The 57671-nt window shown below is 55.6% G+C and carries 51 protein-coding genes (2 of these 51 running past the window's edge); 25 read left to right on the top strand and 26 right to left on the bottom strand.

Features of this window, described 5'->3' with window-relative positions:
• Nucleotides 1–160 carry the 5' end (the start) of a DeoR family transcriptional regulator gene (locus OLTU_RS05025; protein ID WP_141731662.1) on the bottom strand. 1640 nt of this gene lie to the left of the window's left edge, so only the first 160 of its 1800 coding nucleotides appear in the window; its start codon is at nucleotides 158–160; its stop codon lies beyond the left edge, outside the window.
• A 141-nt stretch (nucleotides 161–301) separates the two neighbouring features.
• Nucleotides 302–2281 (bottom strand): PAS domain-containing hybrid sensor histidine kinase/response regulator, encoded by a 1980-nt coding sequence (locus tag OLTU_RS05020; protein WP_218109846.1) that lies wholly within the window; start codon nucleotides 2279–2281, stop codon nucleotides 302–304.
• 231 nt (nucleotides 2282–2512) lie between these two features.
• Between OLTU_RS05020 and OLTU_RS05015 the strand changes: the two genes are divergently transcribed.
• Entirely contained in the window at nucleotides 2513–3541 is a 1029-nt protein-coding gene (locus OLTU_RS05015) for a hypothetical protein (RefSeq protein WP_141731660.1), read from the top strand.
• A gap of 7 nt (nucleotides 3542–3548) precedes the next feature.
• Here the strand turns inward: OLTU_RS05015 and OLTU_RS05010 are convergent, their stop codons facing one another.
• The 3 genes from OLTU_RS05010 to OLTU_RS05000 form a co-directional block, all read right to left on the bottom strand.
• Complete coding sequence (locus tag OLTU_RS05010) at nucleotides 3549–5594, bottom strand: tetratricopeptide repeat protein (RefSeq protein WP_141731659.1); 2046 nt, start codon at nucleotides 5592–5594, stop codon at nucleotides 3549–3551.
• Nucleotides 5595–5603: 9 nt separating this feature from the next.
• Entirely contained in the window at nucleotides 5604–7649 is a 2046-nt protein-coding gene (locus OLTU_RS05005; protein ID WP_176736339.1) for an adenylate/guanylate cyclase domain-containing protein, read from the bottom strand.
• A gap of 69 nt (nucleotides 7650–7718) precedes the next feature.
• Nucleotides 7719–8348, bottom strand: a complete 630-nt coding sequence (locus OLTU_RS05000) for a hypothetical protein (RefSeq protein ID WP_141731657.1) — start codon at nucleotides 8346–8348, stop codon at nucleotides 7719–7721.
• A gap of 144 nt (nucleotides 8349–8492) precedes the next feature.
• Between OLTU_RS05000 and OLTU_RS04995 the strand changes: the two genes are divergently transcribed.
• Nucleotides 8493–9797, top strand: coding sequence for an MFS transporter (locus tag OLTU_RS04995; protein WP_141731656.1), 1305 nt, complete (start codon nucleotides 8493–8495; stop codon nucleotides 9795–9797).
• Here the strand turns inward: OLTU_RS04995 and OLTU_RS04990 are convergent.
• The 5 genes from OLTU_RS04990 to OLTU_RS04970 are packed head-to-tail and all read right to left on the bottom strand — an operon-like array spanning nucleotide 9794 to nucleotide 12817.
• The gene (locus tag OLTU_RS04990) at nucleotides 9794–10009 is read right to left on the bottom strand and encodes a hypothetical protein (RefSeq protein WP_141731655.1); all 216 of its coding nucleotides are present in this window, start codon (nucleotides 10007–10009) and stop codon (nucleotides 9794–9796) included. The two genes, OLTU_RS04995 and OLTU_RS04990, sit on opposite strands and share 4 nt — an antisense overlap.
• Before the next feature lie 40 nt (nucleotides 10010–10049).
• The gene (locus OLTU_RS04985) at nucleotides 10050–10373 is read right to left on the bottom strand and encodes a hypothetical protein (protein WP_141731654.1); all 324 of its coding nucleotides are present in this window, start codon (nucleotides 10371–10373) and stop codon (nucleotides 10050–10052) included.
• 17 nt (nucleotides 10374–10390) lie between these two features.
• Nucleotides 10391–11437, bottom strand: a complete 1047-nt coding sequence (locus tag OLTU_RS04980) for a glycosyltransferase family 9 protein (protein WP_141731653.1) — start codon at nucleotides 11435–11437, stop codon at nucleotides 10391–10393.
• Nucleotides 11438–11490: 53 nt separating this feature from the next.
• Nucleotides 11491–12345: a hypothetical protein gene (locus tag OLTU_RS04975; protein WP_141731652.1), complete on the bottom strand. Its 855-nt coding sequence runs from the start codon at nucleotides 12343–12345 to the stop codon at nucleotides 11491–11493.
• Nucleotides 12346–12364: 19 nt separating this feature from the next.
• Nucleotides 12365–12817 (bottom strand): hypothetical protein, encoded by a 453-nt coding sequence (locus OLTU_RS04970; RefSeq protein WP_141731651.1) that lies wholly within the window; start codon nucleotides 12815–12817, stop codon nucleotides 12365–12367.
• A 170-nt stretch (nucleotides 12818–12987) separates the two neighbouring features.
• Between OLTU_RS04970 and kdsB the strand changes: the two genes are divergently transcribed.
• The 4 genes from kdsB (at nucleotide 12988) to aroC (ending at nucleotide 18562) form a co-directional block, all read left to right on the top strand.
• Nucleotides 12988–13728, top strand: a complete 741-nt coding sequence (kdsB, locus tag OLTU_RS04965) for a 3-deoxy-manno-octulosonate cytidylyltransferase (protein ID WP_218109845.1) — start codon at nucleotides 12988–12990, stop codon at nucleotides 13726–13728.
• Nucleotides 13703–16750, top strand: coding sequence for a hypothetical protein (locus OLTU_RS04960; protein WP_141731649.1), 3048 nt, complete (start codon nucleotides 13703–13705; stop codon nucleotides 16748–16750). The genes kdsB and OLTU_RS04960 overlap by 26 nt, the downstream gene beginning before the upstream one ends.
• Before the next feature lie 103 nt (nucleotides 16751–16853).
• On the top strand, nucleotides 16854–17297 hold the full coding sequence (locus OLTU_RS04955; RefSeq protein ID WP_141731648.1) for a hypothetical protein: 444 nt from the start codon (nucleotides 16854–16856) through the stop codon (nucleotides 17295–17297).
• A 155-nt stretch (nucleotides 17298–17452) separates the two neighbouring features.
• Nucleotides 17453–18562, top strand: coding sequence for a chorismate synthase (gene aroC, locus OLTU_RS04950; RefSeq protein WP_141731647.1), 1110 nt, complete (start codon nucleotides 17453–17455; stop codon nucleotides 18560–18562).
• On the opposite strand, the gene ribD is transcribed toward aroC, so the two are convergent.
• Nucleotides 18559–19857: a bifunctional diaminohydroxyphosphoribosylaminopyrimidine deaminase/5-amino-6-(5-phosphoribosylamino)uracil reductase RibD gene (ribD, locus tag OLTU_RS04945; RefSeq protein WP_141731646.1), complete on the bottom strand. Its 1299-nt coding sequence runs from the start codon at nucleotides 19855–19857 to the stop codon at nucleotides 18559–18561. The two genes, aroC and ribD, sit on opposite strands and share 4 nt — an antisense overlap.
• 137 nt (nucleotides 19858–19994) lie before the next feature.
• Here ribD and OLTU_RS04940 point away from each other — a divergent pair, with 137 nt between their 5' ends.
• The 6 genes from OLTU_RS04940 (at nucleotide 19995) to OLTU_RS04915 (ending at nucleotide 27066) form a co-directional block, all read left to right on the top strand.
• The gene (locus OLTU_RS04940) at nucleotides 19995–21506 is read left to right on the top strand and encodes a Do family serine endopeptidase (protein WP_176736337.1); all 1512 of its coding nucleotides are present in this window, start codon (nucleotides 19995–19997) and stop codon (nucleotides 21504–21506) included.
• Between the two features lie 149 nt (nucleotides 21507–21655).
• Nucleotides 21656–23809 carry an autotransporter outer membrane beta-barrel domain-containing protein gene (locus OLTU_RS04935; protein ID WP_141731644.1) on the top strand — a complete coding sequence of 718 codons (2154 nt, stop codon included), beginning with the start codon at nucleotides 21656–21658 and terminating at the stop codon, nucleotides 23807–23809.
• A 165-nt stretch (nucleotides 23810–23974) separates the two neighbouring features.
• Nucleotides 23975–24160, top strand: a complete 186-nt coding sequence (locus OLTU_RS04930; RefSeq protein WP_218109844.1) for a hypothetical protein — start codon at nucleotides 23975–23977, stop codon at nucleotides 24158–24160.
• 145 nt (nucleotides 24161–24305) lie between these two features.
• A complete protein-coding gene (locus tag OLTU_RS04925) occupies nucleotides 24306–24752 on the top strand; it encodes a hypothetical protein (protein WP_141731642.1) in 447 nt (148 codons plus the stop codon).
• Nucleotides 24753–24862: 110 nt separating this feature from the next.
• Entirely contained in the window at nucleotides 24863–26686 is a 1824-nt protein-coding gene (locus OLTU_RS04920) for a Hint domain-containing protein (RefSeq protein WP_141731641.1), read from the top strand.
• 173 nt (nucleotides 26687–26859) lie between these two features.
• The gene (locus OLTU_RS04915; protein ID WP_141731640.1) at nucleotides 26860–27066 is read left to right on the top strand and encodes a hypothetical protein; all 207 of its coding nucleotides are present in this window, start codon (nucleotides 26860–26862) and stop codon (nucleotides 27064–27066) included.
• 11 nt (nucleotides 27067–27077) lie between these two features.
• On the opposite strand, the gene trpA is transcribed toward OLTU_RS04915, so the two are convergent.
• From trpA to OLTU_RS04880, 7 genes are read right to left on the bottom strand one after another with little or no spacing between them, the layout of a single operon-like run.
• Entirely contained in the window at nucleotides 27078–27890 is an 813-nt protein-coding gene (gene trpA, locus OLTU_RS04910) for a tryptophan synthase subunit alpha (RefSeq protein WP_141731639.1), read from the bottom strand.
• Nucleotides 27887–29062, bottom strand: coding sequence for a tryptophan synthase subunit beta (gene trpB / locus OLTU_RS04905; RefSeq protein ID WP_141731638.1), 1176 nt, complete (start codon nucleotides 29060–29062; stop codon nucleotides 27887–27889). The genes trpA and trpB overlap by 4 nt, the downstream gene beginning before the upstream one ends.
• The gene (locus tag OLTU_RS04900; RefSeq protein WP_176736336.1) at nucleotides 29046–29687 is read right to left on the bottom strand and encodes a phosphoribosylanthranilate isomerase; all 642 of its coding nucleotides are present in this window, start codon (nucleotides 29685–29687) and stop codon (nucleotides 29046–29048) included. The genes trpB and OLTU_RS04900 overlap by 17 nt, the downstream gene beginning before the upstream one ends.
• Nucleotides 29677–30489, bottom strand: a complete 813-nt coding sequence (trpC, locus tag OLTU_RS04895; protein WP_141731636.1) for an indole-3-glycerol phosphate synthase TrpC — start codon at nucleotides 30487–30489, stop codon at nucleotides 29677–29679. The genes OLTU_RS04900 and trpC overlap by 11 nt, the downstream gene beginning before the upstream one ends.
• Nucleotides 30486–31487 carry an anthranilate phosphoribosyltransferase gene (trpD, locus tag OLTU_RS04890; RefSeq protein ID WP_141731635.1) on the bottom strand — a complete coding sequence of 334 codons (1002 nt, stop codon included), beginning with the start codon at nucleotides 31485–31487 and terminating at the stop codon, nucleotides 30486–30488. The genes trpC and trpD overlap by 4 nt, the downstream gene beginning before the upstream one ends.
• Nucleotides 31484–32071, bottom strand: a complete 588-nt coding sequence (locus OLTU_RS04885) for an anthranilate synthase component II (protein WP_141731634.1) — start codon at nucleotides 32069–32071, stop codon at nucleotides 31484–31486. The genes trpD and OLTU_RS04885 overlap by 4 nt, the downstream gene beginning before the upstream one ends.
• Nucleotides 32068–33579 (bottom strand): anthranilate synthase component I family protein, encoded by a 1512-nt coding sequence (locus OLTU_RS04880; protein ID WP_218109843.1) that lies wholly within the window; start codon nucleotides 33577–33579, stop codon nucleotides 32068–32070. The genes OLTU_RS04885 and OLTU_RS04880 overlap by 4 nt, the downstream gene beginning before the upstream one ends.
• Nucleotides 33580–34100: 521 nt before the next feature.
• On the opposite strand from OLTU_RS04880, the gene OLTU_RS04875 reads away from it, so the two are divergent.
• From OLTU_RS04875 to OLTU_RS04850, 7 genes are all read left to right on the top strand, one after another.
• A complete protein-coding gene (locus OLTU_RS04875; RefSeq protein ID WP_141731633.1) occupies nucleotides 34101–35540 on the top strand; it encodes a sigma-54-dependent transcriptional regulator in 1440 nt (479 codons plus the stop codon).
• A gap of 12 nt (nucleotides 35541–35552) precedes the next feature.
• Nucleotides 35553–35720: a hypothetical protein gene (locus tag OLTU_RS31770; protein WP_176736335.1), complete on the top strand. Its 168-nt coding sequence runs from the start codon at nucleotides 35553–35555 to the stop codon at nucleotides 35718–35720.
• Nucleotides 35721–35732: 12 nt separating this feature from the next.
• A complete protein-coding gene (locus OLTU_RS04870) occupies nucleotides 35733–36578 on the top strand; it encodes a hypothetical protein (RefSeq protein ID WP_141731632.1) in 846 nt (281 codons plus the stop codon).
• Between the two features lie 68 nt (nucleotides 36579–36646).
• Complete coding sequence (locus OLTU_RS04865) at nucleotides 36647–37297, top strand: hypothetical protein (RefSeq protein WP_218109842.1); 651 nt, start codon at nucleotides 36647–36649, stop codon at nucleotides 37295–37297.
• Nucleotides 37281–38288: a hypothetical protein gene (locus OLTU_RS04860; protein ID WP_141731630.1), complete on the top strand. Its 1008-nt coding sequence runs from the start codon at nucleotides 37281–37283 to the stop codon at nucleotides 38286–38288. The genes OLTU_RS04865 and OLTU_RS04860 overlap by 17 nt, the downstream gene beginning before the upstream one ends.
• A complete protein-coding gene (locus tag OLTU_RS04855) occupies nucleotides 38201–39019 on the top strand; it encodes an alpha/beta fold hydrolase (protein WP_141731629.1) in 819 nt (272 codons plus the stop codon). The genes OLTU_RS04860 and OLTU_RS04855 overlap by 88 nt, the downstream gene beginning before the upstream one ends.
• Nucleotides 39020–39027: 8 nt before the next feature.
• On the top strand, nucleotides 39028–42057 hold the full coding sequence (locus OLTU_RS04850) for an ATP-binding response regulator (protein WP_141731628.1): 3030 nt from the start codon (nucleotides 39028–39030) through the stop codon (nucleotides 42055–42057).
• Here OLTU_RS04850 and OLTU_RS04845 read toward each other — a convergent pair.
• Nucleotides 42037–42987: an NAD-dependent epimerase/dehydratase family protein gene (locus tag OLTU_RS04845; protein WP_141731627.1), complete on the bottom strand. Its 951-nt coding sequence runs from the start codon at nucleotides 42985–42987 to the stop codon at nucleotides 42037–42039. The genes OLTU_RS04850 and OLTU_RS04845 overlap by 21 nt on opposite strands.
• A 214-nt stretch (nucleotides 42988–43201) precedes the next feature.
• Here OLTU_RS04845 and OLTU_RS04840 point away from each other — a divergent pair, with 214 nt between their 5' ends.
• From OLTU_RS04840 to OLTU_RS04820, 5 genes are all read left to right on the top strand, one after another.
• On the top strand, nucleotides 43202–44803 hold the full coding sequence (locus OLTU_RS04840) for a biosynthetic peptidoglycan transglycosylase (RefSeq protein WP_141731626.1): 1602 nt from the start codon (nucleotides 43202–43204) through the stop codon (nucleotides 44801–44803).
• 185 nt (nucleotides 44804–44988) lie between these two features.
• A complete protein-coding gene (locus tag OLTU_RS04835) occupies nucleotides 44989–45933 on the top strand; it encodes a fatty acid desaturase family protein (RefSeq protein WP_141731625.1) in 945 nt (314 codons plus the stop codon).
• A 5-nt stretch (nucleotides 45934–45938) separates the two neighbouring features.
• Nucleotides 45939–46856, top strand: coding sequence for an iron-containing redox enzyme family protein (locus tag OLTU_RS04830; RefSeq protein ID WP_141731624.1), 918 nt, complete (start codon nucleotides 45939–45941; stop codon nucleotides 46854–46856).
• A 16-nt stretch (nucleotides 46857–46872) separates the two neighbouring features.
• Nucleotides 46873–47577 (top strand): SDR family oxidoreductase, encoded by a 705-nt coding sequence (locus OLTU_RS04825; RefSeq protein WP_141731623.1) that lies wholly within the window; start codon nucleotides 46873–46875, stop codon nucleotides 47575–47577.
• Between the two features lie 24 nt (nucleotides 47578–47601).
• Entirely contained in the window at nucleotides 47602–48489 is an 888-nt protein-coding gene (locus OLTU_RS04820; RefSeq protein WP_141731622.1) for a DMT family transporter, read from the top strand.
• A gap of 59 nt (nucleotides 48490–48548) precedes the next feature.
• Here the strand turns inward: OLTU_RS04820 and OLTU_RS04815 are convergent, their stop codons facing one another.
• Genes OLTU_RS04815 through ubiE form a run of 7 tightly spaced genes read right to left on the bottom strand, consistent with a single transcriptional unit; the run spans nucleotide 48549 to nucleotide 56890 of the window.
• The gene (locus tag OLTU_RS04815; protein ID WP_176736334.1) at nucleotides 48549–49802 is read right to left on the bottom strand and encodes a BaiN/RdsA family NAD(P)/FAD-dependent oxidoreductase; all 1254 of its coding nucleotides are present in this window, start codon (nucleotides 49800–49802) and stop codon (nucleotides 48549–48551) included.
• On the bottom strand, nucleotides 49789–51162 hold the full coding sequence (locus OLTU_RS04810) for an AMP-binding protein (RefSeq protein WP_141731621.1): 1374 nt from the start codon (nucleotides 51160–51162) through the stop codon (nucleotides 49789–49791). The genes OLTU_RS04815 and OLTU_RS04810 overlap by 14 nt, the downstream gene beginning before the upstream one ends.
• Entirely contained in the window at nucleotides 51159–52169 is a 1011-nt protein-coding gene (locus OLTU_RS04805; protein WP_141731620.1) for an enolase-like domain-containing protein, read from the bottom strand. The genes OLTU_RS04810 and OLTU_RS04805 overlap by 4 nt, the downstream gene beginning before the upstream one ends.
• Nucleotides 52166–53101 carry a 1,4-dihydroxy-2-naphthoate octaprenyltransferase gene (menA, locus tag OLTU_RS04800; protein ID WP_141731619.1) on the bottom strand — a complete coding sequence of 312 codons (936 nt, stop codon included), beginning with the start codon at nucleotides 53099–53101 and terminating at the stop codon, nucleotides 52166–52168. Before menA ends, OLTU_RS04805 begins: the two co-directional genes overlap by 4 nt.
• A 3-nt stretch (nucleotides 53102–53104) precedes the next feature.
• A complete protein-coding gene (gene menD, locus OLTU_RS04795; protein ID WP_141731618.1) occupies nucleotides 53105–54850 on the bottom strand; it encodes a 2-succinyl-5-enolpyruvyl-6-hydroxy-3-cyclohexene-1-carboxylic-acid synthase in 1746 nt (581 codons plus the stop codon).
• Nucleotides 54851–54857: 7 nt separating this feature from the next.
• Entirely contained in the window at nucleotides 54858–56186 is a 1329-nt protein-coding gene (locus tag OLTU_RS04790; RefSeq protein WP_141731617.1) for an isochorismate synthase, read from the bottom strand.
• Entirely contained in the window at nucleotides 56183–56890 is a 708-nt protein-coding gene (gene ubiE, locus OLTU_RS04785) for a bifunctional demethylmenaquinone methyltransferase/2-methoxy-6-polyprenyl-1,4-benzoquinol methylase UbiE (RefSeq protein ID WP_141731616.1), read from the bottom strand. The genes OLTU_RS04790 and ubiE overlap by 4 nt, the downstream gene beginning before the upstream one ends.
• Nucleotides 56891–57113: 223 nt before the next feature.
• Between ubiE and OLTU_RS04780 the strand changes: the two genes are divergently transcribed.
• Nucleotides 57114–57671, top strand: partial view of a polyprenyl synthetase family protein gene (locus OLTU_RS04780; RefSeq protein ID WP_176736333.1) — the 5' portion only. It continues 408 nt past the right edge of the window; the window shows 558 of its 966 coding nt (coding positions 1–558); the start codon lies at nucleotides 57114–57116; its stop codon lies off the right edge, out of view.

The following is a 57671-nucleotide window of genomic DNA, read 5'->3' as shown; positions in this document are numbered from 1 at the left end:
GGGTCCGCGCCTCGGGCAGACGGCCGACAAAGCAGAGTGAGCCGATGAGATAGGGCTGGCCTTCGGCTGGACGGCGAAAGTCCGGTCGATCCACGGTTTCCTTGAGAATGATATGATGTTCGCCGCGTACAAAGAGTTCTTCCAGCTTCTGCAGATCCATGACATCCCGCTTCCTGTCTATTTGGACTTACCCACGCATGGAGTCTCTCATAAAGCTGGTACCGATTAAAGTCAACCAACCTTGACGGATCTGATGTGATTCGATGTGATTCTAAATTTCCAGCCAGCTCATGAGGCCACTCTAACAGGGATAGGATCCGCTCTTCCTGGCTCTTGGCATGCGCTCGAGGACATTCAACACCTCAGGCAATTGCACGGGTTTGGTCAAAAACTCATCGAATCCAGCCTTTAAGCAACGCTCCCGTTCCCCATTCAGGGCATGCGCGGTCACCGCCACGATGGATCCCTTAAAGCCCTGTGCCCGCATGGCGCTCATGGTCTGCATGCCATCCAGCACGGGCATCTGCAGGTCCATCAGCACCACATCAAAATCCTGCCGGGCAACCAGGGTCAAGGCCTCCTGACCCAGGCTCGCTGTTGCCACCAGCGCTCCATTTTGCACGAGCAGATAACGCAGAAGTTCCCGGATATCATCGGCATCCTCGACCAGCAGCAGGCGCCGTCCCTGCAGACGCCGCTGCGACTCCTCCATCGATAAAGTCGATCCGGATGGGGAACTTCCAGCGCTGCAGCTCATCCCGGCCGTAGAGCCGATGGGAAGAATCATCCGCATGTCCGTTCCCGCTCCGGGCGCGCTGCGATGGATCTCAACATCGCCCCCCAGCAGTTGCGCCAGACGTTTGGCCAGCACCAGCCCGAGGCCGGTGCCACCGAACTTTCGGGCGATGGAACCATCGGCCTGCACAAAGGGCTGAAAAAGTTTTCCCTGCTCCATTTCACTGAGCCCAATGCCGGTGTCACGCACCCAAACCTGCAGCTCCTGCGCTCCGGGGCCTCGTTCGACGAGCACGTCCACCGAACCACGTTCCGTAAATTTCAAGGCATTGCTCACAAGGTTATCGAGCACCTGGCGAAAGCGCAGAGCATCCATCATGATACATCGCGGCACATCCCCCTGCAGACGGACCCGAAAGTCGAGCTTTTTTTCCTGGGCCTTCAGGGCAAAACTGTTTTCCAGCTCATGCAGAAGCAGCGCAAGATCCACCGGTTTTTTTTCCAGTTCGATCATCCCCGCTTCGACCTTGGACAGGTCCAGGATGTCATTGATAATAAGTTCCAGCTGCTTGCTGGCCCGCACGACACTGTTGCTCCAATGCCGAATGGTATCGGGTTCCGCTCCACTTTTCTTTGCAATCAGATCCGCATAACCACGGATGACGGTCAGCGGAGTCCTGATCTCATGGCTCATGTGAGCCAGAAAATCAGATTTCACCTGATTGGCTTCCTCGGCCTTATGTATAGCCTCCAGAGCCTGCTGCTCAAAATATTTGCGCGCGGTAATATCGATGGAAATGGCGCAAACTTCCCCCACCTCGCCGTTGGATTGAATCAAAGGGTACTTATAGGTGAGATAAGTATGAAAGGTTCCATCAGCATGTTGGACGGTTTCCTCAGCCTCAACAGCGTGTCCGGCTTGAAATGCGGCCAGATCGTTTTCCCAGAGACGTGTGGCCACCTCATGCGGAAAGAGTTCAAACACGCTGCGATTGATATACGCTTCGGGCGAAGGCCCCTTGAGCACACCGAACATGCGATTGGTGAGGCGCACCACTCCGTAGCGGTCCTTGATTGATATCAGCACCGGCGCCAGATCCACGATGGCCCGCAGGCGGCGCAGTTCCTCGATCTGAGCATCGCTCAGGGCCGGAGCCGGCACCTCATGGATGATCTGCAGAATGCATTCGCTGCCAGATTCAGGCAAAAGATAAATATCAAAGGTCCGATGCCAGGGATCATCCCGCAGGCGACAACCTTGAACGATCTGAACTCCTTCCGTGCCGCAACGCTCCAGGGCGGGTCGGATCAGCTGTTCGCAACTGACGGCATCCCAGACATCCCCAAGACTGCTCTTCACATCATCCCGCAGAGTTGAATCGATCAGCTTGCGAAACGCGGGATTGATGGCCATGTAACGCTCGTCCCGATCGACCCGCGCTCCGGCTCGACCGGATTGAGCCAGCACCGGTGGAACTTCGCTCGCAGCAAATTCCACAAAGCCTGTGACACCGAATTCCTTGTGTCCTGGTTGGTATGAGTTCACAGGTCTGTTGTGCTCCGCGTCAGCATTTTTCATGACAATCAGTCCATCCCGCCCATGGCGCCCACATCTTAGCAATTCTTCTGCAAAGCTGGAATGATCCTGCACGGATTGCATATTTTTCCAGGCCGTCCTGTATGAAGCGGGAAAGCCTGAACACTTCGGCGGGCTTGGCTCGATCGGTTCAATTTTGTGCTGAACCCTGCCGATGCCTCCGCTGTGGAGGCTGGACATATGACAGGAGTTCGACTTTTCTTCATATTTGAAATCATGCTGCTCACCGCCTGCGGGGCTCCGGATTCCGAACCGGCCTCACCCGCGCCGGAGCGCATGGCGAAGACCGCCGATGCCAATGCGAATACGGAAATGTCAGCAGATCCTGATCCTGCGACAGAATCCGTCGACAATCCGTCGTCTCCGGAGCCCCTCGAACCTCTTGCAGAAACTCTGCCCCTTGCCCAATGGCGCAGCTGGGCTCCGCTCTGTGAGGGTCATCCTTCCAAGGGCGACTGCGATGATGGCGACGCTACACTTTTTTCTGGTCTTCTGTGTCTCTCAGGTGAAGAGGCCGGCTGTCAGGCCGTCCAGGCTGCTCAGGATTCCACGGGAAAATTCTGGCGTTCCCCACGGCGCGTAGGCGTGGAAGCGGCCAATTCCTTTTCCCGTGATATGGCTCTGGGTGTGCTCGCCTGGCTCATGGCATCCAAGGATAAAGCCGCAGCGCAGAGCTGGCTGCAATGGATCGATCAGAACTCGGTTTGTCAGATCAATGTCGGCGGCAACTGTCAGCTGCGCACCTACCGCTATTGTCGGGATGACAACGACGGACGCTGTTTTATCACGCCCGGCATGTGGACGATGATGCGTCGTGTCTGGGAATATCTCGAGCTGCCTCTGCATAAGGAAATGAAAACCATCGGCGAGAATACCCTCGTGGCCGAAGCCTCGCAGGCTCCCCTGGGCTATGCGCTGCATTTAAAGGCTGTGATGTTTTTCCTCTACCAGAAAATCGGCAGAAATTTTTCCTTCGAAGGGGATCTCATCAACATCATCATCGAGCGCCAGCCGGACAATCTTTTTTTCCAGTATCTTCAGGAAGGATCGAGAGTGCGTCTCCGGGAGGATCTGGAGAACCTTTGTCCGCGTGAGGAGCCGGAGGAAACCAAACAATGGACCTGGGAACGCGATACCGCCGAGAACGCTCAGCAGCATTCCATGGGCTGGGATTGCATCTTCCTGGGTCGCCTGCTCACCGCTCCCTGAGCTTGCCTCAGGCACTGGCTCGCAAAAGAGTATAGATCTCACCATCCTGACCCGATCGCAGACGATTGCGGCTCTGCAGATTCCCGGCCTCCAGATGCGTGGCCAGGGCTGCGGAAACCAGGGTATCACCCGGTGCACCGCGACCGCAGATGTGTTGCGCAGTCTCCACGCCGGGACCGAGGGCGGTATATTCCTTGCGAGTTTGCGGGCCCAGGCAGCCGACCAGACTTTCACTCTGATGCATGCCGATGCGCATGGCAAAGACCCAGCCGTCGGTTCGCTGCCAGTTGCGATTCAGTTCCTGGAGTTTATCCTGCATAAGTCGGGCACAGCGAACGGCCGCCTGCGCCTGCTGCTCCACAGGCAGCGTGGAAGGAGCGCCAAAGACAGCCAGAAGCGAACCGTTAACAAAGCTATCGATCATCCCGCCTTCGCGGCCAATGATCTCCATCATCTCATTCAGATAAACATTCAGGATGCGCCCCATGCGCAAGGGTCCGAGCAATTCCGTGGCCCGGGTAAAATCACAGAGTTCACAGTGCAGGAAGCTGACGATCTTATGCACCGGCTCCTCATCGAGCCTTTGCTGTCCCGCCAGCACAGCCTCAACCGTTTGCGTCGGCAGATAACGCTGCAGAAGACTTTTGTGCACGCTATCCATAAGATCCTGAATTTTCCGGCGTCGCTTGCGGACCCGGAAAAAATCCACCGCGAAAATCATGGCAATGACCGACACCGAAATGAGGATCCAGCTCAGAACCTCACCCTGCTTGCGACGGTTTTCCAGGTGCATGACCTGCATGCGCCCCTTTTGTTCGAGGCGCCGGTTTTCCTGGGCTTTGTGTTCAAGGTTGAAGAGGGCCGTATAATAGCGCGCACTGTCAGCATTCTTCTGGGCATTCTTTTTCACTTCCAGCCGGTTCATTTGCTCGAAGGCCTCATAGGCCTCCTTCCAGCGTCCTTGCAAAGCCGCGAGACGCCCTTTGAGTCGCATATGCTCCACCCTTTGATCAAGCGGAAGCATTTTTTCCGGGGCGGATTGAACGATCTTCCAATATTCCGCGGCCGCCTGGGCCTGACCCAGTTCAAGGTAAGCGCTCATCAGTCTCTGCGCGCCGTTGATGATCATGGCCCGGTTTTTGGTTTTCAAAAAATACTGATGAGATTTTTTGAAATAAGGCAGGGCTTCGGCCCACTTTTTTTCGCGCAAAAGAACACCACCGATATAACCCTGGCAGTAGGCGAGACCGGTCCAATCCTCAATTTCATAAGCCAGTTGAATACCACGCTCAAAGCTTTTTCGTGCCTTGTCATGCAGGCCTTTCTCAGCATAGGCGGAGCCGAGGTTGCTGACAAAAATTTGCAGGTCCTGACGTCTGGGTTTCGGTGAGGCTTCCGCCTGCTGCACGAGTTCCTCCAGAAGCTGGATGCCCTCATCATAACGAACTGTCAGGCCATCCAAATAAAAGACGGCCAGCTGATTGGTCACCCGCGCATAGGCATCCGTCATGGGCCGGCTCTTGATCAGCTCATAGGCCTGCAGATACTGAATCAGCGCCCCCTGATAATTCAGTTCCATGCGATCGAGATTGCCCTGTTCCGACAGAATAATGGCCTGGGATTCCACATCACCCAGCTTCAGGCTAAGGTCATAGGCACGATCCAGCGCGGTGCCGATGCCATCGATCTTTTCCCCTTCGAAGGCATAGGCCGCCTGGGCGAGCAGCAGATCGATCTCCGCCTTGGGATCGTTTAATTGCGGCAGAAGACGGGCGCCTTCCTCGAGCAGCGCTTCGGTTTGCGTGAAGACTTTGACCCGGCTTTCATAGTCCATCAGCAGGTGAATCTTCTTGAAGAGCAGATCCGGATGATCCTTCAGGTCGGGCCAGGCGCCGATTTTATCGAGCAGGGTCCGGGCCTTCTCAGGAATGTCATGCAGAAGATCCTTGGCCTGGTCCAGCTCCTGGCTGATCTGCTCCCGGCTTTGACCGAAGGCCAGCGTCGCCAGGAAAAGACCCGCGAGTAAAGCTGCAATGTTTACGAACCGTAACATGCCATCTCCTTAAGAGGCATTCACCTTCACCGCAGAGTCAGTCTCCAAAGTCAGTTCGGCGATGCGGATCGGCCTGGAAAGTCCTTTCACCTGCTGCAGTCCGAGATCCCGACTGGCAAAACCCCGGCTATGAGGCAGAACTGTTTCCGAGATCAGACATTGTCCGCCATGAGCCCCGGCCTCGAGCGCATCGGCCACCTGCACGGGCAGACCGAGCGCGGTAAAGTCACTGCGTTTTTCACAGCCGAAGCTGCCCACGATCATGCGGCCTTGATGGACAGCTGATTTCAGAAAGAGTGGCCGGTGGAGACGGGACTGCCATTTTTCATTGAGAATCTGCAGACCGGCCTTCATTTCCTGAAGGCATCGCAAGGCCTGCTGCGCGGACGCTGCAGGATCGAGGGGAAGCGGCGCTCCAAACAGAGCCATGATCCGCCCCCCACTGCATTTGTCGACGGTTCCGCCATGCAGGTGAACCGCACCACTCATGATCGCCAGAATATCGTTGAGCAGCTCCACGTCCTGAGGCGTCGGAAGAGTCTTCGTCCCAGGTCGAAAGCCTTCCACCGAAGCGAAAAGTACGGTGGCTGTCACTTCGCGTGGCTTTTCATCAAATTCCGTCTGCCCCTCGGCCACCGCATGAGCCAGCGACGGCGGCAGAAAGCGGCTCAAAAATTGTTCCCGCAGACGGCGATGCATTTGGAAGAGTTCGCTGGTTTTGCGTTTGACCCGAATAAAGTCGAACAGCAGGGAACATGCAATCAGAATGATGGAAATCAGAATCCAAATCTTCAGTTGCTGCTGCTCTTTTTCCTGTTCAATCTTCAGGCGCTGCAGACTTTCCTTCTCCTGCAGCTCGAGCCGCGCCAACTCCTGACGGGACGCTGCAAACTCCATGAGCATACGCTGGGTGCTATCCGCATCAAGGCGTTTGCTCTCTTCGCGGTTTTTTTCCCAGATGCCAAAGGACAGTTGCGCGGCCTTTTCATACTGACCCCGACTGGCGAGGAGGCGGGCTTTGTATTTGTCGAGATTCCGGGCTTTGGGGCCGTCGATGAGTTTGATCAGTCGTTCGGCTTCCGCAGTTTCGGATCGATGCAAAAGGATATCAATGAGCACCTGCCTGGCACTTTCCACGCGCACCTGATTGCCGACGCGTTCAAATTCCATCAGCGCCTTGCGTGTATTTTTTTCAGCTTCCTCGTATTGTTCTGCCTGCGCCTGTATCATACCCATGCCAAGCCAACCATAAGCCATAACCGTGGGATTACCGAGGGCCTCACCATAACGGAGAGCTTCCTCCATCGTTTCCAGAGCCTTGGGAAGGTTTTCTGAACTCATGTAGGCGAAACCCAGGTTATACATGATCTCAGCCCCTAGAAAGCGGCGGAGCTCCGTTTTCAGAAAACCACGCACCTCTTCCGCCAGCGCGAGGATGGTGCCCAGGTCCGCTCCTTCATGAACGTTCTGATAGGTTACGACCAGATCGTTGAGTATGGAGTAATAGTATTCATCCTTGGGCAGGTTCGGCAGAAGGGCCAGCACCTTCTGCATCATGCCGGTGGCCAGAAGAGGACGACCGGATGCCGAGGCCGCCGCGGCATAACTCGTCAGAGCCCGCGCGAGGATGGAAGCATCCCCATCGCTTTCAATCGCATCGACGAGTTGATCAAAAGCAGGCGCAAGCTCTTCCCATTCCGAAAGCCCCAGGGAGGAACCGGCATCGATTTGCGTCAGCTGCAGAGCATATTTATTGAGTTTGTCATCGATCCAGGCCCCCTGCTTCAGAGCGCTGCTCGCCACAGTACGGGCTTCATCAATCTGTTCCAGTTTGGTCATGGCCAGGGCCTGCAGGGCCTTGATCTGCAGCCACACTGAACCGGCCTTGTCACCCCCGACAGCCTCTTCGAGTTTTGCCGCACGCTGGATCGCTCGCTCCGGTGAATCAAACACCAGAATCTTGAGTTCAGACAGGTCCTTCTGAACGTCAAGAGCCAGACTCACCGAAGATGAGCCCAGCATCCACATCCAAAGTATGGGAAGGATTCGAAACATGACACTCCCGTATTCTTCGGTCTGCATCGGAAGATCCTGATGAGACTGAAGGATACAGGAGTCAGGGACTTAACGACTGGGCTTGGGAAATTCGATAATTGTCGCGCCGCGACCTTCTGATTTCATAACTTGAGGACGTGGGGTGGTTTTACCGCGAGGATCCGCAGACGGGCTGCGGCTGACGATGGGCTCCTCACCCTGGCGGACCATGAGCGTGGCCAGGCCGCCTTCCTCAAGCAATTTGCTTGCCGCGAGACCAGCGCGTATGACATGCGCCGTCCGGATATCCAGGTCCGGATTGCTCGGCAGCCGATCAATCCCGAGATTCTGCTGAGCACGAATGACGACCTGAACCGCCTCCTCGACCTGACCGCTCAGGAGATACAGTCTCTGCATGTCACTGTATAGCAGGCAAAGAAGACGGCGTAACTTCAGCGGCAAAGCCTTGCCTGTCCTGAGTTTGTGTTCCAGATGCAAAACGACGGGACCCAATAATACCACCGATTGCTGGTAGTTACCCATGCGATAATCCAAACGCGCCCGCAGCAACGCTGCAAACAGACGCTGACGCATCAGATAGCCCGCATGATCTGCCAGCTGAAAGAGATGATCAAGACGCCGAAAAAAGCTCAGCGGAGCCGCCAGAACCAGACAGATTCCCAGTCCTAAGGATTCAAGAAATTCCAGCATGATCTTCATAACTCTACTCTTTATTCTCTACCAGCACGGTAAGTGGGGAATCGAGACTCATGATCTACCACGTTTTTCGTGCAGATTCCATTCCATCCGGCTACACTGGTGAAAACAACTAAAGTCTCCTCTCATTTTCGAAAGGTATGACCCATGGCGTTGAACCTTTGGTCCCGTTTACTCACTTCACTTGGTCTGAATCGACGGGAACTGCGATCATGGGCGTTATACGACGTAGCAAACTCAGCCTTCGCCACCACCGTCATGGTCGCGGTTCTCCCGCTCTACTTCCATGATTCATTAGCCAAGGATTTGCCAGAACATTTACGAACGGCCTATTGGGCTTATTTCAACTCCGCGACCATGATCGCTGTCGCCCTGGTTTCTCCCTCGCTAGGCTATGTTGCTGATGTTTTTAGTGCAAAAAAGAAATTCCTGGCTGTCTTCACCATCACAGGCGTGCTGGCCACCACCGCTTTGGCCTGGGTTCAGCCAGGACAATGGCTCCTGGCCGGGCTTCTTTTCGTTCTCGGCTGCTTTTCGTTTTACGTGGGCAACATCTTTTACGAAGCCCTCCTGCCGCACATTGCCAATGACAAGGAAATCCATCGCGTCAGTAACTCAGGCTACGCTGTCGGCTACATCGGCGGTGGTGTGATCCTGGCCCTCAACCTCATGTGGATCATGAGTCCCAACACATTCGGCTTACCTGACACAGCGGCAGGGATAAGGCTGAGTTTCATTTCGGTGGGTCTTTGCTGGCTCTTCTTTAGTCTGCCGCTCTTCCGTCATGTGCGCGAACCCGGTCTCGGCAACACCAGCGGACGCAACATGATGAAGACCTCATTCGAGGCCGTTTTCCAGCTTAAGAAAACCTTTACTCAGCTGAAGCACTATCCCGATGTGCTGATGTTTCTGCTGGCCTTCTGGGCTTACAGTGACGGGATCGGCACCATCATGAATATGGCCACCATCTATGGACGGGAAGTTGGCATCGGCACCAATGATCTGATTGCGGCCATCCTTGTCGTGCAGTTTCTGGGTGTGCCCTGCTCGTTTGCCTTTGGTCCCATCACCGATAAGATCGGGCCGAAAAAAGCCCTGATGCTGACCCTGATGGTCTACACCTTCATTTCCATTGTCGGTTTTTTCATGACCAAAACCTGGCATTTCTGGGTTCTGGCCGGGGGCGTGGCTTCCGTTCAGGGAGCCAGCCAGGCCATCAGCCGTTCGGTCTTTGCCCAGATGGTTCCCTTGAAGCATAGCGGAGAATTCTTTGGCCTCTTCAGCGTTTCGTCGAAGTTCGCAGGACTCTTTGGGCCTTTGGTTTTCGGGGTCCTGGCTGAGCAGACCGGGGGCAGTCGACTGAGCGTTCTCTTTATCGTGCTGCTCTTTGTTGTGGGAATGGTACTGCTCAGTCGGGTCGATATCGAACGCGGCAAGCGCCTCGTTCATTAAGTTTCGAAAGGTTCCACTTCTTCCAGAAAATCGACGAATTTGTAATTCACCAGTTCGGAAGCGGGGATGATGCGCATGTCACCATCAGTGGCATCATCATCCTCCTTGGTGGCCAGATAACTGCCTTCGTTCGTTCCCGGATGATAATTGATGACCTGCCACATCTGCTTTTTCTCTTTGTCAAACACGCGAAACGGTAACATAAGCGACACGACCTCTACCTTTGCTATGAATTAGGAATCCGTATGCGGATTAGAAACTTTCGCTGCCTTTTTTGGTCCGTTCCTTCAAGCGGCGGGGCCTTTCGTGAATGGTACGGGCCTTGACGTCCACGGTCTTCCGGCGAATCAGGGACGGCAAGGATATCTCATAGAGCTGCTCGGTGACAATCTTTTCCAGATTGGACCGCGTCGGACCGCGCTCGATCAGATTAGCTATTGTTTCAAGTAAGGGCGCATGACGCAACGAAAAGCGACGCCCGGCAAAATCTACGACAATCCCAAACCGTGGGAGCCAGGAAAATTTGCGCGAACGGCTCTTTTCGGTGGGGTCGACGCGGAAAAGATTGACGAACATGATGGACTCCATCGCTACTAAGAGAAAAGGAGGGGGGACCACCTCATCCTAACACCGTTTTGCTGCCTTGACTCGGCTGTTTTCCGGAGGAGGGGCTGCAACTTTTCCAAACTCTGCCAGACTTCCGCCTCGGTCACGGTCGCGATCGGTCCCCGGCCCGCCGGAGTTCCGGCGCCGGCCTGGACGGCCTGATGTTCGTCCGTCTGCGGACACCAGGTCGCGGCATAGGTCGGTCCATGGAGCTGCAGGCTGGGCGTATCCGCCGCCACAGCAACATGACTTGGCCCATTGGAATTTCCAATAAAAAGATCACAATTGGCGATCAGGGCCGCGAGTTCGCGGAAGCTGGTTTTGGGTGCGAGGCGCATGGGCTGCTCACAGAAGGACATCGCGTGACGCACAAAGTCCTCCTCACCCGGTCCCCAGAGCCACAGAACGGAAGCCCCCCATTCGAGATGCAGACGATCTGCGATCTTCGCATAGCGTTCCACCGGCCACTGCCGTTCCACGCGGCGATGGGTCGGGCTGATGGCGATGCGCCAGGGGGCCTGCGAAAAATCAGGAGCCTCCTGCAGAAGCTGCATGAGGGGACCCGTATGCTTTTCACTCCAAGGCAGATCGAGTCGCACGCTGACCGGTTGAATGCCGAGATGCTGGAGGTAGCGGAATTTTTCCTGCACGATGTATTCGATGCGACCGCCTTGCGGCACGATTTCCGTAAAAAGGAGGGCCCGACGCGAGGGAAACGCGAGGCGCCGCGGACAACCCGTGGCGCGGGCATAGAGGGCGCTCCGGGGATTATACATAAAGTCCAAAACGAGATCATATTGGGCCGCGCGCAGCTCACGGATCAGTTTCAGTTCCTGGCGCCACCCGCCCTTGGGGTCATAGGTCAGATGCTGGTGCAGATAGGGATTTTCATCCGCGATCAGGCGGCCCATCGGATGGGAAAGAAAGGTAATCCGGGCCTCAGGCCAGGCGCGTTTGATTTCACGAAAGCAGGGTGTGGTGAGCAAAATATCGCCAAGTTGACGAAGCTGGATGAGGAGGATATTCCGGGCCATGGTCGCACTGTGCTCCGCTTTTTGAAACTGAGGGTGCGACCATACCGCAGCGCTTAGAGACCGACAACTTTAAACGCCAGCTCGGCCAGTTCCTTGGCTCCGCGGTGTCCGACCATCATGCCGGTCACACCGGGGGCGGCCTGCCAGGCGATGATGTTCCACTTGTCGGAAGCATAAGTCTGATAGACAAGACCTTCGAAATTGCCGGGTTCCGATTTGGGCAGCTGCTCGAGCCTGCCGTTCCAAAGGAAGAGATACAATTTCTCACGATTGTTTTTGCCGGTGAATTGCACGGCTATGATCTTGGCCACTTCGTAGTCGATGACCGTGCCGCCGTTCAGCTCCCAATTGCTGCCTGGCTCGCGCATTTCCTTGGGTGCGAAGCCAAGTTCCGGATAGCGCTTGAAGTAGGTGTTGAGTTCCTCGAGTTTGTCGGTGGGGAAGTCCAGGCGCCCCTCGGCATCTTCAGCCATGACGATGGCTTCATAGATCAGGGAATCGAGAGCCTTGAAAGGCGCTTTCTGTTCCGGACCAAAAAACTTGTAGGCACCGAACACGAGCAGACCCAGGAAGCTGAGCAGGATGACCAGGCGGAAGGCATTGCCCATCAGTTCGGAGCGACCGACATCATCGATTTCATGGGCTTCGTGATTGGCCCGTGTGGCATCATCCTCGACCAGGTCGTGGATATCGTGCATGTGTTTTTCGTCGAGATAAAGCCTTTGGGCTTCGATCTGCAAACGTCCACGGCGGATCCCGTAGTCGGTGGAGAGGCTATCCAGCTTCATCCGCTGGACCAGCTCCTCGTAGCGTTTGCCTTGATCATTCGGCAGCGTCTCATCCAGATATTCGGAGAGATAGCCATAAATAAGCTCTTCATCGCTCAAAGCCGCGGTTTTCTGCGCCATGCCTTCGGTTCTCCCTCACTTATTCAAAACGAAAACTGAGCAGTCTTTTGCGACCGATAGCCAGGTAGCGACGAAGTTCGGTTTCGTCCATCTTGGTGATCTCGCGGGCCTCTTCGATGGATAGACCCACCACATCGATCAGAAAGAGACAACAGCGGGTTTCCAGATCCAGGGGTTTCAGCAGGGGAAAGAGCACGTTCTCGCTGCTGCTGCCTTCCTGATTCATCTCATGATGCAGTTCCCAGGCTCGTCTCAGGAGCTGCAGGCGGATCGCCGAGGCGTCCTTATTGAGCAGCTCCGGCAAGCTGGGAACGATGGATTCGTAGGTCTTGTAGACAAGGCGCCCGGCGATCTCTTCGCTGAGCGTCATGGCAAAACCAAAGCGAAGCAAGGTATCTGCGTCCTGGCAGAGCGTTTCGACGAAAAACGCAGCGGCCCCGGCATCGTACTTTCGCGCAGCATTTTGAGCCATGTTCCGGCACCCCAAATTTTATTTGAATGCAATATATAGGATACCCTCGAAATAGACTGAGTGGCAAGTATGACTGCCTCAAGGGTATTTTTCTGCAGTTTTTGCTGAGCCTCTGCGTATTCCCGCTTATAATGCCGAGGTTTGTATCCCCTCAGCAAAAAGGCTTTAATGTGATCTGGAATAATTGGCTTATCGTGATTCCCGCTCGACTCAGCTCAACCCGCCTCCCGCAGAAACCTCTGGCTGATCTTGCGGGCAAACCGCTTGTCATTCGCGTTTACGAAAGGCTGAAACCTTTGCTGGACAATGGGGCCGATCTGGTCGTCGCCACGGATAGCCAGCTGGTGATGGACGCCTGTCAGCAGCACCGTGTCCCCAGCGTGATGACCGATCCCGGACATCAAAGCGGAACGGATCGCTGTGCGGAGGTGGCCCGTCTCAGGCCACGCCCCTTTATCATGAACGTGCAGGGAGACGAACCCTTTGTCCACTGCGGGGACCTGGAAGCCCTGGCGCGCCTGATGACGGAACAGAAGGCCGGAATGGGAACCATGATGCACCGGAACAACCGGAAAGCGGATCATGAGAACCCGAACTGTGTCAAGGTTGTGGTTAATGATGCTCATCAGGCTCTTTATTTTTCGCGCTCGCCCCTGCCTTATTATCGGGCACCCCAGACATTTCAAGCGTTCTGGCAGCATCTCGGGGTCTATGCTTTCTCTCGGGACACACTCCAGAAGTTTTGCGCGCTTCCCCAGCATCCATTGGAGTTGGCAGAAAGTCTGGAGCAACTGCGCGCACTCGGGCACAATATTCCCATTGTCGTCAGCGTTGCCGACCACCCCGCGATCGGCATTGATACACCCGAAGATTTAGAGGCTGCCCGTGCTCGCTTTTCGACCTTTACGTAAGCAGGCTCTGCTTGCGCTTGTGCTCGCGTTTGCGCCGCTGATTCCCGAAGTATCCGAGGCCCTTCCCATCGGCTTCGGCCGCAATCAGGGGGACCTTCAATACAAGGAAATTCAAAGTCCGAACTTTTTCATCTATCATGATGCGCGCACACCGCACGAAGGTCAGCTGGTGCTGGAATCGCTGGAATCCGCACGACCGAAGCTGGAAGAGTGGCTGGACATCAAACGGACCGACCCTTTGAAAGTGATCCTGTCCTCCACAACGGCCAATCCCTCCTTTGCCAACTTCATCACCGATGCCGTGGAACTGCAAACACTCGGGCGCGGGGGCCGTGATCTCAGCTGGCATGAGTTCACGCACAGCAGCATGTATCGGCATCTGGATAATATTTTTGGACCGGCGGGCAGCATCATTCATTTGCCCTGGATGCCAGCCTGGTGGATCGAGGGTCTGGCGGAAGCCCTGAGTGTGTCCAATGGCTCGGATCTACAGTATGGCATTGAACGGTACTATGCCTTGACCGGACACTGGCCGAGTTACGACAAGCTGCATGCGCTCTATGATGGCAGCCGTTTCTCCACCATCGGCTATGCGATTTCGGGTTCCTTTGTTTCCTATATTCTGCGGACCTATGATGCGACGCGCCTGCCGCAGATGATGCGGGATTTTTACGACTACAGCATGCCTTGGTGGTGGCCCTGGACCTTTGTGCCCTTCAATGGTTTCATGCCGATGGATCAGGCTTTGGAAAACTACACAGGCAAAAGCGGTGAACAGCTTTATGAGGAATACAAGGCGGCCGCCACGAAATACTGGAAAAGTCAGAACGATCTGGCCTTTTACCGCTATACGAGCAAGGGCCTGGAGCTGAAGCCGCAGGAAACCCTGCCCACCACCACCCCGGGTCTCGGCCTGCCGGGAGAAGCGATCGCCTTTAACTCAACCTATTCCTTCCAAAGCCGTGGTGACAAGCTGATGTTTGTGCAGCGGGATGGAAGCGATCTTTTTGAAGCCGAGGTTCTTTGGAAGAATGATGTCGCTCAGGATTACAAGCGCGGGGTGACGCTGCCCGATGATGCTCTGACCGTGCGTCTGATCCGAAAGAATTACCTGCTCTTCACCACGGGTGAAGTGAACGACAACCTGGATCCGAAGCGCACGCTCTGGATCCAAAAGGGTCAGACCAAGGCCCCGATCATGACGCGGCCAGCCTATATTTCCCATCTGTTCATGAGCGATGACAAGCTGGTCTGGTTCGAGGAATTCCTGGAAAAGAATCAGATTTGCTGGGCTCCCCGGCAACTGGTTGAAAAGGGGCAGCGCCTGAAAAATACGGACATTCGCTGTCCTCTGGTGGCCACCTATCCTCAGAGTCTGCATGTCCTCGGTTATCGTTCCCTCGGCGCCCAGGATGATCTGGCTGAACTCTGGCTCAATCGGTCCGAGGAAACCCTCTACGGGGATCGGCATCAGGTCCTGCGCTGGTCACCCGAGGATGGACGTCTGCGCGAACTGCCCCATAGTTTGCATGGCAAACCGGTTTCGGTGGCTTTCAATGCGCGTGACACCTGGATGGCTCTCGCGGACCGCACGCATCATTTTTTAAGGCGCCTTGACAAGGATGGGCGCTGCATCGAGGAACGGGATCTGGCCAATATCGTCACAAGTCTTCACAACAGCACGAGCGATCTTCTGATGATGGCCCTCTGGCAGGAGAATGGTGCGCTGCTGGTCAAGACCAACCGGATCGATGCGCCCGTGAAACCCTGCCGTTTGCATGATGCTCCCAGTTCCCCGCTGATGCGCGCGATGCATGATACGCAGAAGTCGCTCAAGGAAGTCATGGCCCAGGATAATCCCTGGCTGAACCGCAGCGAGGCCGCGATCGGAGCCGATCAAAAGCGTATGGCGGCAGCACCGATTCTGGGACAAAGGCAGGGCGCTCCGGTCAAGGATGCGACGGATATTCAGTGGCGCGGTCGACCGGTCTTCGCGTTTCCCTGGATTGGCTATGATGCGATGGGGCTTTCCTATGGTATGCTGACTGTGCCTCTCATGGATCATCTGCAGAATGAACATGTGCAGGTCATGGCCCTCTATGGAGCCCAAAGCCGTTACCCCGATGTCCAGTTAAGTGCTTATACCACGCGATTTAAAACGACCTATACCCTGGATGTTTTCCGGCGGCAGACCTGGAACCGCAACTATGGTCCGGATGCCTATTACTTTGATGAGCGCGGGGCCGAGATTGGTGCGCTGCGCTATATCCAGTTCCTGGATCTGGGACTCCGGCTGTCGTATAAAAATTCCTGGATGCTGCCCTATCTCGGCGATCCCTTGCTCTGGGATATCCTGGCCCAGGGTTATTTGCGGGAATTCAATATCGGGCTTACCAAGTCCCATGGTTTCCATTGGGGTTATCTGAGTTATTACCTCAACAGTTCGATCGCCTCCAAACACTTCAATGACAACTATGACTATGAAAAAACCGGTGTCGGCATAAACCTGTCGCTGCCCATCAGGATCGGCAGCCAGCCCACGACGCAATCCTGGGGAGCCTCCTATAGCCGGGTCCGGGGCACGCGGCGCAAGTTCCTGCAGGAATTCTACAGTCCGCTCCGTACCTTTATTCCGGGCAGCGGCGGAGGATTGAATGAAATCAACTCGCAGCTTTATGGTGATCCCTACCTGACCAACCTTCAGTACGGTGACACCCAGGGCCGCCTGCAATTTGCCTGGACCACGCCGCTGGCGACGGATATTGCCAAACTTCTGCACATCGTTTATCTGCAGCGCCTCGATGCCACCGCGTTTTATAACTACGGTCGAGCCTGGGTGCAGCAGATCAAACCGCGCTTTGACAGCGGAACGGCCGCGCATGGATACAAGCTGGATCTGCAGGCCGATGTCAAAGGTGTGAAATTGAATATTGGTCTAGGCACCGGCCAGGTCGTGGGACAGGAATGGGAAGTTTTCAGTCTGATCGGCTTTGATGCCTTGATTGATCAGGATAAACGCTGATCGCTTCAAGCGAACTGGTTGTCTGTTAATATCAATTTTAACAAAGTTGTGTTTGGCCCCATACTCGCATGGTTGGAAACCTCGAAATGAGGAGGAGATGACCATGCGTTTCAAGAAACTGATTTTGATCTCTGTGCTTGGACTCCTGGGCCTGTTCGTTGTTACCGTGACAGGCATCGGTTATGCCGTTTATCAAACCGCGGGGTTTGCCAAAGAAACCCTTTCTACATGGGAAGTCCCGACCGATCTCGATGACAAGGTCGTGCTCCCGAATCGCGGCTGGATTGAGGATTTTGTCATCAGTGTGAGCAGCCTTTGGCTGCAGCAAAGCCTTGCGGAACAGGATACGGTTCAGCTGAAGAACGGGCTTTCCTGTTTTGATGCGATCGGCGGCCCGAGCCCTCTCGAACTCGTAAACTATGTGAAAACCAGGGTGGAGGACGCGCGGATCACGGAGGAACTCGAAACCCTGACCGCAAGCCTTCAGGAATCGGATTCCACAGAGCGGGGACCAGCCGCCTGCGCGGTCTGGATGCTGAATGGCTAAGCTCTGCGGCCCATACAGGCCGGTAAACTTCCCGGGCTGAGGACAGGAATGCCTGGGATCCCCTCTTTGAAATCGGTCCCGATTCGGCTATTACTTCCTTATGAGGCAAGCGTTCTGTGTCCACCTGACGGCGCGAGGCGCCATGGAAGTTGAAAATGGCCAATACATTCGGCGAACTCTTTCGCGTCACCACCTTCGGCGAATCCCATGGCGGAGCGGTCGGCGTCGTCATCGACGGCTGTCCGGCCGGGCATAAGATTGACCTGACTTATATTCAAGAACAGCTCGATCGGCGCCGCCCCGGCCAAAGTCATTTGGCCAGTCCACGCGGAGAGCCCGATCAGGTGGAATGCCTTTCCGGTCTGGTGGATGGCATCAGCCTCGGCACACCTATCACCCTGATCGTGCGCAACCAGGATGCGAAAAAGGATCATTACAGTGATCTGCAGGATGTCTATCGCCCTTCCCATGCTGACTATACAACTGACGCCAAATACGGTGTGAAAGCCCCCTCCGGTGGCGGACGGGCCAGTGCCCGTGAAACCATCGGCCGGGTGGCCGCCGCAGCCGTGGCGGAAATCGTTCTGCAGCACCTGGTTCCGGGATTCAAGGTGGTCGCGTTTGTCGATCGCGTGAAGGATGTGCAGGGCCGCACCGATTATGGGGAATCGTTGACCCGGGACAAGGTTGAGGAGCATCCCCTGCGCTGCCCGGATGAAACGCAGCGTGAGGCTATGGAAAAACTCATCATTCATGCAAAGAAAACCGGTGACAGTGTCGGCGGCACCATATTCTGCGGGATCAGCCAGTGTCCGGTGGGTCTGGGCGAACCCGTTTTTGACAAGCTTGAAGCGGATCTGGCCAAGGGCATGATGAGCCTGCCCGCAAGCAAGGGCTTTGAAATCGGCATGGGCTTCGCCTCCACGTATCTTTATGGATCCGAACATAATGATGCGTTTATCAACCGGGAAGGAAAGATTCGCACGGAAAGCAACCGTTCCGGTGGCATTCAGGGCGGCATTTCCAATGGCGAGTTTATTTATCTGCGCGTGGCCTTCAAACCTGTGGCCACCATTTTTAAAGAGCAGCAGACCGTGGATCGGCAGGGCCAGGAGCTGGTGATGAAACCCAAGGCCGGCCGTCATGATCCCTGCGTTCTACCGCGCGCGGTTCCCATGGTGGAAGCCATGGCGCTGCTCTGTGTGATGGATCATGTTCTGAGGCAGCTGCCCTTTGCTCATCTGCGTGGGCCGCATCACGTTTAGTTCCAGAACGTAAAGCGCCGATGCGCGCATTCCAGCACCACGTCATCCCCCAGCTGTTGGGTGGCGACCAGTTGAAAATCATGCCGCGCATTCAGATCCAGCATGGGATTCGTCGGTGGGGCACTCGCTCCATCCCGTGGATCCAGGCGACCGATGCGATGGCGGCTGCCACCCAATATGCCTGCCCGGATAAAGACCTGAAGAGCATCGAGCAATTCATCGCGCACCAGAAGCGTCAGAATCTGCGCGCCGCCTTCCACCATGATCGACTGCAGTTCACGTCCGAACCGCGTGCGATGCTGTTGATCGAGCAGGCGTAAAAATTCCAGCCAGGAACATTGGGGAGGCATGAGCACGGGCTCGAGGACATCCTTGAACGCCTCCATCCACGGCTCGGGTTTCCAATGCGGAGTCTCAACCGCATGGAACAGGACCGGCCCGGATTTTTGAAGACCCTGACGCAAGTTGTGAAAGACCGCGGATTGTCCGTTGCACAGCCGTCCTTTGGGATCAAAGATGATCTTATGCGGCTGCCTATGCAAAGGCGGAGCGGCCTCGCGCACGGTTAAACTCGGGGCATCGGCCAGGGCTGTGCCCACTCCCACCAGGATCGCATCATATTTCTGGCGCAACCAATGCGTATAGGCCCGGGCTTTATTTCCGGATATCCACTGCGAACGCCCATGATCATCGGCCAGATGCCCATCCAGAGTCTGGGCCCACTTGCCAATCACCACCGGTCTTTGCAGCTGCTGCCAGGCCAAAAAAGGAAAAAGCCAGGCGCGACATTCTCCACCCAGCACATCCGTTTCCACCGCAACACCCGCCTGGGTCAGGGCTTTCAAACCCTGACCGGCCGCTTTTGGATGGGGATCGCGTGCTCCCACCACGATGCGGCTAATTCCCGAAGCCAGCAGAGCCTCGACACAGGGCGGCTGCTTGCCGATCCCGGCGCAGGGTTCCAACGTGACATAACAGGTGGCTCCGACCAGCTGACTGCGGTCCGTCACGGCATCCAGGGCCACCCGTTCCGCATGACGATCTCCGTAAGCCAGGGTTGCGCCCTTGCTCAAAAGGCGCCCTTCCTTGACCAAAACCGCACCAACCGGGGGATTCGGACTGGAGCGCCCAATGCCTTCCATTGATTCCAAAAGGGCGAGTCGCATCCAGGATTCGTCCGGGGACAGCGCCGGCAGATCCTGAACAGCCGCCGCATCAAGGGCTCTGGGGATATAGCCGCCGAAACCAAATCCGGCCTGCAGGGGATGTAAGGGATCCGCTTTCAACACGTCCATCCGTACTTAGCAATTTTTCATAGGCCCTTCCCGGGGCTCTCATAAAGTCCACCATATCTTATTTTCATTTCATGATCAAAGTTGCAGAATGTGAGAGTTTGGAAGCTCAACCATTTCGAGAGAGGTTCATCAGATATATGTTATCCCCGAAGATCAGCCTGACATTTCTCAGTGCCGCCGTCTTCAGCGCAACGCTCTTTGCAGCGCCCTATCAATTCCCCACTCCCGACCGGAACAGTTACTCGGATAACGTGCGCGCCCTGCAGCAGATCTCGGCCGGGGTTGCCGAACTGTCCCAGGAAGCCGCCAAGGGCGTGGTTCTGATTTCAATCTCCAAGATTGTCAAAGGTCACCCGTACTACGAACTGGATCCTTTCGACTTCTTCTTTGGTCCACGCTTCCGGCAACAGCAACCCAATGCGCCTGAACAGAGACAAAAGCAACAGGCAGGCGTGGGCTCGGGTTTCATCGTGGATCTGGCCAAGGGCTATATCATTACCAATAATCATGTGATCGAAGGCGCTGATGAAATTTCGCTCAAGCTGGCCAATGGGGGAACCTATACCGGCAAGGTGCTCGGCGGTGATAAAAACACTGACGTGGCCATGGTGCAGATTACAGATGCGAAGTTCAAACGCGATGGTCTGGCTCAGCTTTCCATCGGCAACTCCGATAACGTGCGCGTCGGTGAATTTGTGATCGCGCTGGGTGCTCCCTTTGGTCTGGAATTCAGTCAGTCCTTTGGCGCGGTGTCGGCCACCAGTCGCGGGAACCTCAATATCACCAGCCTTGGCAACTTCATTCAAACGGATGCGGCCATCAACCCCGGGAACAGCGGAGGTCCTCTGATCAACATGGAAGGCCTCGTGATCGGCATGAACACAGCGATCTTCTCACGCTCGGGAGCCTCGGCCGGTATCGGTTTTGCGGTGCCTTCCAACCTCGTGCGCAGCATCGCCGAGCAGCTTGTCAACAAGGGCCGGGTGGCTCGTGGTTACCTCGGTGTGCAGCTCTCTGCTCAGGAACTCGATGAGGAACTGCTGAGCGGTTTGAATCTTCCCAAAGGAACCCGTGGGGCCCTCGTGTCGCGCGTGGAAAAGGGAACACCAGCGGCCAAGGCGGGTCTGGAATCCGGCGACGTGATCGTGGAAGTGAACGGTCGTCCCGTGCATTCCGGTCAGGAACTTTCGAATGTGATCGGTCTTTCGCCTCCTCAGGCCAAGGTTCCATTATCCTACTATCGCAACGGCAAGCTTCACTCGGCAACGGTGACTCTGGGCGATTATGAACAGGATAATCTCGTGGCACGGCGCGATAGGCCCGATCACAATGCGCCAGGCCCTGGTGGGAAGGCGGAACCCGCTGATTTCCAGGCCGGTCTCAAACTGGAGCCACTGAACAAACAGAAGCATGCGCAGTACATCGACCAGTTCGGCATCGACAGCAACTCGGGTCTCCTTGTGCTTGATGTGGATCCCAGTTCGAAAGCTCGTGCCTCAGGCATACGTCCCGGAGACGTTCTCTTGAAAGCCAATCAGACTCCATTGAAATCCGTGAAGGATCTGATGGAAGTCTTCAAGTCCAGCAATAAGGTCTTTCTGCAACTGGAGCGGAGCGGCAATATCCTCTTCGCATCCATACGCAAGTAAGGTGTCGCCTCGATTCCCTTTGCCCGCGGGTGGAGGGAATCCTTTTTCCCCTCTTCTTCCCCATTCCACGCGGCAAATCTTGCCTCGCAACCGTCCCGAACTTTTCACCGATACAGTTAGGTCAACGGATACCCTTGGATGGGAATGCCATGATTTGCTGGCTGTTTGTCCTGGCTCTCTTCCCCTCGACGCTGTTTGCGGCCGGGGCGTGGGTCCCTGCGCGCGATTATTGGGGGCCCGAGGATTCGGAGGGGTTTCTGCAGCCCATTCTTCCTCCACCCTTTGTGGAGGCACCGAAGGCCGCACGGCCGCCCTTGCAGGTGACCTCGCTCAATAAGAAAGGCTTTCTGCATCGCAGCCGGCGCCAGGCCGAGGCCCTCGAAGAAGGGACCCTGGAGCTGCAGGAGTATGCGCGAATCTATAGCCCGAGTCAGAGTTATCTTGCGATCCGACACGCCGACGATGCACTGATTATTCTGCATCCTCAAACTTCGATCAGCGCGCGCCCGGAACCGGACCACTGGCAATTGAGTCTGACAGGTGATCGTGGCCTCGTGCGCATCACAACGCATCAGCATTCCCTTCCCTTCAGCCTCAAGCCTGCGAATCCGCGGAATGCCTGGCAGAACCTCGAACTGGAGCTACATCCTGGCAGCGATCTTTATCTTAAATACGACAGGGAAACTCTTATCGTCCATCCCATACGCGGCCGTCTGCTGATGCGCCTCGGGGCGACACGGCCTCTGCAAACCACACGCCCTTCTGGATTGCTTCAGACCTGGGAGGAAACTCAGGTCCGGCGCCCGGTGCAGGCTCCCTATGAATTCGATGTTTTTGCGGGTCAGGAACTGCGTCTGGAAGCGGATGAACTCTTTCATTTTCAGATCAGTCTGCCGCGATCGGAAACCTGGCAATCCACTTTACTTCGTACTTCACCACAGCTTGCGGAAAGCGTGGACAAGGACAACCCCTTGACCACGGCGTTGCTGGATCTGCGCAGAACCTGGCTCAAACTTTGGAACGGAGAGGATGCTGCCAACAAGGAAACGCTGTATCGCCGTCTTGAGGCCGGGCGCTGGGAGGAAGCCCATGAAATTCTGAAAACGTTTGAGACGGATCTGGAGTTTCAGGCTCTGCAAGCGGTTTGTCTTTATCGTCTCCATCAGATTGAGCTGGCCGATAAAAAGCAGGCCGGAATTGATGCCAGCAGTCTCTGGGCGGACATCACAAAGCAGGAATACCTGCGGGCCCGTTTGCGCAGCAAGGCGCGTCGCGCGGTGAATCCACCGCAGGATTTCCGTCATGCCGTCATCCCTCTCGAGGAGCTTTATCTGCTGGCCAGCAATGAACAGGCCCGCGGACGCTGGCGAGCGGCGCTTGATCTTTGGGAACGCTGGCCCGAAACGCAGAGCGACGAACAGCTGCAGGAGTCCTATAAGGAATGGCAAAGGCATCTCGATCAAAAGAAACCCTGGCGCTATGAGGCTCAGCTTGCTTTGGGCTGGTCCGACAATGTCCTGCATCTGCCGTCTGATGAGGCCGCTCCGGCCGCCATCGGACATCGATCCAGCTGGCTCCTGCAGGCCTCGCAAACGCTGCCGTATTTAATCGAACGCAGCGATGACTTTAGTGTGCAGCTCGAGCCTACGCTTCACGTCACCCTGTATCAGCACATCGGTCTTGCGGATCTGCAAAGATGGGAACCCGGGCTGGCTCTTCCCCTCCGCATGCAGAGCCTGAGGTTCAAGCCTTATGTTTCGAGGCTGCAGCAAGGTTCAGGAGGGCTGGATCGGTTTGGTTACGAATTGAGCTGGCAGAATCATGCGTGGCTATGGTCTCCCGAATTCAGTTGGACTCAGGAACAGAATTTGGATTTTGCGCCGACTGTGGAGCGCTCGCTTGATCCTTTGAGTGGGGAAAGAATCGGCACCGGGGATCGCAGCGTGCGGCGCAATACCTTGCGCGTGCGGGCAGGTTCTCTGGATGTCCTTTGGCAAAACTGGGACTATCGTTATGCTGGATCGGAAGAGGATGACCGCAATCGTCTGATGGTTCGTGGTCACTATCAGAAGGAATTTCCTTATGATCTGCAGCTGAACGCTTCAGGATCATTGCATCAGGACAGTTTCCAGGGCTCCCGCTCACCCGTCACCGGCCTTCATCTGCGCATAGCGCTCACCTCCCTGTACTGGCATCGTTTGCTGCCGTCCCTCGCCATCGAACGCGAGATGAGGCAAAGCGCTGACAGCACCCGGAGTTTCACGGAAAACCTGATTTTCGCGGGCCTTCATTATCGCTGGTAAGAATGCATCACGCACGAAAAGGACCCTGGATGCGGGATACTTTCTCAAGGCTTGCCACGGACCATTGAGCTTGAATCAAAGGCGCCGAATCTGATGGAAGAGGTCCACCGTATGAGGAGACCGGCCATGCCTTCCTACACTATGATAATAGCTCTTTTGAGTAGCTTGAGTTTTCTATACTCATTCAAGGTTCTGGGTCAGGAAGTGCGGCGTCAGCAAACCGTTATGCAAGCTCTCGGAGGCAATCAGCAGCAGCGCATGGAACAGACCCTGCGTCTGAGCATGGCCGCACTCTTTACCGCTCTGGCCCTGCTCAGCATGCTGGTCAGCGGAGCCTTAATCTGGCTGTAGGATTTCCCACGCTGTCAATCCCTTGGCGCGCCTTTCGTCACAGGCACGGTCGAGCCTCCTGAGTCATCTCAAGGCCTTATACCTTACCAATTTCAGGCACTTAAATTGCACGCCGTAAATACCACACATTTTTTGGGGTTTGACCATGCAACGGCTGATGCCTGGACTTTTGATTTTTGTTCTCGCAGGGGTAGCCTGCCAGAAGGAATCCGAAAGCGCGACAGAGGAAGCGGTGACGGAAACCGCTCAAACCGCAGAGCAGCAGCCCGTCACCCAGGAGCCGGTGACCAAGGAGCCGGTAAAAGAAGAACCCGAAATCACCTGCGATAGCCTCAGTATTCCCAGCTATGAGCTCTGGATTCGTGACCTTTCCGAGTTGCGTTGCGACAGTTGTCACAACGATAAGATCGCCTTCAACGGCATCAAATTTCTTACCTATGAAGGCTGGGTGGCTGTCGCCGAAGCTGCCAAAATCCGCATCGAAACCAATCGACTGACCAGGCCTTTGGATCCCATCGAACAGCGAATTTTTCTCAAATGGTTCGACAACGGCATGCCGCGCCTGGAAAGTGACTGTGCCGACAAGGGCTAAGCGCGTTCCCTGCTTTCATTCCCTAAGGTAAGGGTCCCCCCCATCATCCTTTCCGGCATTTTTCCGACACTGTCCGCAGGAAAAATGCAATCAGGGCTTGGAGGGGACCAATGGCATTTCATACCCAACCTGGTGAACAGGGCTCGGCTGGCGTCACGACTTTGGTCGCGCTGGCGGCTCTGGCACTGACCAGCATTTATGTGATGGCCAATCAGCGCAAGGTGAATGACTCGGTGCAGCATGCCCGGGTGAAGGCCACTCAGGATGCCGCTTCGCTTTCCAACATGAATGCGGTGGCTCAGTTCAAAGCACTTCTGAATAACGGCAAGGTGGACAACGAATACCTTCCGGCGCTGTTCCCCCAAAACTACTGGCTGGCGGATTGGCGTCAGATGACGAAGAATCCCAGAATTCCAACCGATGACGTGGCCTTGAAGGACAATGGCTGGATCAGGATGAGCCTCGTCGATACCGGAGATGTGGCCGGTCCTGCGCTTGAAAATGTTTTCGCCGGCTCCAAAAGTCAGACGGCTCTGAAACAACAGGACGGTTATGTCCGCATTCTGAAGGCCAACTTCAAGCGATCCATGGACTATGATTATGTGGAATCTGTCGATGTTGAGGTCAAAACCAACAAAACGGACAAGGGTCAGAGCAGCAGCCTGACGAGCAAGGCGCGCATTCCAGTGCCGGTGCCGCAGCCCTACAATCCCATTCTGCAAATCAGTCCCGCTGGAACCAATCTCTGGTCGACTGATTTCAGCAACATCGGCATCGGTGAATATGATCTGCGGGTCATCGGCTCGGGAGTGGTCTATAAAGCGGTGATTTATGTGAATAATGATCCGATCGAACTCAGTGTCTTCAACAAGGACACCGGCGAGCCCACCAATCACCGCGCGACCAATGTCCTGGCGCGCAACGAGGTGGTGGGAACCACACGCTATCAGTTCGTGGGTTTTGATGGGGATCCTGCCACCTGCTCGATGACGCCGGCTAACGGTCAATACACGATTCGCGCTGTGCTCTACAATGCGAAAGGCACAGTGTCCGAAGCCCCGCTTCATGAAGTTTCGCATTCGTTCACGCTCGCCAGTGACTGGGACCAGGGCAGGGATCTGTCCGACGCCGAATTCAAGGCCGCCTGCAAGGACGAATGCCCCTATTATGAGGGGGACACCTATAAGACAGCGGCCATCGCCGACATTCAGGATCGAAAGTATGGAGACTACGCACGTGACCATCAGCTGGTGATGCGCAACAGCCAGCTCAAAATCAAAAGTGTCAAATTCTGTGAAAATATCCGTAATCCGGCTGAACAATTTCTGGCGAAAAACGGTCGGCTGCCCACCAACTTTGATGAACTGGGCAGCGTGGGCTGGCAGTCACTGGAATACGTTTATTACACAGTGCCGAGCTGCAAGCGCAAGTTTCTCTTCGTGCGGGGAGCCTGTGGCTGCTTTGCCGAGGAAACCATGATCACGCTGGGTGACGGCAAAACGCAAAAGCGCATCACCGAACTTACCGAGCGCGACCTGGTTTGGAATCCCATCACCCGTCGGGCACAGGCCATCACCCGCATGACGCGTGGACCGGAGAAGGTTCCCATGCTGGATATTCAGATTGAAGGCAAGACCGTGCGTGTCACCGGAACCCATCCCTTCCCAACCCAGCAGGGTCCAAAAGCCGCTTTTGAATTGCAGGAAGGGGATCGCGTGCGGACGGAAAAGGGAACCCTGGGTGTGATTCAAAAAATTGCGAGCGCCCCGGTCGAGGGCAAGGCACCCGTGGTCTGGAACCTGGAGCTGGAAGCCGGGGACGATCTGCGGGATCATTATGTCCTCGCCAACGGTGTGGTCACGGGGGACCTCTACATTCAAACCCGCCTGCAGAAAAATATGTCAGGTACCGATCGGTGGGTTTACGAAAAATAGATCTTGCAAACGCCTGGCGGGAGTCTTATCGTTTGACTCAACAAGGATTTGTGGCCGATTGCAGCTTTCTCTGCTAAAGTGCCGAAACGATGCGCAAATATGCCAAACCTTGGGTTTGGCTTTTTTTGTTTCATCGCAAATCCTCGCAACAATACTGTTGGCGGAGGAAATCTATGTTCCGGGATGCGGGACCTGTACTGGCTTCCTGTCATGACACCTTTGAAATCAAAACCACTCCCTGGAAAGCCTGGCATGCTCTGGAAGGCGATCCGCTGAGTCGCGAAAAGCTGGAGTTTCGCCTGGGTCTGATGATTCAGCTGCTGCTGCGTTCAGAAGGCGGCGACGCCCTGGCTCGTGAGGAGCTCAAGGCGATCAGCTGAACCGCCGCCATTCAGGAACGAAAATTCTGATCCAGAGCCGCACGGATGCTGCTTGCAAACGCACGCACACCTTTGAGGCGGGTGCTGGCGTCGGCCCCTTCCTCAATGAGCTTGACGATGGCACTGCCGATGATAATGCCGTCACCCAATCGGGCGGCTGCGACGGCCTGCTCGGGATTGGAAATGCCGAAGCCGACCATCACCGGTTTTTTCACAAGGCGTTTGACGAGGCTCATCTCCTGATCAAGGCTCTGGGACAGCTGTGACTGCATGCCGGTCACGCCCGTGCGGGAGACATAATAGACAAAACCTGAGGACTGTTCATCCACATGCTGCAGGCGCTTTTCATCGCTGGTGGGCGAAGCCAGAAACACGGTATCAAGGCCGGCGGCCTGCATCATGCGACGGTAGGCGTCGGCTTCCTCGGGTGGAAAGTCGACAATTAAAACGCCATCAGCGCCTGCAGCCCGGGCTTTGTTTGCAAAATTCTCAAAGCCCATGCGATAGATGGGATTCAGATAGGAAAAGATCACGAGGGGTGTTTGATCGTTTCCTTTGCGGAAGACGGCCACCTCATCCAAAATTTTCTGCAGACTCGTCCCCGAGGCCAGCGCGCGTTCGGCTGCTCTTTGATTCGTGGGACCATCGGCCAAAGGATCGGAAAACGGCACACCGAGTTCGATGATATCCACTCCCGATGTCGCCAGCGCCTGAGCGAGGGTCATGGTTTCCGCAAGATTGGGATCACCGGCCGTGATATAGGCCACGAAAGTTTTCCTGCCTTCCTGCTGACGCTCCCGAATCACCTTCTGCAAACGACTCATCCGACGCCTCCTTCCAAATCCTTGTCACCACGACCCGAGAGATTCACCAGAAGAATTTTATCCTTGGCCAGGGTCGGGGCCTGCTTCAGGACGTAGGCTATCGCATGGGAACTTTCCAGCGCGGGTATGATACCTTCCAAGCGGGACAGAAGACGGAAGGCCTCGAGCGCCTCCTGATCGGTGGCATAGGTATACTGCGCGCGTCCCGTTTCATGCAGAAGGGCATGCTCCGGTCCCACGGCTGGATAATCCAGACCAGCGGAAATGCTGTGCGTATCCTGGACCTGACCGTCATCATTTTGCAAAAGCCAGGTAAGGGCTCCATGCAAAACACCCAGCTGGCCGCCTGCAAAACGCGCCGCATGCTGTCCGAGCACAATGCCATGCCCACCCGCTTCCACACCGGTCATTTTCACCGCCGTATCCTGCAGGAAAGGGTGAAAAAGTCCGATCGCATTACTGCCACCGCCCACGCAGGCCACGAGTTCATCCGGCAGACGGCCGGCCGCTTCCAGAATTTGGGCGCGGGCCTCTTCACCGATGACCTTGTGAAAATCCCGCACCATTTGCGGATAAGGATGCGGTCCAAGAGCGGAACCGAGACTGTAGAATGTGGTGCGCACGTTGGTCACCCAATCACGCATCGCTTCATTCACGGCATCCTTCAAGGTTTTGGCTCCGCTTTCCACCGGCACCACCGTGGCCCCGAGCAAACGCATGCGGCGCACGTTCAGAGCCTGACGGGCCATATCCACGCTGCCCATATACACCTGACATTCCAGGCCCAAAAGTGCAGCAGCTGTCGCAGTCGCCACCCCGTGCTGACCCGCTCCGGTTTCCGCGATGATGCGCGTCTTGCCCATGCGCTGGGCCAGAAGCACCTGACCCAAGGCATTGTTAATTTTATGGGCTCCGGTATGAGTCAGGTCCTCGCGTTTCAAATAAATCTGCGCTCCACCCAGATGCCCGGTCAGCCGACGGGCAAAGGTCAGAGGTGTGGGGCGCCCGACATAGGTATGCAGGAGATGTTTCAATTCCGCTTGAAACGCAGGGTCCTGGGAAAAGCGTTGATACGCCTCCTCCAGTTCCATCACGGGACGATAGAGGGTCTCCGGAACATAGCGCCCACCATAACGGCCGTAGTAACCGCGTGCATCAGGGTTTTGAGCCATGGGGATTCCTTAGCTGAAAAAGTTTGCGTAGTTTATCGGCGTTTTTGATACCCGGCGAGACTTCGACCCCTGACGAAAGGTCAAAGGCAAAGGCCGGGACGGCTGCAGCGGCTGCCTGCAGGTTTTCGGGATGAAGACCACCGGACAGAATCAAAGGCCGGGAACTTTGAATGCTGGCGACGAGGGACCAGTCCGTTGTATGACCGGTGCCACCGTACTGTCCTGCAACCGCAGCATCAAACAGAAAGGCCTCGATAGTGGGTTCGAAAGCTGGCAGTTCCAAAAGCTGATCGGAGCTGCGCAGGCGGAAGGCCTTCCACAGTCGTGTGCCGCTCAGGCTCTGACAGAACGCGGGCGTTTCATCTCCGTGGAGCTGCACCGTATCGAGTCCTGAAATTGCCAACGTGTTGTGAATATGATCGGTGGTGGCATTCACAAAGACGCCGACCTTGCGCTCAGGGACCAGACCTTCCGCAGCGAGATCGTCCAGAATCCGCCGCACAGCTGCGGCCGTGATGTAACGTGGGCTTTTCTCATGGAAGATAAAACCGAGAGCCCAGGCTCCGAGTTGCAGGGCCAGACGCGCGTCTTCTGTTCGTGTGATGCCGCAGATTTTAATGCGCATGACGTATGAGCCTCGCCAGGGCATCACCAGGACGACCGGTCCGCATGAGGCTCGTTCCCACCAGAAAGCCGTGAAAGCCTTCCGCGTGCAGGCGGTGCATATCCTCGTGAGTTTCGATGCCGCTTTCACAAATCAGACGCGCACCCGCCGGAGCCATGGGCCGCAGCTGCAGGGACACATCAAGGGAAATGCTGAGATCCTTGAGATTGCGATTATTAATGCCCACCAGATCGGCACCGATGCGCGTGGCGATGGCCATTTCCTCGGCATTATGCACTTCCACCAGCGCGGTCAAGCCCAGCTGCCGTGCCGTGCGCAGGATTTCAGCGGAGCCCTGCTCACCGAGCAAGGCCACGATGATAAGGATGGCGTCCGCTCCTGCGGCCTTGGCCTGATACAGTTGATAGGGATCAATGATAAAATCCTTTTGCAAAAGATAGGCTTCCGGATAAGCCGCGCGGATGGCTTTCAGATATTTGATATCGCCTTTGAAAAACAGGGGTTCCGTGAGTATGGAAAGGGCGGCGGCGCCATTCTCGAGATAGGCTCGGGCCACATCCAAAGGCTGAAGACCTGGAGCAATATCGCCGCGTGAAGGACTGGCCAGTTTGATTTCCGCGATCACATTGAATCCGCGTCGATCAAAGAGCGCCCGAAAATCCTTCGGCTTCCATCCGGAGGCTGCGATACGGGCCAGCAGATCCTGCTCGCTTTCCTGAGCGCGATCCCGTTTCACACGTTCCGCGACAGTCCTTCCTATTTTATGCAAAACACTGCTGGCTGTTTTATCCTGTTCACTCATACAAACGCTCGTATTTTTTCCAGAGTTTGAAAGGCGCGTCCACTGTCGATGACCACCGCGATCTGGTCCGCTCCTTCGCGCCAGGAACTGGCCCGTCCGCTGACCACCAGAGCCGCTCCGGCGTTCATGACCACGATATCACGCCGGGGGCTGCGCTCCCCATGCAGGATCGCTTCGATGATCCGTGCGTTGGCTTCCTTGTCACCGCCTTTCAAGGTTTCGAGCGGAGCGCGGGCGACACCAAAATCCTCGGGACTGAGAGTGAAATGTTCGATCCGTCCATCCTTGAGCTGCGACACGCGGCTCGGACCGGAAAGGCTCAATTCATCCAGACCGCCGTCACCGCATACGACCAGGGCCGATTCCGCTCCCAGTTTTTGCAGAGCCGCGGCCATCATGGGTACCAGATCGGGATCGAAGACGCCCACCACCTGATGCTTCACGGGCGCTGGATTGGCCAGAGGACCCAGCAGATTGAAAACCGTCCGCACACCCAAAGCCCGCCGCACCGGGCCCACATATTTCATTGCGGGGTGATAATGCGGAGCAAAGAGAAACGCGAAACCGCAGGCATCGATGGCCGCAGCCGCTCGATCGGGCTGAAGGTCGATGGCCACGCCGAGAGCTTCCAGCACATCGGCGCTCCCGCAGCGACTGGAAACGGCGCGGTTGCCATGCTTGCAAACACCAAGACCGGCGGCAGCCAGAACCAGGGCATTGCAGGTGGAGATGTTGAAGGTTTCCGCTCCGTCGCCGCCTGTGCCGCAGACATCAATCAAATCCGGACGTCTCGGCTGCAGGGCCACGGCATGCGCGCGCATGCTGCTGACACAGCCGACGATTTCGTCGACCGTTTCCCCCTTGCCGGCGAGCGCCCCTAGAAAACCTGCGGTTTCCTCGACGCTGACTGCGCCCTGCATGATCAGGGAGGTGGCAGCCGCAGCCTCCTCGCGGGTGAGATCCTGGGATTTGAAGAGCTTTTGCAAATAGGCTTTCACAGTTTGGTTCCTCGCTTGGCAGCCAGATCGAGAAAGTTTTGCAGCATATCCATTCCCTTTTGGGTCACATAGGATTCGGGATGAAACTGCACGCCTTCCACGAGATAACGTTTATGTCTGAGCCCCATGATCATACCATCATCCGTGGTCGCCGTGATTTCCAGGCAATCGGGCAGCGACTTGCGCTCCACGATCAGGGAATGATAGCGGGTCACTTCCAGGGGATTCGGCAGACCTTTGAAAACACCCTTGTTCGCATGCTGAATCATCGAGGTCTTGCCATGCATGAGCTTGCCGGCACGGATGACCTTGCCGCCAAAAGCCTGGCCGATCGATTGATGACCCAGGCAGACGCCGAGTATGGGAATTTTTCCGGCATAGGTGGTGATGGTTTCGAGCGTGATACCGGATTCATCCGGTGTGCCGGGACCCGGGGACAGAACGATGGCCTCCGGTTTCAGACGGGCCACATCCTTGACCGCGATCGCATCATTGCGCACGACCTTCACCCTGGCACCAAGGCAACCCAGATACTGATAGATGTTATAGGTAAAGGAATCGTAGTTATCGATCAGGAGTATCATCCGCGGCCCTCCTGCACTTTCTCAGCGACCGCCACCGCAGTCCGCACGGCCTTGGCCTTGTTCAGCACTTCCTCGTATTCCTTGATCGGCTTGGAATCCGCCACGACACCGGCGCCTGCCTGAGCATAACCGTAGCCATCACGCAGAAAAAGACTGCGAATCGTAATGCAGGAGTTCAGATCACCGGCGAAATCCTTGCAAACCACGGCGCCTCCATAGGGACCGCGGGCCTTTCCTTCCAAACCGGCGATGATTTCCATCGCCCGAATTTTCGGAGCGCCTGTGAGCGTTCCTGCGGGAAAACAGGCTCCAAACGCTTCCCAGCTGGATGTGCCTGATTTCAACTGGCCTGCCACCAGACTCACGATGTGCATAACGTGCGAATAGCGTTCGACATGCATGAAGCTTTTCACATCCACCGTGCCCGGTTTCGCCACTCGTCCGATATCATTGCGCCCGAGGTCCACCAGCATCAGATGCTCCGCGCGCTCCTTGACACTGGCCAGGAGATCGCGTTCCATCCTGCGATCCTCCTCGGCGTCCTTGCCCCGCGGCCTTGTGCCAGCGATGGGGCAGGTTTCCACGGTGGATCCCGTCGCCCGCATCAGCATCTCAGGCGACGAGCCGAGCAGAATTTCATCTCCAAAGCCCAGATAATAAAGATAAGGCGAGGGGTTGATCATCCGCAGGATGCGATAGATCGTAAAGGAATCCGCTTTCACCGGGAAACGGAAACGATCCGACAGCACGCATTGAAAGATATCACCGCGGCGGATATGTTCCTTGATGGTGCCCACGGCTTCAATATAGCGTTCCTGTCCCAGCATCGTTTCCGCAGCGACCGGCTCGATCTGAGCGAGATCCGACAGCGAAACGTCCAGAATTTCATCCGGTCCCGCAGCCGTCAGCAGGCGCTTCTTAATTTCCATGAGCCGCTGTTCGGCTGCAGGGACGGCAGACTCCAAACCCGACTCATCACCGGGTATCAGGGTCACAATATAAAGACGATGCCGCAGGCGATCGAATGCCAGGGTTGTACCAAAAAACATAAAGTTCAGCTCGTTCGGAGCGTTGCCGGACTCGGTCGCGGGCAGACGTTCCAGATAGCGCACACAATCGTAGCCAAAATATCCGATCGCGCCCCCGACAAAAGGGGGAAATCCAGGGTGCTTTGGCGTCTTATAGCGTTCCAGATAGGCTCCAACCGCAGCGAAACTCGTCTCCTGGGTTTCCTTCTGGTTCGTGATGAAATTGTGAAAGGTGAGCTGTCCGTCTTTGCTGATCAAGGAAGCAAAGGGATCAATGCCAAGATAGGAGTAGCGACCAACTTCTTCGCCACCATCGGCACTTTCGAGCAGAAAGGTGTGGGTGGACCCGCTTGCGCGCAGGCGCAAGAAGGCATTGACGGGCGTGAGTGTATCCGCTGGAATTTCGATCCCGACCGGTATCAGCGGAAACCCACGCTGCGCCAAACCCCTGATTTCCTTGAGGGTTGGATAGATATTCACAATGTCTCCAGGCTATATTAAGCAAACTGAACATCCTGAATGCGAGCGTGGCCTTGGGTCTGCTTTACTCAGACTTTGTAAATTTCGTACTACGATTCGCCTGAGGTGACAAGGAGCTTTTGCCTTAGGGCGCAAGGCTTTGTCCTCGTCTGTTCCCTTATAAACGTAATGCCTGGCAGAAGGCTGGAAGGATCTTGCGCTTTCAGCCAGCCTGGCGTCTTCACGGATGGGGGCGCCGCTGCGGCTTTCAGCCGCCTATGGCTATTTTACCCCAGGCTGGGCCCGGTTCTCCACCCTTTGATGAAGGGGGGAAGGCGTTATGGTCTGCGCCTGGCCGATTCTGTGCGGAACGCTGGACACTTGTCCAGGACTGAAGACATGGTTTTCGTGTTCACGACCCGCACTTGATTTGCCAGGTCGCTGCTGGTGGCCTTGAAGATGGATGAGATCCATGGCTCCTATCTTGCAACACCTGTGCGCCCGAGCATGGAACGGTTTTTTTCAGGTACCAAGGCAAGCTGATGACGCGACGTAAACCGGTAATTCTGGTGGTAGAGGATCTAGGGTCTGAACTGGAAAAGTATCTGCGTTTTTTGCACGAATTCCAGTTTGAGGCTTTGGGTGCAAGAAGCTTAAGCGATGCGATGGCGATTGTGAGTCAGCAGCATGTCGACCTGATTCTCACTGATCTGTATCTCGGAGCGGACGAGAACAATCCTACAGGTTTGAGCCTCATTACCCAGGCCCGCGAGGAAGCCCCCCGACTGCCTATCGTCGCCATGTCTTTGGATCCCAGAGTAGACATTGCCATCGAAGCGCGGAAACGCGGCGCCGAACAGATGATTCGCAAGCCCATCAAAACCGCGGATGAGCTGGCCATTCATGTCAAGCGTGCTTTGGAACCGCAGTCGATGCCCCTCCCTGCTGCCTGGCCACAAAACCTGACGCCAGCTCAGGAAGCGATGCGGAGAAAATATCCTGACGGCATCGTGATTTCCGAGGAAAACCTACGTTTTGTCGAACTCGTCGCCAACAATCCGGAACTGGTCGTCTGCATCTATGGCGAGACGGGAACGGGCAAGGAAGAGATCGCCAGACTCATCCATCGGCGCCGTTCGGCTCGGCAGAATACGCCGTTTATTTCGCTCAACTGTGCGAACCTTCAGGGTGAGCTGCTGCTCTCGACGCTGTTCGGCCACAAAAAAGGGGCGTTTACCGGTGCTCTGGAAAATTCCGTAGGCGCCATTGGGCAGGCCGATGGCGGCATCCTGTTTCTCGACGAAATCCACCGCCTCTCAGGCACAGCCCAGGAGATGCTGCTGCGCGTTCTCAATAACGGCAGTTACCAGCGTGTGGGCGATACCAAGGAGCTGAAGTCAAGCTTTCAGATCCTCATTGCCAGCACCAGGAATTTGGATCAGGAAGTTGAAAATGGGTCCTTCCTCATCGATTTGCGCATGCGGCTCATCGGACTGGAAATCAATCTGCCGCCTCTGCGTGAACGCAAGGATGAGATGGAGGATTTCATTCAACTGTTCTTTGCAAGGCAGGACAAACCCGTAAGCCTGTCACCGATCGAATCGCAAAAATTGACCGCTCTCTGCAAAAAATTCCATTGGCAGGGCAATATTCGGCAGCTCTATAAGGTTCTGCAGGTTTTCGTCATCATGGCGAGCATGAACAACGAACCGCTCCAGGCCGACCGAATTCCTATCTATAAGACCATGCATCCGCCTGGTGAAGACGGGAATTCAGAAGCCCTGTCCGCGGTGGATGAAGCGATCGGTCTGCTGCGCGCCTGCCAGCGTGAGGACCACCCCCTGGAGCATCTGGTGGCTGCGGTTGAAAAAGTGGCCATCTCCACAGCTTTGCAGCGCCATACGACGATCGCCGATGCCTGCAAAGCCCTGGGGATTTCACGAAGCAATATCGACTTAAAGAGAAAAAAATATCTGATTTGATGGATTGATCCGATGCGTAAAGTTCATAACTATTTGAATGCCGCTCTATCTCTGAACAACATCGCAGAAATGCTTCAAGTTTCAGAATCATACAGCGATGAAGAGAAGTCCATGATCCGGGAGGAGCTCGAAATGATACTCCGTTTCCTGGAAAAGGAACTCCAGGAATTAAAAACATAGGAAACACATGAGATGGGACAAAAAAAGCACCTGGATACTCGGGAAAAACTGATTGCAGGTTTTGAACAGCAAATCCGAACATTTTTTCAACGGCATCGTCCGGAGGATTCCATCCTGATCCTCGACAGCACGGGACCCAGCGCGACCCGGCACTATCTGTTTTTGCGAGCCCTCGGGATGGATCGCTTGCAGCGTATGAAAGCCGTTCATGGATTCTCAGGCGGCGCCTTCGCTTATTTCGGCTTCCAGGCGGTTCACCAGAAGGCCCTGCAGATGCCCATTGAGAACTTCTACCCTTCTTTCGATCGCATCTTCCGTCGCTGTCATCATCGGCACCTTCTTTCCCCGGTTCAAGCCTTTGGCAATATGGCTCTGAAGCGCCGGAGCGCTTTCCCTCCCCAGGTCCTCGACAATGTGCTCCGGTCGATCTTTGCCGAAGAGTTTCTGAACCGCAAACTGTCGTCCCTACCTCGAAACTTTGTGCCTTATATCGGTATCAGGAACCAGGATGGAGTTGCGAATGCACGCGAGATTCTATCCGACGATCATTCCGTGCGCGATCTGCTCCTGGCTGTGTGTCGGGTACCAGCCTTCTATGGCTCACCGACCTGCGAGCAGCCATACTTCGATGCCGCCTTTGCCAAAGGCTACCGAACCGCTCTTCATAACATGACAGCCTCGGGGACTCCGGCTTTGGTTTCGACGCCCTGGCGCGAGGGCTATAAAGGTCAATCCCTTTATGTCAACTGCTTCGGCCATAGGCATCAAAAATGGTCCATGTTCAAGGACTTCACCCTGCTGATGTTGAACCTTCCCAACCGGAACTATCAGCACGATCTGGAGGCTGCCTTCGCATGATCCTGACTCACTCCTTGCTGATAAGCGATGGGGCCCATTCAAACCGGAGTCCCAGGGAAAAAAAGGAAATGGCGCTGCTCCTGGCTCAAACAGCATGGGGTGAGACCATCATTCAACCGGCTCTCGAAAAATTGCGTTCCATGTTCGATTATGCGCCGGTCAAGCGCATAATCGACAGCCAGCTGGTGGATGAGAAAAGACACGAGCGCCTCTATTGGCAGATGGTGCGAACCCTCGATCCTGAATTCCGACGGCTGGCGCCCCCTCGTTACTATCAAAGACTCGGCGAAATGGTGGACGCGAGCCCTTCGCCCTTTGCGCTGATATCCATGCTGCACGTCTGTCTTGAGTCGTTTGCCATGGGCGCTTTGGTTTACAGGGGTCTGGTTTGCCAGGACACTGCGATTCAGGAACTGGATCACGCGGTCGTCATCGACGAACAACGGCATTTGGCGTTTGGTCCCACGCTTGCCGCCTGCCTGCGTGATGAGCAACATACCGCGTCCCGCTCCAGTCTGTTTCAAACTGTGCGTGAGGTGCATGCGGTTTTTCAGGAAGACGACATAGTCGAGCAGTTGCGCCACCACCTGGGATGCGATGAGCCGGTCAACCCTATCGGGCTGGACCTTTATCGCACATCCTGTGAACGCAGCTGGATGCAGCAATTCAAACAGCTGCTGAGGGCAGCATTCCAGGATTACCATGCAGCTCATTCTTAACGGTACCAATCAGTTTTTTTTCCGGCATGGTCTTCGGTCGCATTGTCGGTATATTATCCGACCTCATGCCCTGCACAGAGGGAAATTAACGGAGCGCAGCCTTCGCCTGAGTGTGGAACAGCATCGGGACGCTCTGCAGACCTATATTCGGCACCAGGGCTGGAACTGTTCCGTGGATGACATGATCCACAGCATTCGTGTGCATAGCTACGATGAAGGCAAGGCCTTATGCGTCGACCTCCCGCATTATCTTGTGGATGCTCAGCGGGGTCTGCTGCAGGTGGAAGCCAGCCTTTCCCTCCCCAATTCACATGAGACGTCCCCTCCGCCACTGCCTGACGCCTGGCATGAAGACTTTCATGTTTTCACCAGGCCGCTGTCCGCTCTGGATCTGCCGCCATCCTGCACTTTTTTGCAGCATTTCCTGCGACATCTGCGACTGGAACCCGGCCAGGCCCTGCGGCTGGCCAAAACAATCGATGACTCCATTCCTTATGAGTTGGGCTTCGGCAACAACTTCGTCACGCTGGATTTGAGTGAACGTCAGCTTCAAAAACTGCAGGCCTTGCCGAAACAGATTTGGAAACGCTATCTCGACGTTGCCACCCGGAAAGCTCTAGGGGAACCATCCGCACCCGAGGACATGCCCCGGCTGCCAGTCGTGACGAGCGTCGGCCGGTTGCCCCATCTTGCCATGCCGCTTCCTCAACTCTGTGAACTGGCGCAGGATCTTTACATGTTTCCAACCGCCGTCCCTTTCAGTTCCCTCACGATAACGCTTTACACCCTGGGAAGTCTGGTTTACTGCATACTTTCCGGCGTTCAGGACAAGGCCCTGGGGGATCGCCTGAGCCTGGCTCTGCTCGATCAGGGCTATACGGTCAAACATCAAGGAGCATCATTATGCAGGTCAAAAGAAGTGGCAAAGCCAAAGGGATTCATTACCAGCAGTGGACCAGCGAGCAGCCCGGGCAACCCGTTCTTGTCCTGATCATGGGTTACTCCGGAAGCATCGCGTCCTGGACCGAGGATTTCCTGGACGACCTTCATAAAACGTTTGATCTGGTCCTTCTCGATAACCGTGGCACAGGCTATAGCTTTCATCCGGAACAGATTGAAGATATCACAATCGCCGCCATGGCCGATGATGTTCACGAGGTCGTTCAGGAACTTGGTTTGCAGCGATTCCATGTGTTGGGGTATAGCCTAGGTGGCTGTATCGCGCAGCAGTATGCCGCTGTTTATCCGGAACAGGTGCAGTCTTTGATCCTGTTATCCACCACAGCCGGAGGATCCCTTTATGCCGCTCCTGACAAGGATTTCCTAAGCAACCTGGAGAGCCCCAAGGGCACAACACCATGGGAAATGGCGCTGCACATGTGGGGCCTTTGCCTCTCAGAAGCCCGGGTGGAAAAGCATAAGGAAGCCCTGGGCGTGATCCATGAACGGCAGATGCAAAAACCCACGCCGCGTCGTACTTTTGCAGGTCAAATGAAAGCTTTCCGCAGTTTCGCAGCTGAGAAGCTGTTTCCGGACGGCTGCCCCTTGCCTGTTACGATCATCTCGGGCACGAATGATCGGCTGATGCCTCACAGGAACTCACTCCTCCTGCAGCAGTACTATCCGAACAGCCGTCTCATCGAGATCGAAGACTGTGAGCACCTGCCCTATTTGGAAGAACGCGATGCTTTGATTCAAGCCATTCAATCCATATTGGCCTGAGGTACCTGATGCCTGGCAAGGGATTTTTTTCGAGATTTCTGCGAATCTTTGTCGATCAGGACCAGGAAGCCCTCGCGCAACTGCCCCTGCCGCAGGAAATCAAGGACTTCTGGAAATTATCCTGGAGCGGACAGCTCCGTGAAGCCTTTCATTGGGCTGAGAAGATGGATACCGGGTCATTGCCTTCGAAATTTCAGGATATTATTCAGGCGGATCGGATGCTGCTCGGTGTGAAGATCGGCCTTGGGCTGCCTTCGCCGCAGCCGTCGTTTGCAGCGACCAGCTTCGCCAATCTTATTCTGAATTATGCGCTGTTTTCACATTACTTCTGGATCGACCATCGACGCGCCTATCGCGCCCTGATTTGCATGACCTGGATTTCGCTGTTCTACCCTTTTAGCAAAGCGTTTTGGACCGGATTGTTTCTGCTCGGGCATCTTTTGAGCATCTCAGGTCATGGCTGGATCGGACACCATCTGGCCAAGCTTATCTTTACTCTCACGATGCGCAACCGGGTGAGGAACCGACCGATTCCCAGGTTTTCTGAAAATATCATCCTGGCGGCATATCCTTATACGAACTTTGTCAACAATCGGCTCGATGTCGTGCCGAGTCTGGCGGAACGTATCATTCCGCTGCTGCCGCCCGATCCGTATTATCACACGATATTTCAGGTGTCCTGTCTCTATGCCTATTCCTACTCGGGTGATATCGTTCGCACGGAGATTTTCTCAAGTCTCTTTAAGAAACTCCATCAGGAGAAGAAACTCCTTCGCTACGAGCCCATCTCCCAGATCATCGCTTTCCTGCCTGTGGTTTTAAGAGGCTATGCGCACGTGATCGCGGATGACTTTCACGAGACTTTGAAAGCGCATCACGCCCAGGGCAAGGATCCTGCCATCAATTCCCAGTTCTTCCGCATTGCCGCTCTGATCCAGCTGCACCTCAGGCTTTATGACGACGCTTTGGAAAGCATCGAACAGGCGATTCAGTACCGTATCATGTCCCGCTTCCATTCCTGGCAGCGCTTGGACCAGAAGATCAAGCGGGCAGCCATGATGCGTGAGGAACCCTATAAGCTGGACATTATTTGCATCAAGAACCAGCATCTGTCGGGGCCGCACGTGAATTATTTCCTCACGCGCCTCATCCTGGAAATCAAGAATTTTGTCTCGCATCCGGAAATGTTCAAGGATAATCTTCGTGATATCCTGGCGTCACACTTTTCGTGGACCCAGATCTATACACTCAGGGAATTGCCGACCGTCTATACATCAGACCCCATCCTCAAGGTCGACGGCCACTATCTGGTTTTCAAGGGTCTGCCGCCCGATCGGGCGCGATTCATCAAAAATATCCTGGCTGATTTAAGCCCCTACATTGCAAGCCTGGAGAAGTCGCAACGGCAGATACGCATCATGAATGATCGCATGGCCGGTGTTTCCACCATGATAACCATCGCTCAAACCACGCAGATGCTCGCTCATGATGTCCGCCAGCCCTTTTCCCTGACGCAGAGTTTGCTGGACCAGCTGCGGCAGGCGACCAGTTATTCTGAAGTGATGTCCTATGTGAACGAATACAGCCCCGAGATTGAACGCTCTCTCTTTAAAGTCAATGACATGATTGCTGATGTCATGGAGGTAGGCGGCAAGAGCCGAATGCAGTCGGAAGCCACGGATCCTGAATCTCTCATCACCAGCGCCCTGCTCGATATGTTTCGTCATTCACCGGATCGCCCCCTGTGCTTTGACTATGACTTCCAGCATAGGCACAGGGTCCTGATCGATAGCCTGAAAGTCTCAAGGGTTGTGACGAACATCATCAAGAATGCCTTGGAAGCCATGCAAACCCCGGGACGTCTTTGGTTCAAGACCCGGGAACGGGATGTCTGCATTGAATTTGTGATTGGCAACAGCGGCAGTTATATTCCCGAGGAACAGAAAGCATCGCTCTTTGATGCCTTCTATACGCATGGAAAGAACAAGGGAACCGGCCTGGGCCTTGCCATCGCGAAGAAAATCATCATCGCTCACGGCGGAGAGATCTGGTGCGAGTCGAGCCTGGAAAAAGGCACGGAGTTCTTTTTCACGCTGAAGGCGGCACCGGATCGGGTGGAAGAGACGTCACGTATCCTGCCTCGAACGATCGAGGACATTAAGGAGTATTTCTCACCCGTGAACCGGCCGGATCCTCCGGAGCTGGACGCGGAGCTGGAATTGGAACGCAGCCTAGGCCAGCGCATGAAACGCCGGTTTCATGTTTTGATTGCCGATGATGAGGCCATTTATCGAAAGGTTCTCCATAAGCAGTTGGTCAAATCCCGTGATCTGACCGGGAAACTGGTTGTGCAGCTTCACGCCAGCGCCACGGAAGCCCTCAGTCACTGGCCGTCCTTTCATCCTGATCTGATCATCATGGATATAAATTTTGGCATCCATCAGCTCGATGGTCTTTCGGCTGTTCGTCAGATGCGAGCGGAAGGCTGCAAGGCAACGATTTGCATCCATTCCCATCGGGATACCCTTGAATGTCATGAAGAGGCCCATCAGGCGGGAGCGGACTGCTTTGCCGCCAAGCCCATGTCCCGGGTGGTCCTGCTCGATATGCTCCGCTCCTTGCTCGACCAGGAGCCGCCATCAACGGAAGCCTCGACTGTGCCCAGAAAATTTGTCCTGGTGGAGGACAGCCCCCTTCTGCGCTATCAGTGGTCCTTGAATTCAAACTTTAAACTCCTCGAGGCGTTTGATAATCCGAGTGCGTTTGAATCCAGTCTGCAGCAGAATCAATTCCTCATGCAGCAAATGGATTTTGTGATCATGGATCGACATTTCGAAAATGAACGTGAAGCCGATGGTCTGATGAGCATCCGTTGGCTGCGCTCGCAAGGGTATCGCGCCCCGGTCTTTCTGAGCTCAAACAGCGAACTGCATCCGTCGCTGGCTGCCGAGCTTGATGTCATCGCCATTGCCAAACAACCGAGGCAGGCCGTCCAGCAAATTCTGGCCTGCCTCACCTCAGGATCTTCGCGCGAGTAACGCCTGGGCTGTTTCCTGAATACCCACCCTGTAGGGTGTGGGTGTGATGTTAAATCGCTGGCAGATCTTGGTGGAATCAACTATGTAATCGATCTCGTGCTGATAGATCATCTCCTCAATTTCGCGAATCAGCGGGTTCATGGCGCCGCCGACCCGGGTCATCCATCGCCTGAGAATAAAAGACTTCGGCTTCAGCCCCAGTTCACGAGCGGCCTCCTCAATAAAGGCCCGGCCCGTATAAGGTTCGGTGGCCGTCGGCAGGTGCCAGACCTGGTTCCATACGTCCTCCTCCTGAGCCAGGAGAATCAGGCCGCGGCTCGCGTCGCGGGTATACGCATAGGAGTGCTTCGTCTGATCATCCGCCAGGCAAAGAGCCTTGCCGGATCGGATCAGCTGATCGAACACCAGCGTATTCGGTATGCCGTTGACCGCATGCGGACCGTAAAAGTCGGCCGAGCGCGCGATGAGGGCCTGCAGATGCCCGGACTGCACCTCCTGTAAAAGCTCGGTGGCGATGCGGGCGCGAATCTCCCCCTTCTTACTGCAGGGATTATAGGGTGTGTCCTCGGTCATCGGCCCCCGGACCTGGCCATACATGCAAACGTTATCAAAGAAGATGAGCCTGGCCCCATGACGTTTGCAGCCCTCGATTACGTGACGCATGATGGACGGCCATTGATCCTCCCAAACGTGCGTGTCATACTGCAGATCCAGGAGCAGATAAACCACATCGGACCCTTCGATGGCGGCGATGGCCTCATCCCGTCGGGCAAGGTCGGCGCTCCGGCTGTCCGGTCCTGCCTCCGGGCTGGGGTGAACCCTTCGCACACGGTGATCGGTAGCCTTCAACTCCTTCCAAAGGCTGTGGCCGATGGCCCCTCCAGCGCCGAGTATGGTATGAACTTTCCGCTGACTTCCTGTCTCTGTCATCGCTCGGGCTCCTTTGAAATCCCACGAAAATAGCCGAGGTTTGCCCACGACCACCGTTCATGGCAAAATGCAACAAGGCCTTTGCAAAAGAGACACCATTTCAGAGCTGGTTTTTTCCCAGTGATATCATGGGAGCAAAGCAGACAGAGACAGAACATTCGCGAAATATGGCGAACAGCCTCCTTTTAAAAACGAAGCATGCGGCAGGACTATCATGGCAAACGATTCAGGCCGAACCTGGAAGATCATTATCCTCAGCCTCGGCTGTGGGCTGGTTCTATTGGGAGGAAGCTTCTCCTTTGTGAAGCGCGCGCTGGAAGAATATCTTGAAACGGCACTCGCGGCTAAACTTGCCACAATAGAACAGCTGAGCTTTGGGCTGGGACGGATTGCCCTGGGCTGGGGCGGAGTTCACATTGATCAAATTTCCGTGCGTCGGGCCGCGCCGGAGAAAAGCCCCGAAATCCTCCTGACCGACGTCAACGTCAAGGCTGATGGAAAGGTCCTGTTTCGGGGATTCATGCCGATCGATCAACTGACCATTGCCCGGGTTGGCCTGGGTGCGGAGGGCTATCCCGCTCTCACCGGGATCGTGGCCTCCCTGGAGATGATCGAAGAGAACAAAGGCGTCAAACTCAATTTTACCGGCGGCATGGATCAAGGTCAGGTTTCAGGCACCCTGCAACTGACCCGCCAGGCTTTCGGCATCAACCTTCAGGGTGATCTGAAGGGAAGGGGCCTGCGTTTGTTCCAGCCCCGGATCGCCAGGATACCTCTTGATAGTATTGATGCTGACCTCGTACTGAACGTTCGGCATGATCCGGCTCAGGATCAGCTGATCATTGATGAACTCAAAGTGAATTCCCGAGGCCTGTCCGGCGTTCTATCAGGAACCGTCCACCAAATCAGTCAGGTGCCGCGCCTGGCTCTGGTCCTGACCATTCCCAGCGTTCCCTGCCAGACGCTCCTCGATGCCCTTCCCAAACAGTTCATACCCGATCTGCAAGGCTTTCAGCTGGACGGAAACTATGCGGCTCAGTTTCATCTCGAGATCGATTATGCCAACCTTGAAAAGACGCGGTTGTCCGGTTATCGGGGTTTCCGGGATTGCCAATTCAAAGAGGCTCCCGCTCACCTGAGTCCGGAGCATTTGCAAGGCAGCTTTGAACATACGACCCGGCTCCTGATCGGAGAAAATCAAACCTTTCTCGTTGGACCGGAAAACCCGAACTATGTTCCATTTGCTCAGTTTTCCGATGCCCTTATCGGCGCCTTTTTAGCCACGGAAGATATCTCGTACTTCCAGCACAGTGGTTATGTCGCTGAGTCCCTGTCTCTGGCCATTGGTCTTAATCTTATGGAAAACCGCTTTGCCATGGGTGGCTCGACGATCACCATGCAGATGGTCAAGAACGTCCTCCTCAGTCATGAAAAAACCCTGTCGCGCAAGGTCCAGGAACTCTTTCTCACGGACTATGTCGAGCGCACGTTAGGCAAAGAGCGGATCCTGGAAATCTATTTGAATGTGATCGAATTCGGACCGGGGATCTTCGGCGTTGGCAATGCCGCACGGCACTTTTTCGACAAGGCCGTGACCGAGTTAAACCAACTGGAAAGTGTGTATCTCGCCTCCATCATCTATAGTCCCAGACGCCACTACCCTGCCTGGCGTCGCGGTGAAATTTCCAAAAAATGGGACCAGCATTTGCGGCAGATCCTGAAGCTGATGCATGACAAGAAACTCATCAGCGAGGCCGACTACCTGGCCAGTCACGATCAAACCATTATCTTTCAAAAGCCTGCCCAGGACCTTTAGTCGCATCGATTCGTTTTTTCTAACGAACGACTTCCTAAAGACTAACGAACAGAAGCCGATCCCACCTCAGGACTTCTGACTCAACCGCTTGCAATACCTTACAAAAATATTTCTGGGTCCCGCGGCATGTGGCTTGCTTTATCGAAGCCGCAATCAATGCTTATTCCCTTCGTAAGGAGACACACATGCACGGACCAAATTTAAACATTCAACCCCCCAGTGGTGGAAGTCATGATGTCCACAGAATCAAGGCCGCACTGCCCCGAGACATCTATCAGGTCAACAGCCTGAATTTTGGAATCAAGGTGGCTCTCGCTTGCACACTCTGCGCGGTGGGCGTCCTTCTGATTTTCCAGAGCAGCATCATCCTGTCCCTCGTCGGTGCCGTCCTCACGGGCCTGATGATGGCGCATTTTGTGGAGCTCCAGCACCAGGCCCTGCATAATCATGGCTTCAAGCAGGCCAGGCTGAATCGATTGGTTGGGATCTTCCTCGGCATGCCTATGCTGATTTCCTTCAGCCACTATCAGGCCCGCCACCTCTGGCACCATCGCAAAGTCGGGACACCGGAGGATTCCGAATTCTTTGACTATAAGCTTGAGAACGGCAGGCTGACAATTCGCCAGCTGCTCAGTCACATGATTGACGTCACGATCCTTTATCGCTTCTTCAACTGCCTTAAGCTTTCCTTTCTCGGCCTGCCGCTCGATCAGGATATTCCCTATCGCCGGGAGGTTCTCAAGAAGATTCAATTTGAGTACAAACTCATGGGTCTGACCCTCTTCACCGCAGTGTTCCTGGCTTCCTGGTTCAATGCCTGGGATATCCTCCTCCGGGTCTGGTTTCTGCCCTTTATTCTCGTATCCGTTCCTGTCCATTTCCTCATTGAATGCCCGGAGCACATCATCTGCGATAAAATCGACGACCCGCTGCGGAATACGCGAACGATTCGCAGCAATCGATTCATGGAATGGTTTACCAACGGCAACAACTTCCATGTTGAGCACCACATGTTCCCGTCCATACCCATGAACCGGATGAGCGAAGTCCATCGTCTTGCCCAACCGTTCATCGTCTACCTGCACAGAAGTTATTTCGAATTCTTTAAATCCATTGCGACAAAAGGATAAATATCATGATGGCCAACCACTCGTCCCTGATCGATGCCTACAAAAACGATGAACTGCAGAATCAGCTCTTTCTGTCAGAATACTATGCGGCCTTAACGAGCGACCCTTCCAACCAGCACCTTGTGCCGGATGATGATGAGACTCTGCTGAAAGTCCGTCGGTTGGAGAATGGCTGGAATCTTTGGGAGGAAACACGTCTGGAAGGTGAAGACAGACCGACACGAGCCGAGGATTTCCTGCCCTGGTATCAGGACGTGTGCCGTGAAATTGATGACTGCGGCGAGCCTTTCTATAAATTTCTGGCGGACGAAGCGCCCATGGAAGGTCTGTCCTACTATTTCCTGCTCGAAGAGATGATCGATGGTGCCTTTGATGACACGATTGCCCTGGCTCAGATCGGCATCAAAGGGCCTGGCAAAATGTCCCTCGCCCGCAACTACTGGGACGAAATGGGCCGTGGTGACCCGGACATGGTGCATGGTTATCTTTTCAACAAAACCGCCCAGTATATGCGGCAGGTCCTGCAGAAAAAGGGCATTCAGTTCAAAAGCAATCTCACCATTCCCGGCTTGAAAAATGGCAATATGTTCTCGATGTGGTCGATGAGGCGGTCCTTTTCCTTAAGAATGCTCGGCGGTCTTGGCGTTCTCGAAGACACGGCCTCCCGTCGCTTCTCTTACGTTGTGAAAGCCTGCGAGCGCCTGAAGGTACCTGAGGACGCTTTGGTTTATGCCCGTGAACATGTTCATGTGGACGCCATACACGGCAAGGAGTGGGTGGAACATCTGATTCTGCCCATGATCACCGCAAAACCTGATTGTCTTGACGAACTCACCAAGGGCATATTGATTCGCAAGCACGTAACGGCTGAGTATTTGAACGGAACAGCACGTCAGATTCAGGATTTTCTGCACGTGGTTTAAGAAGGACCCATAATTTATGACAAATCGTGTCGCAATCGTTACCGCAAGTGGCAAAGGCATAGGAGCGGCCTGTGCCAGAAGGCTTCATGCCGAAGGTTACCATCTGGGCTTGATTTCACCCAGCGGCGGGGCTCAAAAGCTCGCCGAGGAGCTGGGAGGCTGCGTGGCTATCACGGGTGATATTACAGACAGCCAGGATTTACGAAGGATATTTGATGTGACGGTCGAAACCTTCGGCCGCCTTGATTGTGTGGTGAATAACACGGGACATCCCCCCAAAGGTGACCTGCTTGAGCTGACGCCTCAGCAATGGCAACTTGGGTTTGATCTCGTTTTAAAAACCGTCCTCGAAAGCTCCCGGCTTGCGGTGCCCCATTTTCAAGTCCAGGGAGGTGGATCCATCATTAATATCTCGTCTTTTGCAGCCTTTGAGCCCAATCTGAACTTTCCCATTTCGTCGGTTTTTCGGGCGGCTCTGGCATCGTATTCGAAACTTTTTAGTCAACGTTATGCGAAGCATGGTATTCGCATGAACAGTGTGTTACCTGGATTTGTCGACAGTTTTCCCGAAAAAGAGGAAATCGTGGCCGGAATCCCTGCGGGCCGTTACGGAAAAGTGGAAGAAGTTGCGGATCTGGTTTGTTTTCTGGCGGGGGAACAGAGGTCGTACATTCAGGGCGAGAACATAAAAATAGACGGTGGTTTGAGCCGAGGCTTGTAACACAGCGAAACGGGAGAATTTGCAATGAAGAGTCGTCATGTGGTGGACCTCCTGGTTCTGGGTGCCCTCTGGGGGGCTTCGTTCCTTTTCATGCGCCAGTCCGCGCCTGAATTCGGTCCCATTCCTTTGATTGCACTCCGGGTCGCCCTGGCTTCGCTCTTTCTGATTCCGATTCTGCTCGTCCGCAGGGTGCGTGTGGATATTCGCGGCCGCTGGCGTCCCCTAGCGATCGTCGGCGTGATGAATTCCGCCCTGCCCTTCTGTCTTTTTGCCTTTGCGACTCTATCAGTCTCAGCAGGATTTGCGGCCATCCTCAACGCAACAGCGCCTCTCTTTGGAGCCATCGTGGCCTTTTTCTGGCTTCAGGAGCGCCTGAGCTGGGAGCGCATCGTCGGTCTTTGCGTTGGTTTTCTGGGCATTGTGATTCTGGTTTCGAATAGGAGTACACTGAGCACAGGCGGCAACACTCTGGCTGTGGCCGCAGCCCTGGGGGCAACCTTTTTATATGGCGCTGGGGCCAACTATGCAAAACGATATCTTGCGGATGTTCATCCTTTGGCCGTTGCCACCGGCAGTCAGATTGCGGCCTCTCTCGCGCTTTTTCTGCCTGCTCTGTATGCCTGGCCCGCAGAGACACCTGGCTGGAACGCCTGGGTGAACGTACTGGTTCTGGCCGTGGCCTGCACCGGCTTCGCCTACATTCTTTTCTTCCGTCTTATTTCCAATATTGGTCCTTCCAAGGCGATCACCGTGACTTTCCTCATTCCTTTGTTTGGCATGCTTTGGGGGGTGATCTTTCTTCATGAGGAGGTCACCCTGAATATGATGGCCAGCTGCGGCGTTATCATTGCAGGGACCGGACTGGCCACAGGATTTATACGATTGCCGCAAAAGAAGGCGACGGCACACTGAATTGGCCCCGGCTTCCGAGCCTGCTCAACAGTCAGGCGTAATTCATGGTGATGATTTCATCAGGCTTTCGGACTGTCACCCAGACTGTAAGCCATCGCCTGGGCGGCGAGCCATGAGCCCGTCCAGGCATTCTGGAAATTAAAACCACCGGTAATGCCATCGACATCAATGACCTCACCCGCCATGAAAAGACCGGGGCATACCTTGCTTTCCATCCGCCGAAAATCAATCTCCTCGCGAGCCACCCCACCGGCGGTCACAAACTCCTCCTTGAACACGCCTTTGCCTTCCACATTGAGCGGCGTAGCCGTCAAACGTCGCGCAATCTCCTGCAGCTGCTTCCTGCCAGTTTCCGCATAGAGCTGAGCCGCCGAAAGCCCCGACTCACGCAGGAGCGCCTCCCAGAAACGTCGGGTACATCCAAAAGGATTCTCATTGCTGACCTTCTTCTTCGGATGCTCCCGTCTCAAAGCATCAAGCCGTTCCAGAGCCGCTTCATACTTCAAAGGATATTCCCAGTTGATCAGCGCCTGAGCCTTGTAACCACTCGCAAAAAGCTCACGCGCCGCGAAAGCCGACAGCTTCAGAACAGCCGGACCACTCAAACCCCAATGCGTGATCAGACAGGGTCCTTCCTGCTGAAAATCCTGGGCCGCGCCTGGAATTTTCAACTGAATATGCACCCGCGGAAAACTGGTTCCTGATAATCCTTCCAGCAGAGGATCCTTGATTTCAAATGTGAAGAGCGAAGGCACCGGATCCACCAGGCGATGTCCAAGATCCCGCGCCAGCGTTTGACCAAAGGGCATACTGCCCGTGGCCAGCAGAACAAATCGTGAGCGCAGCACCGCACCATCCTTCGTATGCACAAGGAAGTGGTCATCCACTTTCTCAACCCGCTGAACGAGCGTCTTCAGGCGCAAGCCAACCCCGTGCTGCCTTGCCGTCTGCTCCAGGCAATCGATAATGGTCTGCGAGGAATTCGTGACAGGAAACATCCGCCCGTCCTCTTCCACTTTCAGCTCCACCCCATGCGCCGCAAACCAGGCAACGGTATCCCGGGGCTGAAAGCGATGAAACGCCCCGATCAGTTCCTTATTCCCACGCGGGTAACTCATCACCAGCCGCTTCGTATCAAACTGATGATGCGTAACATTACAGCGTCCACCACCCGAGATCTTGACCTTGGTCAGCACCCGCGGCGTCGCTTCCAAAATGATGACGCGGCTGCCCGGCCTGGCTTCCGCACAGGCTATGGCCCCAAAGAATCCGGCCGCACCACCACCGACCACGATCAGGTCAAAGTCTTCCAAGGTCCTGTCTCCAAATCAAAGCCAGCTCGCCACGTTCGAGGGCCTTTTCATAATAGCTGCGCGAGGGTTTGCTGATCTCATCGCTCGTGTGCCAATAGATGCGCCGAGGTCTTTGCACACCGGTCAGGTTTTTCTTCAGACGCTCCAGTATCAAATCCACCGCAGGACGAACAGCGGAACGCACCACCAGAATGGGAATGGTCCCATATTCCGCGTCCTGCCAGGGCAATGCTAAAAAATCCGCATGTTGCCGCAAGGGTTCCAACGGCTGAATGATATCAAGCGGCGCAACATTTTCCCCGGCCACTTGAAAGATGCCATCCGCCCGACCGAGAATGGTCAGACGACCCTGATCACACAGAATGCGATCCGGCAGCTGCATCCAGCCCTCCCTATCCTGCAAGGAAACAAAAGCCTGCCGCTGATAATAACCGCGAGCAGCCGCAGCCCCCCGTAGACACAAGGTTTCCCCCCCATGCTCATACTCCCAGCCTGGCAGAAGATGTCCAACATCACCTTCCTTCGAAGGCATCACACCGGGAGGAAGCGCCGTGCACTGAGCGGCGGTTTCACTCGATCCATAGGTCACCGATACCGGTAAACCTTGATCGATCGCATCCCGCATGAGATCCGGTGATGCCGGAGCCCCACCCAGCATGATGGCTTTGCATTGTCGCAACTGGGAGAGAACCTCGTGATCATGGAGCAACCGATAGAGCTGCATGGGCACAAGTGAGAGAAACGCCGGGCTCTGCTGACGCAAAACATCCGCAAGGGCTTTCGGTTCCGTCAGATGCCAGGTGACGCCGCCTCCCAGAAAACACCGCACGGCAATCTGCAGACCCCCAATATGCGCGGGATCCAGACTGAGCAGCCACGCATCACCGGGTTTCAAACCATAAAATTGATTGGTGGCCCGGGCTGAGCTGCTGAGACTTTTCCAGCTATGCATGATGGCTTTGGGCAAACCGGTGGAACCGGACGTGAAAATTCCAACAGCCAGAGCCTCAGCATCCCAATGAATGGAACCCTCGGCCTCCTCTTCAACCGGCATCGTGGACGCATCCAGACAGCCCTGCAGCGGCACCTGCTCCATCATCAGCTGGTGCTGCGCATCAGGCAGGCGATCCGGCAGTGGAAGCAGCGTGACCTTTTGCCAAAGAGCCGCGAAAAGAAACGCAAAGGTATCCAGTGCCGACCAGCCGCGCACCGCCCAGAAATCACCGGGTTTGGCACCACGATTTTTCAATAGCGTCGCATGCCGCCGCACCCGGCCTTCCAGTTCACGATAGCTGACGGCACCTTCCCGCGTTTGCCAGGCGATTTGTTCCGCACGAGCTGCGAAAAGATCCTGCATCATGCGTCCACCCTCGCAAAAGGCTGGCGCGGAATCGTCACGGAAGGAGCTGCCCACGCGCCACTACCCCAGATATCATCCGGCAAAAAGCGGCCCGTGCCAAAGCCAAGAGGCTGCGGATTCGCACAAAAAGCAGCATAGATCCAGGCCGAACAACGCAGGCTGAGTCCGGAATCAAAGGCATTGCTCAGAACACAGGGAATGTTCTCCGCTGCGGCCCTTTTCAATAAATAAACAGACCGCGCCAGCCCCAGACGACTCGGCTTCAAAATCCAGGCCTGCGCCGGCGGAGGTTCCGCCTTGTCCCAGAGACTTTCATCAAAAGCCACAGGTTCAAGTCCGGCCGCTTCCTCCCAATAAAGGATTGGAAGATCGCCCCCCCGCGTTTTCCAAAACATGACATCATCCGTGCTCATCCCGCGATTGGCATCCAGTCGCAACTGCAGTTGACCCGCTCCATGCCGCACGAGCCTTTGCAAAAATTCATACTCCTGCGCGGCTGCCTGACGCCCGACCTTGCATTTGAAGATGCGAAACCCGGCATCCCAAAGGTCGAGAAATTCCCGCCAGCCGGCATCCCCGTTCGGTGGAATCACCAAAAGCGCCGAACCCTCAAGGGTCATCGGCGCGGGCAGGGAATAGGCTTCGGGATTTTGTCTTTGGGCCCAGCTCAAGAGCAGCTGCTCCAGGGCGGTCTCCACCGAACTCATGAGCAGCTCCGGCTGATCGAACAGACCAAACCCAGGCTCGGTCCAGTTCCACTTTTCCATCAGCAAAGGCTTATCCAACAGCTGAGGTTCCACCACCTGATGCCAGAAGGCCAGCGCCTCCGACAGAGACTCGGGATGAACTCCCGGACAGGGGGCAAGTTCCGCCTGATGCGGAACACCCTGATCATCCCACGCTGTCATAATGCAGCGTGCACGCAGCGCGGCCGCACCTGTTCCCATCCGCAGGGGCCAGGACCAGGGCAGCTCTTCATGCCGCACGGTCAGGGATCGAAAGCTCATAAAAGAACCAGGCTCGCAAAGAGCATGGCGTAGAAAATATTGAAGAGGGCGGTCACCTTAAGGGCCTCATTCAAGAGCGCCCCTTCCCCCTGCAGTCTGGGAGTCACCCGACGCCGAATAAACGACAGAGCGAGCAGCCCCCAGGGGGCACCGATAATGACCTTGCCATGTTCGAATCCATAGAACGCCAGCATCATCGCGCTGCCGATCAGGAAATAGAGCGGGAGCTTGCGCGCGGTCTTTTCCGAAGTGAGCGTGGCGAGAGTATGCTTGCCGGCCGCCCGATCGCCATGACGATCGCGCAGATTATTGATCGCCATAATTGCCGCTGCAATCAAACCGGAACCAAGACCCCAGAGAGCCGTCTCCCAGATCACGCGGCCGGTGAGAAGATAGGTCGTTCCCATCACGGCGATCGGCCCGAAGAAGACGCAGGCCAAAACCTCACCCAGCGCATAATAAGCCAGAGGGAAGGGACCGGCTGTATAAAGATAAGCCGCAAGCCCACAGGCCAGGGCCACCAGTGGAATGACGGGAGCCGGATGCAGCGCAAAAAGTCCCAACACCACCAGAGCCGCGAGAGCAAACAGTGTGCGATACGCGCGACGCACCTGCTGCACGGTCAGGAGCCCACTCTGAACCACACGGATCGGTCCAAGACGTTCCCCCTTGTCCACACCTTTTTCCGCGTCCTTCGCATCATTCACAAGATTGGCCGCCCCCTGCAGCAGCACCACCAGAAGAATCGCGGCCAGAGCCGGCACGAGCACGGAGCCGTCCGTTGCCTGCAAATCGCCGAGATGCTGAATGCCAAAACTGATGCCGATGAACACCGGGCCCAGACCAGCCAGCAGAGTGGGAGGGCGTATGGCCTGAACAAGCGCACGCCAGGATCGAGGTTCCATCGTCGGTGCCGACACGGCAGTATTCATCGATTACTCCTGCTTTTTATAGGCCTGCACATACATCTGATCCGCCAGCGGATCCTGCTGACATTCGATCAGGCAGCTCGTCCCGGACCGCAGGGCTTTTTGATAAAGGTCACGGAAACGCAGGCGATCGCTGCAGTGCTCATAGGCAAGTCCTGCCATCTCAGCCACACCTTGAAAACGAAAGTGATGCGGCGTGGTGATCAAAGGATCCTTCACCCAGCCATGTGCCTTGATCGGCAGAAATTCAAAAATGCGTCCGCCGCTGTTGTTGACGAGAATAAGAATAATGGGCGCCGCTGTCTGCGGCAGGGACAGAATGGAATTCAAATCATGCAAGGCCGAAACGTCCCCGATGACAGCTGTCCAGGCATGCTCAGCTCCGGCCGCCAGACCCAGGGTGGTGGCCACCAGACCTTCGATCCCGTTGACACCGCGATTGGCTTCCACGATCGGCAGTCTTTTTCCGGTGAGATCACACCAGCTGTCAAAAGCGCGAATGGCCGTGGAATTCCCTAGAAAAAGCCCATGATCGCGGGTCGGCACCGCCGCGGCGATTTCCTGAGCCACATCGGCAAAACAAAAGCCCCGATACAAGGGCCTCGCGAGCTGCGTTCGCACGCGTTCCGAGGCGTTCCATAAAGCTTCATGGGCCGGCCTGGGAACAAAAGGAGTGTCGGGCCAAAGCTGGGCCAGACTCACCAGATCAATCATCACCTGACGACGCTCAGGCACGTGACCGGGATCCTGCACGGTGGCATCCGGAGTAAAAACCCAGTAGGCTCTCGGCTTCACTTTCTGCAAAAAGTTATCAAAGAACCCTGTCACCGCACGGCGCCCCAGGTAAATGCAGACATCCGGTCGGTATTCCGTGAGCGCTTCGCTCATGATGGGATGAGTCGGGTCCATCAATTCATGATCAAGTCGGCCCTTCACACCAGAGGTGATATCGGCAAAGCAGGGCCAGCCGAGTGAAGCCGCCAGCGATGCCGCAGCCCTTTGTTCGTCACGTCCCTGAATGCGTCCGAGGATGATGAGCCCTCGCTCGGCGGAACGCAGATCCTCGACCCAATCACGCGCGACCGCCGTCGTGAGACGCAGACTTTGCGTCAGAGGCGGCTGGACTTTCAGGCGTTGCACAAGGTCCTGAGCGGCCGTGAGATCCGCTGCCGTGGGGCGATCCGCTGTTTCCACGGGATCCAGCGGCAGGCGGAAGGGCAGATTCAAATGCACAGGTCCCTGCCGGCCTTCGCAGCTGATTTCGACGAGCATGCGGGCATAGGAAAGCCAGGCCGCGAGGTCCATGGTGGGACCCGGCGCAGGAAAATCCAGACTTTGTTTCACGAAGGGGCCGAAGAGCTGGCGTTGATCGATCACCTGCTGCGCCCCGGCATAAACCATTTCAAAGGGACGATCCGCGGTCAGCACGAACAGGGGGATTTGATCGGTTTTGGCTTCAATCAGCGCAGGCAAATAGTTCGCACCAGCCGTACCGGACGTGCAAACCAGGACAGCCGGACGCCGCGTGGCCTTGGCAAAACCCAGCGCTTCATAGGCGCCGGCCCGTTCATCCATGCAGGACTTGATATAAAGATCCGGACAAGCCTGCAGAGCCGCAATGAAAGGCGCATCGCGATAGCCAGGCGACACAAAAAAACCACGGACGCCAAGCTGAGCTAATCCGTGGACGAGCAGGGAGCTGGCGAAGGTATTCCAGTTTTGCGTCAGCCAGGGCTTGACGGTCGATTCCATAAGCGACTCACTTTGAAGCGTCCTCGGCCTTGAAAAAGCCCAGGAAGTTTTGCATTTTGGCTTCTATTTCCAGCCACTCTGCATCCGCATCGGAGCCAGGCACGATGCCGGCACCTGCGTAAATCCACAGTTTTCTGTCGGCGACCAGGGCGGAGCGGATGCCAATGGCCACATCACCATGATCGCCCTGGAAGACCCCGATGCCGCCTGCAAACCAGCCGCGATCATATCCTTCCGTTTCGAGCATGAAATCAAGAGCCGGGCGGCGCGGATATCCTCCCACCGCCGGCGTGGGATGCAGAAGCGGCAGGAGTTCCGCAGGCCGACGTCCAGGCGGCATTTCACCTTCAAAACGCGTGCGCATATGCTGCACGTGCTGCAAGCGAATGATGGCCTGCTCTTCCACCGGAACAAAAGTCACGCCTTCCGCCTGCAGAAGATCGGTAATCGCCTGGCGCACAAGCTGATGTTCATTCTGTTCCTTGGGCGACTGCTGCATATCATCCGAATAAGCCTGATCGCCAGATGCGGAAAGGCTCCGGCGCCGTGTGCCGGCAATCGCGTCCAACTGAAAGCGGCGCCCCTGCCAGGCCAAAAGCCGTTCGGGAGAGCGCCCCATAAAACAGCGGCCTTCCGGACTCTGGCAGGCAAAAATAAAGGATTCCTCCTGCAGCGTCAGTAGCTGGCGCAAGAGATCCGCTGTCTGCAGTTTTTCCGAAAACTCAAGGCACACCCGCCGACTCAGGACCACCTTGTCAAAGGCTCCGTTCCTCATGCGTTCGTGCGCCTGGCTCATGATCGTATGCCAGCGTTCCGGCTGGGGATGACTCACAAGCTGCGTATAGGCCGGCCTTGCTCCCGGTGAAGGGGACGCATGCAGGGCCTGATAAAAGTGCCAGGCTTCGGCGATCCAACGCGCTTTCCAGCTGTCATCATTCTGCGCGCGAGCCAAAGGACAGGTGATTTCCAGCACCGCCGCGTCCTCGCTCTGGCGCCACAGGAACTTCGGAACAAACCAATGCGCGTGCGTGAACTCCGCCCACTCCGAATGCGACTGACGCGCCGCAGCAAACGGAAATCCACCACAGATGGTCAGCTGCGGATCGATATCCGCCGCCATCAATTCATCAAAGGAAATTTCTTCGGCGAGTCCCCAGGCCGCGAACCAGGCGGAGGCCTCCTTGCTTTTCCAGAAAAAAGCCCAGTCGGGCGGCAGACGCAAAAACGCTTCCTCAGGGACGCGATCGGACAAGGTGAGACGCGCCTGTAAAAACCGGCCGGCTTCCCGCCACTGCCAGCCCGCGCGTTCGAAGTCCCTCAAACTTGACAGCTTCAAGGCTTGTCACCCCGATAGAGATGGACAATGCCGCCGCTCATCGGGCGATACTGAGCATCCGTGAATCCAGCATTGGTCAAGAGTTCAGAAAAGGCCGCACCGTAAGGAAATTCCTCGATCGTTTGATTCAGATAGGAATAGGCTGTGGCGTGACCGGAGAGCATGCGGCCGAGACCTGGCAGAATGCGCCTCAGATAAAAAAGATGCGCGGAACGCAAAAGGACGCTCTGCGGCAAACCAAATTCCAAAATCAGACAGCGTCCGCCCGGTTTCAGCACGCGATAGATTTCACTTAAACAGAGTTTAACGTCCGCGACATTCCGAATACCAAAGGAAATCGTGACAGCGTCAAACGATGCATCAGAATACGGAATCTTTTGGGCATCGCCGACATCCAAAGTAATTTTGTCGCTCAGCCCGGCTGCCGCGATCTTCTCGCGCCCCTTGGCTATCATGCCTTTCGATAAATCGAGACCGCGAACCTTCTGCACATGAGGATTTTTGATCAGCTCCAGCGCCACATCACCTGTGCCGGTGGCGAGATCAAGAACAGTCAAATTCAGTCGTTGCGGCAAGGTGCGGCGCATGGCGCGCCGCCAGAGGCGATGAAGGCCTCCGGATAACACGGTATTAATAAGGTCATATCGACCTGCAATGGCATCAAAGATTCGATAGGATTCTATTTTCGCATGGGGCAGAGGCATGGGTCCGGATTCCCTATGTCGTTGTTCACGACTATATAAACCTTTTGCAAGAGCCCCTTCAACCAAAATCCCGGCCTTGCGTTCCAGCGAATGCGAACGACAATTCGGTTTTTTAAGGAAGGGACTTGCCTTCAAGCCGGGATCGAGGAATAAATAGAGACGCCAGAACCAGGGGTCTTCCTCTGGTTCAATATTTCATGAACTCTGGCCGCAGGATCTTTGTGTGACTATTGTATCGATTGCCCACGCCATATCACCAGCTGTGTTGAACAGTATTCAACGGCTCGACTTTAGTCTGAGTGAATGGCAGCGCAACCCGCGCATTGGCAATTTGCTGGGCAAGACAGTCCTGTCCGGTGGCAAGAGGCTACGGCCTCTCATGACCTTTATGATGGCGGACCTTCTCGGCGTCCCGCATGCCACGATCGAACCCTTCAGTCGCTATATTGAATTGGTGCATGCTTCCACCCTGGCCCACGATGATGTGATTGATAATGCCGAATACCGTCGCGGCGAACCTTCCATTAACATTGTAGCCAGCAATAAGCAGGCCGTCCTTGCGGGAGATTACCTGCTGGCTTATGTGCTCCAGGAAATCGCTCAAACAGGGCGCAACGATCTGGTCAGTGAAATGGCGGCGATCATTGCCGACCTGGCTGAAGGGGAATGGCTGCAGATTGAAAACAGCGTGAAGAGGGATCTCACCCGGGCCGATGTGGAGCGCGTGGCGTTGAAAAAAACCGGCAGCGTTCTGCGCTGGAGCTGTGCCGCTCCCGCTTTG

This window comes from Oligoflexus tunisiensis (assembly GCF_001748245.1).
Taxonomy (GTDB): Bacteria; Bdellovibrionota_B; Oligoflexia; order Oligoflexales; family Oligoflexaceae; genus Oligoflexus; species Oligoflexus tunisiensis.
Note: the sequence above shows the minus strand (reverse complement) of the source record. Positions and strands in the feature narration are given on the sequence as shown.

Coding starts and splice junctions, on each gene's coding strand:
- OLTU_RS05015 (WP_141731660.1), top strand. CDS start 2,513: ATGACAGGAGTTCGACTTTTCTTCATATTTGAAATCATGCTGCTCACC.
- OLTU_RS05010 (WP_141731659.1), bottom strand. CDS start 5,594: ATGTTACGGTTCGTAAACATTGCAGCTTTACTCGCGGGTCTTTTCCTG.
- OLTU_RS05005 (WP_176736339.1), bottom strand. CDS start 7,649: ATGTTTCGAATCCTTCCCATACTTTGGATGTGGATGCTGGGCTCATCT.
- OLTU_RS05000 (WP_141731657.1), bottom strand. CDS start 8,348: ATGAAGATCATGCTGGAATTTCTTGAATCCTTAGGACTGGGAATCTGT.
- OLTU_RS04995 (WP_141731656.1), top strand. CDS start 8,493: ATGGCGTTGAACCTTTGGTCCCGTTTACTCACTTCACTTGGTCTGAAT.
- OLTU_RS04985 (WP_141731654.1), bottom strand. CDS start 10,373: ATGTTCGTCAATCTTTTCCGCGTCGACCCCACCGAAAAGAGCCGTTCG.
- OLTU_RS04980 (WP_141731653.1), bottom strand. CDS start 11,437: ATGGCCCGGAATATCCTCCTCATCCAGCTTCGTCAACTTGGCGATATT.
- OLTU_RS04975 (WP_141731652.1), bottom strand. CDS start 12,345: ATGGCGCAGAAAACCGCGGCTTTGAGCGATGAAGAGCTTATTTATGGC.
- OLTU_RS04970 (WP_141731651.1), bottom strand. CDS start 12,817: ATGGCTCAAAATGCTGCGCGAAAGTACGATGCCGGGGCCGCTGCGTTT.
- OLTU_RS04955 (WP_141731648.1), top strand. CDS start 16,854: ATGCGTTTCAAGAAACTGATTTTGATCTCTGTGCTTGGACTCCTGGGC.
- aroC (WP_141731647.1), top strand. CDS start 17,453: ATGGCCAATACATTCGGCGAACTCTTTCGCGTCACCACCTTCGGCGAA.
- ribD (WP_141731646.1), bottom strand. CDS start 19,857: ATGGACGTGTTGAAAGCGGATCCCTTACATCCCCTGCAGGCCGGATTT.
- OLTU_RS04940 (WP_176736337.1), top strand. CDS start 19,995: ATGTTATCCCCGAAGATCAGCCTGACATTTCTCAGTGCCGCCGTCTTC.
- OLTU_RS04935 (WP_141731644.1), top strand. CDS start 21,656: ATGATTTGCTGGCTGTTTGTCCTGGCTCTCTTCCCCTCGACGCTGTTT.
- OLTU_RS04925 (WP_141731642.1), top strand. CDS start 24,306: ATGCAACGGCTGATGCCTGGACTTTTGATTTTTGTTCTCGCAGGGGTA.
- OLTU_RS04920 (WP_141731641.1), top strand. CDS start 24,863: ATGGCATTTCATACCCAACCTGGTGAACAGGGCTCGGCTGGCGTCACG.
- OLTU_RS04915 (WP_141731640.1), top strand. CDS start 26,860: ATGTTCCGGGATGCGGGACCTGTACTGGCTTCCTGTCATGACACCTTT.
- trpA (WP_141731639.1), bottom strand. CDS start 27,890: ATGAGTCGTTTGCAGAAGGTGATTCGGGAGCGTCAGCAGGAAGGCAGG.
- trpB (WP_141731638.1), bottom strand. CDS start 29,062: ATGGCTCAAAACCCTGATGCACGCGGTTACTACGGCCGTTATGGTGGG.
- OLTU_RS04900 (WP_176736336.1), bottom strand. CDS start 29,687: ATGCGCATTAAAATCTGCGGCATCACACGAACAGAAGACGCGCGTCTG.
- trpC (WP_141731636.1), bottom strand. CDS start 30,489: ATGAGTGAACAGGATAAAACAGCCAGCAGTGTTTTGCATAAAATAGGA.
- OLTU_RS04885 (WP_141731634.1), bottom strand. CDS start 32,071: ATGATACTCCTGATCGATAACTACGATTCCTTTACCTATAACATCTAT.
- OLTU_RS04875 (WP_141731633.1), top strand. CDS start 34,101: ATGACGCGACGTAAACCGGTAATTCTGGTGGTAGAGGATCTAGGGTCT.
- OLTU_RS31770 (WP_176736335.1), top strand. CDS start 35,553: ATGCGTAAAGTTCATAACTATTTGAATGCCGCTCTATCTCTGAACAAC.
- OLTU_RS04870 (WP_141731632.1), top strand. CDS start 35,733: ATGGGACAAAAAAAGCACCTGGATACTCGGGAAAAACTGATTGCAGGT.
- OLTU_RS04865 (WP_218109842.1), top strand. CDS start 36,647: ATGGCGCTGCTCCTGGCTCAAACAGCATGGGGTGAGACCATCATTCAA.
- OLTU_RS04860 (WP_141731630.1), top strand. CDS start 37,281: ATGCAGCTCATTCTTAACGGTACCAATCAGTTTTTTTTCCGGCATGGT.
- OLTU_RS04855 (WP_141731629.1), top strand. CDS start 38,201: ATGCAGGTCAAAAGAAGTGGCAAAGCCAAAGGGATTCATTACCAGCAG.
- OLTU_RS04850 (WP_141731628.1), top strand. CDS start 39,028: ATGCCTGGCAAGGGATTTTTTTCGAGATTTCTGCGAATCTTTGTCGAT.
- OLTU_RS04845 (WP_141731627.1), bottom strand. CDS start 42,987: ATGACAGAGACAGGAAGTCAGCGGAAAGTTCATACCATACTCGGCGCT.
- OLTU_RS04840 (WP_141731626.1), top strand. CDS start 43,202: ATGGCAAACGATTCAGGCCGAACCTGGAAGATCATTATCCTCAGCCTC.
- OLTU_RS04835 (WP_141731625.1), top strand. CDS start 44,989: ATGCACGGACCAAATTTAAACATTCAACCCCCCAGTGGTGGAAGTCAT.
- OLTU_RS04830 (WP_141731624.1), top strand. CDS start 45,939: ATGATGGCCAACCACTCGTCCCTGATCGATGCCTACAAAAACGATGAA.
- OLTU_RS04825 (WP_141731623.1), top strand. CDS start 46,873: ATGACAAATCGTGTCGCAATCGTTACCGCAAGTGGCAAAGGCATAGGA.
- OLTU_RS04820 (WP_141731622.1), top strand. CDS start 47,602: ATGAAGAGTCGTCATGTGGTGGACCTCCTGGTTCTGGGTGCCCTCTGG.
- OLTU_RS04810 (WP_141731621.1), bottom strand. CDS start 51,162: ATGATGCAGGATCTTTTCGCAGCTCGTGCGGAACAAATCGCCTGGCAA.
- OLTU_RS04805 (WP_141731620.1), bottom strand. CDS start 52,169: ATGAGCTTTCGATCCCTGACCGTGCGGCATGAAGAGCTGCCCTGGTCC.
- menA (WP_141731619.1), bottom strand. CDS start 53,101: ATGAATACTGCCGTGTCGGCACCGACGATGGAACCTCGATCCTGGCGT.
- menD (WP_141731618.1), bottom strand. CDS start 54,850: ATGGAATCGACCGTCAAGCCCTGGCTGACGCAAAACTGGAATACCTTC.
- ubiE (WP_141731616.1), bottom strand. CDS start 56,890: ATGCCTCTGCCCCATGCGAAAATAGAATCCTATCGAATCTTTGATGCC.